At 37.7% G+C, this 57671-nt stretch carries 56 protein-coding genes and 2 other RNA genes (2 of these 58 cut by a window edge); 28 read left to right on the top strand and 30 right to left on the bottom strand.

From position 1 onward, the window contains the following. Both BLQ05_RS05495 and BLQ05_RS05490 read left to right on the top strand, forming a co-directional pair. On the top strand, nucleotides 1-799 hold the 3' portion of the coding sequence (locus tag BLQ05_RS05495) for a deoxyhypusine synthase family protein (RefSeq protein ID WP_023576704.1). It extends 176 nt beyond the left edge of the window; the window shows 799 of its 975 coding nt (coding positions 177-975); its start codon lies beyond the left edge, outside the window; the stop codon is at nucleotides 797-799. 86 nt (nucleotides 800-885) lie between these two features. Next, nucleotides 886-1245, top strand: coding sequence for a hypothetical protein (locus tag BLQ05_RS05490; RefSeq protein WP_023576703.1), 360 nt, complete (start codon nucleotides 886-888; stop codon nucleotides 1243-1245). A 45-nt stretch (nucleotides 1246-1290) separates the two neighbouring features. Here BLQ05_RS05490 and BLQ05_RS05485 read toward each other — a convergent pair whose 3' ends face one another. The 3 genes from BLQ05_RS05485 to BLQ05_RS05475 form a co-directional block, all read right to left on the bottom strand. Further along, the gene (locus BLQ05_RS05485) at nucleotides 1291-1815 is read right to left on the bottom strand and encodes a DinB family protein (protein ID WP_023576702.1); all 525 of its coding nucleotides are present in this window, start codon (nucleotides 1813-1815) and stop codon (nucleotides 1291-1293) included. A gap of 79 nt (nucleotides 1816-1894) precedes the next feature. Beyond that, nucleotides 1895-2374, bottom strand: a complete 480-nt coding sequence (locus BLQ05_RS05480; protein ID WP_023576701.1) for an Lrp/AsnC family transcriptional regulator — start codon at nucleotides 2372-2374, stop codon at nucleotides 1895-1897. Nucleotides 2375-2460: 86 nt separating this feature from the next. Continuing rightward, nucleotides 2461-3615 carry a M14 family metallopeptidase gene (locus tag BLQ05_RS05475; protein WP_023576700.1) on the bottom strand — a complete coding sequence of 385 codons (1155 nt, stop codon included), beginning with the start codon at nucleotides 3613-3615 and terminating at the stop codon, nucleotides 2461-2463. A gap of 314 nt (nucleotides 3616-3929) precedes the next feature. Here BLQ05_RS05475 and BLQ05_RS05470 point away from each other — a divergent pair, with 314 nt between their 5' ends. Continuing rightward, nucleotides 3930-4418 carry a helix-turn-helix domain-containing protein gene (locus BLQ05_RS05470; protein ID WP_035654588.1) on the top strand — a complete coding sequence of 163 codons (489 nt, stop codon included), beginning with the start codon at nucleotides 3930-3932 and terminating at the stop codon, nucleotides 4416-4418. Nucleotides 4419-4464: 46 nt separating this feature from the next. Here the strand turns inward: BLQ05_RS05470 and BLQ05_RS05465 are convergent, their stop codons facing one another. Next, entirely contained in the window at nucleotides 4465-5502 is a 1038-nt protein-coding gene (locus BLQ05_RS05465) for a lipoprotein precursor (RefSeq protein WP_023576698.1), read from the bottom strand. A 65-nt stretch (nucleotides 5503-5567) separates the two neighbouring features. Next, complete coding sequence (locus BLQ05_RS05460) at nucleotides 5568-6128, bottom strand: 1-acyl-sn-glycerol-3-phosphate acyltransferase (RefSeq protein ID WP_035654587.1); 561 nt, start codon at nucleotides 6126-6128, stop codon at nucleotides 5568-5570. 57 nt (nucleotides 6129-6185) lie between these two features. Between BLQ05_RS05460 and BLQ05_RS05455 the strand changes: the two genes are divergently transcribed. Further along, complete coding sequence (locus tag BLQ05_RS05455) at nucleotides 6186-6848, top strand: spermidine synthase (RefSeq protein WP_023576696.1); 663 nt, start codon at nucleotides 6186-6188, stop codon at nucleotides 6846-6848. Between the two features lies 1 nt (nucleotide 6849). Here BLQ05_RS05455 and kdsB read toward each other — a convergent pair whose 3' ends face one another. Both kdsB and BLQ05_RS05445 read right to left on the bottom strand, forming a co-directional pair. Beyond that, nucleotides 6850-7575, bottom strand: coding sequence for a 3-deoxy-manno-octulosonate cytidylyltransferase (gene kdsB / locus BLQ05_RS05450; protein WP_023576695.1), 726 nt, complete (start codon nucleotides 7573-7575; stop codon nucleotides 6850-6852). Between the two features lie 300 nt (nucleotides 7576-7875). Beyond that, nucleotides 7876-9297, bottom strand: coding sequence for an ATP-dependent DNA helicase (locus BLQ05_RS05445; protein WP_023576694.1), 1422 nt, complete (start codon nucleotides 9295-9297; stop codon nucleotides 7876-7878). Nucleotides 9298-9532: 235 nt separating this feature from the next. Between BLQ05_RS05445 and BLQ05_RS05440 the strand changes: the two genes are divergently transcribed. Both BLQ05_RS05440 and rsmD read left to right on the top strand, forming a co-directional pair. Beyond that, nucleotides 9533-10339, top strand: a complete 807-nt coding sequence (locus BLQ05_RS05440; RefSeq protein WP_035654586.1) for a DUF3822 family protein — start codon at nucleotides 9533-9535, stop codon at nucleotides 10337-10339. Continuing rightward, entirely contained in the window at nucleotides 10336-10920 is a 585-nt protein-coding gene (gene rsmD, locus BLQ05_RS05435) for a 16S rRNA (guanine(966)-N(2))-methyltransferase RsmD (RefSeq protein WP_023576693.1), read from the top strand. The genes BLQ05_RS05440 and rsmD overlap by 4 nt, the downstream gene beginning before the upstream one ends. Here rsmD and BLQ05_RS05430 read toward each other — a convergent pair. Then, on the bottom strand, nucleotides 10917-11375 hold the full coding sequence (locus BLQ05_RS05430; protein WP_023576692.1) for a hypothetical protein: 459 nt from the start codon (nucleotides 11373-11375) through the stop codon (nucleotides 10917-10919). The two genes, rsmD and BLQ05_RS05430, sit on opposite strands and share 4 nt — an antisense overlap. 20 nt (nucleotides 11376-11395) lie before the next feature. Next, nucleotides 11396-11722, bottom strand: an RNA gene (gene rnpB / locus BLQ05_RS05425) — RNase P RNA component class A. A 123-nt stretch (nucleotides 11723-11845) separates the two neighbouring features. Here rnpB and BLQ05_RS05420 point away from each other — a divergent pair. The 4 genes from BLQ05_RS05420 to BLQ05_RS05405 all read left to right on the top strand — a co-directional run bounded on the left by BLQ05_RS05420 (nucleotide 11846) and on the right by BLQ05_RS05405 (nucleotide 14385). Continuing rightward, nucleotides 11846-12154 (top strand): hypothetical protein, encoded by a 309-nt coding sequence (locus BLQ05_RS05420; protein WP_023576691.1) that lies wholly within the window; start codon nucleotides 11846-11848, stop codon nucleotides 12152-12154. Between the two features lie 68 nt (nucleotides 12155-12222). Further along, entirely contained in the window at nucleotides 12223-12525 is a 303-nt protein-coding gene (locus BLQ05_RS05415) for a hypothetical protein (protein ID WP_023576690.1), read from the top strand. Between the two features lie 85 nt (nucleotides 12526-12610). After that, nucleotides 12611-13696, top strand: coding sequence for a DNA polymerase III subunit gamma/tau (dnaX, locus tag BLQ05_RS05410; RefSeq protein WP_023576689.1), 1086 nt, complete (start codon nucleotides 12611-12613; stop codon nucleotides 13694-13696). A gap of 92 nt (nucleotides 13697-13788) precedes the next feature. Next, entirely contained in the window at nucleotides 13789-14385 is a 597-nt protein-coding gene (locus tag BLQ05_RS05405) for a hypothetical protein (RefSeq protein WP_023576688.1), read from the top strand. A gap of 125 nt (nucleotides 14386-14510) precedes the next feature. Here the strand turns inward: BLQ05_RS05405 and BLQ05_RS05400 are convergent, their stop codons facing one another. Genes BLQ05_RS05400 through BLQ05_RS05390 form a run of 3 tightly spaced genes read right to left on the bottom strand, consistent with a single transcriptional unit; the run spans nucleotide 14511 to nucleotide 18047 of the window. Continuing rightward, a complete protein-coding gene (locus BLQ05_RS05400) occupies nucleotides 14511-15401 on the bottom strand; it encodes a Ppx/GppA phosphatase family protein (protein ID WP_023576687.1) in 891 nt (296 codons plus the stop codon). 46 nt (nucleotides 15402-15447) lie between these two features. Further along, nucleotides 15448-17562: a polyphosphate kinase 1 gene (gene ppk1 / locus BLQ05_RS05395; RefSeq protein ID WP_035654585.1), complete on the bottom strand. Its 2115-nt coding sequence runs from the start codon at nucleotides 17560-17562 to the stop codon at nucleotides 15448-15450. Then, nucleotides 17559-18047 carry a SixA phosphatase family protein gene (locus tag BLQ05_RS05390; protein WP_023576685.1) on the bottom strand — a complete coding sequence of 163 codons (489 nt, stop codon included), beginning with the start codon at nucleotides 18045-18047 and terminating at the stop codon, nucleotides 17559-17561. The genes ppk1 and BLQ05_RS05390 overlap by 4 nt, the downstream gene beginning before the upstream one ends. A gap of 444 nt (nucleotides 18048-18491) precedes the next feature. Between BLQ05_RS05390 and BLQ05_RS05385 the strand changes: the two genes are divergently transcribed. The 3 genes from BLQ05_RS05385 to BLQ05_RS05375 are packed head-to-tail and all read left to right on the top strand — an operon-like array spanning nucleotide 18492 to nucleotide 27167. Next, entirely contained in the window at nucleotides 18492-24269 is a 5778-nt protein-coding gene (locus tag BLQ05_RS05385; protein WP_023576684.1) for an HYR-like domain-containing protein, read from the top strand. A 49-nt stretch (nucleotides 24270-24318) separates the two neighbouring features. Further along, nucleotides 24319-25227, top strand: a complete 909-nt coding sequence (locus BLQ05_RS05380; protein ID WP_023576683.1) for a PorP/SprF family type IX secretion system membrane protein — start codon at nucleotides 24319-24321, stop codon at nucleotides 25225-25227. 11 nt (nucleotides 25228-25238) lie between these two features. Further along, nucleotides 25239-27167: an OmpA family protein gene (locus BLQ05_RS05375; protein WP_023576682.1), complete on the top strand. Its 1929-nt coding sequence runs from the start codon at nucleotides 25239-25241 to the stop codon at nucleotides 27165-27167. A gap of 113 nt (nucleotides 27168-27280) precedes the next feature. On the opposite strand, the gene BLQ05_RS05370 is transcribed toward BLQ05_RS05375, so the two are convergent. The 7 genes from BLQ05_RS05370 to pyrR form a co-directional block, all read right to left on the bottom strand. Beyond that, nucleotides 27281-27790 (bottom strand): CAP domain-containing protein, encoded by a 510-nt coding sequence (locus BLQ05_RS05370; protein ID WP_035654583.1) that lies wholly within the window; start codon nucleotides 27788-27790, stop codon nucleotides 27281-27283. 257 nt (nucleotides 27791-28047) lie between these two features. Further along, the gene (locus tag BLQ05_RS05365; RefSeq protein ID WP_023576680.1) at nucleotides 28048-28557 is read right to left on the bottom strand and encodes a CAP domain-containing protein; all 510 of its coding nucleotides are present in this window, start codon (nucleotides 28555-28557) and stop codon (nucleotides 28048-28050) included. A 152-nt stretch (nucleotides 28558-28709) separates the two neighbouring features. Beyond that, nucleotides 28710-29354: a pyridoxamine 5'-phosphate oxidase gene (gene pdxH, locus BLQ05_RS05360; protein ID WP_023576679.1), complete on the bottom strand. Its 645-nt coding sequence runs from the start codon at nucleotides 29352-29354 to the stop codon at nucleotides 28710-28712. A 156-nt stretch (nucleotides 29355-29510) separates the two neighbouring features. Then, nucleotides 29511-30416: a ribonuclease Z gene (locus tag BLQ05_RS05355; protein WP_035654582.1), complete on the bottom strand. Its 906-nt coding sequence runs from the start codon at nucleotides 30414-30416 to the stop codon at nucleotides 29511-29513. Nucleotides 30417-30431: 15 nt separating this feature from the next. Further along, a complete protein-coding gene (locus tag BLQ05_RS05350; RefSeq protein WP_023576677.1) occupies nucleotides 30432-30764 on the bottom strand; it encodes a hypothetical protein in 333 nt (110 codons plus the stop codon). An 88-nt stretch (nucleotides 30765-30852) separates the two neighbouring features. Then, on the bottom strand, nucleotides 30853-31779 hold the full coding sequence (locus tag BLQ05_RS05345) for an aspartate carbamoyltransferase catalytic subunit (RefSeq protein WP_023576676.1): 927 nt from the start codon (nucleotides 31777-31779) through the stop codon (nucleotides 30853-30855). A 25-nt stretch (nucleotides 31780-31804) separates the two neighbouring features. Further along, nucleotides 31805-32356: a bifunctional pyr operon transcriptional regulator/uracil phosphoribosyltransferase PyrR gene (gene pyrR / locus BLQ05_RS05340; protein ID WP_023576675.1), complete on the bottom strand. Its 552-nt coding sequence runs from the start codon at nucleotides 32354-32356 to the stop codon at nucleotides 31805-31807. A 245-nt stretch (nucleotides 32357-32601) separates the two neighbouring features. Between pyrR and BLQ05_RS05335 the strand changes: the two genes are divergently transcribed. The 5 genes from BLQ05_RS05335 to BLQ05_RS05315 all read left to right on the top strand — a co-directional run bounded on the left by BLQ05_RS05335 (nucleotide 32602) and on the right by BLQ05_RS05315 (nucleotide 36198). Then, entirely contained in the window at nucleotides 32602-33477 is an 876-nt protein-coding gene (locus BLQ05_RS05335; protein WP_023576674.1) for a hypothetical protein, read from the top strand. A gap of 134 nt (nucleotides 33478-33611) precedes the next feature. Beyond that, on the top strand, nucleotides 33612-34490 hold the full coding sequence (locus tag BLQ05_RS05330; protein WP_023576673.1) for a pirin family protein: 879 nt from the start codon (nucleotides 33612-33614) through the stop codon (nucleotides 34488-34490). 81 nt (nucleotides 34491-34571) lie between these two features. Next, nucleotides 34572-34886, top strand: a complete 315-nt coding sequence (locus BLQ05_RS05325) for a GNAT family N-acetyltransferase (RefSeq protein ID WP_023576672.1) — start codon at nucleotides 34572-34574, stop codon at nucleotides 34884-34886. 29 nt (nucleotides 34887-34915) lie between these two features. Then, on the top strand, nucleotides 34916-35803 hold the full coding sequence (locus tag BLQ05_RS05320; protein ID WP_023576671.1) for a pirin family protein: 888 nt from the start codon (nucleotides 34916-34918) through the stop codon (nucleotides 35801-35803). Nucleotides 35804-35805: 2 nt separating this feature from the next. After that, nucleotides 35806-36198 (top strand): OsmC family protein, encoded by a 393-nt coding sequence (locus BLQ05_RS05315; RefSeq protein WP_023576670.1) that lies wholly within the window; start codon nucleotides 35806-35808, stop codon nucleotides 36196-36198. Between the two features lie 36 nt (nucleotides 36199-36234). On the opposite strand, the gene BLQ05_RS05310 is transcribed toward BLQ05_RS05315, so the two are convergent. Continuing rightward, nucleotides 36235-37854 carry an ABC-F family ATP-binding cassette domain-containing protein gene (locus BLQ05_RS05310; protein WP_023576669.1) on the bottom strand — a complete coding sequence of 540 codons (1620 nt, stop codon included), beginning with the start codon at nucleotides 37852-37854 and terminating at the stop codon, nucleotides 36235-36237. A 157-nt stretch (nucleotides 37855-38011) separates the two neighbouring features. Here BLQ05_RS05310 and BLQ05_RS05305 point away from each other — a divergent pair, with 157 nt between their 5' ends. Then, nucleotides 38012-39415 carry a TlpA family protein disulfide reductase gene (locus BLQ05_RS05305; protein ID WP_023576668.1) on the top strand — a complete coding sequence of 468 codons (1404 nt, stop codon included), beginning with the start codon at nucleotides 38012-38014 and terminating at the stop codon, nucleotides 39413-39415. A 114-nt stretch (nucleotides 39416-39529) separates the two neighbouring features. On the opposite strand, the gene fsa is transcribed toward BLQ05_RS05305, so the two are convergent. The 5 genes from fsa to ffs all read right to left on the bottom strand — a co-directional run bounded on the left by fsa (nucleotide 39530) and on the right by ffs (nucleotide 43024). Continuing rightward, complete coding sequence (fsa, locus tag BLQ05_RS05300) at nucleotides 39530-40186, bottom strand: fructose-6-phosphate aldolase (protein WP_023576667.1); 657 nt, start codon at nucleotides 40184-40186, stop codon at nucleotides 39530-39532. Between the two features lie 57 nt (nucleotides 40187-40243). Continuing rightward, entirely contained in the window at nucleotides 40244-40945 is a 702-nt protein-coding gene (locus tag BLQ05_RS05295; protein WP_023576666.1) for a hypothetical protein, read from the bottom strand. A 2-nt stretch (nucleotides 40946-40947) separates the two neighbouring features. Next, on the bottom strand, nucleotides 40948-41754 hold the full coding sequence (locus tag BLQ05_RS05290; protein ID WP_023576665.1) for an SDR family oxidoreductase: 807 nt from the start codon (nucleotides 41752-41754) through the stop codon (nucleotides 40948-40950). 78 nt (nucleotides 41755-41832) lie between these two features. Beyond that, entirely contained in the window at nucleotides 41833-42831 is a 999-nt protein-coding gene (locus tag BLQ05_RS05285; protein WP_023576664.1) for an enolase C-terminal domain-like protein, read from the bottom strand. A 95-nt stretch (nucleotides 42832-42926) separates the two neighbouring features. Continuing rightward, an RNA gene (gene ffs / locus BLQ05_RS05280) (signal recognition particle sRNA small type) lies at nucleotides 42927-43024 on the bottom strand. 88 nt (nucleotides 43025-43112) lie between these two features. On the opposite strand from ffs, the gene BLQ05_RS05275 reads away from it, so the two are divergent. Both BLQ05_RS05275 and BLQ05_RS05270 read left to right on the top strand, forming a co-directional pair. Continuing rightward, a complete protein-coding gene (locus BLQ05_RS05275) occupies nucleotides 43113-44192 on the top strand; it encodes a glutaminyl-peptide cyclotransferase (protein ID WP_035654614.1) in 1080 nt (359 codons plus the stop codon). Nucleotides 44193-44263: 71 nt separating this feature from the next. Beyond that, on the top strand, nucleotides 44264-44599 hold the full coding sequence (locus BLQ05_RS05270) for a HopJ type III effector protein (protein WP_023576662.1): 336 nt from the start codon (nucleotides 44264-44266) through the stop codon (nucleotides 44597-44599). A 77-nt stretch (nucleotides 44600-44676) separates the two neighbouring features. On the opposite strand, the gene BLQ05_RS05265 is transcribed toward BLQ05_RS05270, so the two are convergent. Both BLQ05_RS05265 and dnaK read right to left on the bottom strand, forming a co-directional pair. Continuing rightward, nucleotides 44677-45273 carry a hypothetical protein gene (locus tag BLQ05_RS05265; protein ID WP_023576661.1) on the bottom strand — a complete coding sequence of 199 codons (597 nt, stop codon included), beginning with the start codon at nucleotides 45271-45273 and terminating at the stop codon, nucleotides 44677-44679. Between the two features lie 145 nt (nucleotides 45274-45418). Next, the gene (gene dnaK, locus BLQ05_RS05260; protein ID WP_023576660.1) at nucleotides 45419-47305 is read right to left on the bottom strand and encodes a molecular chaperone DnaK; all 1887 of its coding nucleotides are present in this window, start codon (nucleotides 47303-47305) and stop codon (nucleotides 45419-45421) included. A 204-nt stretch (nucleotides 47306-47509) separates the two neighbouring features. On the opposite strand from dnaK, the gene BLQ05_RS05255 reads away from it, so the two are divergent. Continuing rightward, entirely contained in the window at nucleotides 47510-48892 is a 1383-nt protein-coding gene (locus tag BLQ05_RS05255; RefSeq protein ID WP_023576659.1) for a DUF6056 family protein, read from the top strand. Here the strand turns inward: BLQ05_RS05255 and BLQ05_RS05250 are convergent, their stop codons facing one another. Then, nucleotides 48893-50149, bottom strand: coding sequence for a TPR end-of-group domain-containing protein (locus tag BLQ05_RS05250; protein WP_023576658.1), 1257 nt, complete (start codon nucleotides 50147-50149; stop codon nucleotides 48893-48895). Between the two features lie 141 nt (nucleotides 50150-50290). On the opposite strand from BLQ05_RS05250, the gene BLQ05_RS05245 reads away from it, so the two are divergent. After that, on the top strand, nucleotides 50291-51712 hold the full coding sequence (locus BLQ05_RS05245) for an L-serine ammonia-lyase (protein WP_023576657.1): 1422 nt from the start codon (nucleotides 50291-50293) through the stop codon (nucleotides 51710-51712). A gap of 67 nt (nucleotides 51713-51779) precedes the next feature. On the opposite strand, the gene BLQ05_RS05240 is transcribed toward BLQ05_RS05245, so the two are convergent. Further along, nucleotides 51780-52862 carry a porin gene (locus BLQ05_RS05240; protein WP_023576656.1) on the bottom strand — a complete coding sequence of 361 codons (1083 nt, stop codon included), beginning with the start codon at nucleotides 52860-52862 and terminating at the stop codon, nucleotides 51780-51782. Nucleotides 52863-52960: 98 nt separating this feature from the next. Beyond that, the gene (locus BLQ05_RS05235) at nucleotides 52961-53398 is read right to left on the bottom strand and encodes a hypothetical protein (RefSeq protein ID WP_023576655.1); all 438 of its coding nucleotides are present in this window, start codon (nucleotides 53396-53398) and stop codon (nucleotides 52961-52963) included. A 162-nt stretch (nucleotides 53399-53560) separates the two neighbouring features. Between BLQ05_RS05235 and panB the strand changes: the two genes are divergently transcribed. From panB to BLQ05_RS05210, 5 genes are all read left to right on the top strand, one after another. Continuing rightward, nucleotides 53561-54379: a 3-methyl-2-oxobutanoate hydroxymethyltransferase gene (panB, locus tag BLQ05_RS05230; protein ID WP_023576654.1), complete on the top strand. Its 819-nt coding sequence runs from the start codon at nucleotides 53561-53563 to the stop codon at nucleotides 54377-54379. A gap of 69 nt (nucleotides 54380-54448) precedes the next feature. After that, complete coding sequence (locus BLQ05_RS05225) at nucleotides 54449-54802, top strand: four helix bundle protein (RefSeq protein ID WP_023576653.1); 354 nt, start codon at nucleotides 54449-54451, stop codon at nucleotides 54800-54802. A 36-nt stretch (nucleotides 54803-54838) separates the two neighbouring features. After that, nucleotides 54839-55528 carry an RluA family pseudouridine synthase gene (locus tag BLQ05_RS05220; protein WP_023576652.1) on the top strand — a complete coding sequence of 230 codons (690 nt, stop codon included), beginning with the start codon at nucleotides 54839-54841 and terminating at the stop codon, nucleotides 55526-55528. A gap of 41 nt (nucleotides 55529-55569) precedes the next feature. Beyond that, complete coding sequence (locus BLQ05_RS05215; RefSeq protein WP_035654581.1) at nucleotides 55570-56958, top strand: DUF5723 family protein; 1389 nt, start codon at nucleotides 55570-55572, stop codon at nucleotides 56956-56958. A gap of 24 nt (nucleotides 56959-56982) precedes the next feature. Continuing rightward, nucleotides 56983-57671, top strand: the 5' portion of a protein-coding gene (locus BLQ05_RS05210; protein ID WP_023576650.1) for a DUF2189 domain-containing protein. The gene runs 61 nt beyond the window's last position; only the first 689 of its 750 coding nucleotides appear in the window; its start codon is at nucleotides 56983-56985; the stop codon falls past the right edge of the window.

Raw genomic sequence — 57671 nt, 5'->3', positions numbered from 1 at the left:
GATTCGTCAGGATAAAGTTCAGATTATTTCTTGTACAGGAGCCAATCTTGAAGAAGATATCATGAACCTTGTTGCACACCATTCGTATAAAAGAGTACCGAATTACCGTGATTTGAGTCCGCAGGAAGAATGGGATTTGTTAGAAAATCACTACAATCGCGTTACGGATACTTGTATTCCGGAAGAAGAAGCTTTCCGTCGTTTGCAATCGCATTTATTTGATATTTGGAATAATGCCGATTCAAAAGGAGAACGTTATTTTCCACATGAATTCATGTACCAAATGATTAATTCAGGTGTATTGGAGCAATACTATGAAATCGATCCTAAAGATTCATGGATGGTTGCTGCAGCCGAGAAAAACTTACCAATTGTAGTTCCGGGATGGGAAGACAGTACCATGGGGAATATTTTCTCTTCGTATTGTATCAAAGGAGAATTCAAAGCCACTACAATGAAAAGCGGAATTGAATACATGATGTGGTTGGCCGACTGGTATCCAAAAAACTGCGCAGGAAAAGGAATCGGATTCTTCCAGATTGGTGGAGGAATTGCAGGTGACTTCCCTATTTGCGTTGTACCGATGTTATATCAGGATATGGAAATGCACGATATTCCGTTCTGGAGTTATTTCTGTCAGATTTCTGATTCGACAACAAGCTACGGTTCGTATTCCGGAGCTGTTCCGAATGAAAAAATCACTTGGGGAAAATTGGACATTACAACTCCGAAATTCATTGTAGAATCTGATGCTACGATTGTGGCACCATTGATTTTTGCTTATGTTTTAGGGTGGTAATTTTTTTCAAAAAAGATTATTTTTTATTTGAAAAATACAAATTAGGATATTACATTTGACCACATACAAAGATTAAACCACAACGAATGAAAAGAGTAATTGTAGATTACGCTAAGTTAACGAATGAAATCTTAACCCTTTTGGTTGAGAAGTTTCCTGACGGATATGACGATTCAGACATTGTCCGTTTTAAAAACGCTAAGAATGAGACTATTGAAGCAGTGGAAGTTCGCACAGAAGACACTATCTACTTAGTGAAAGTGAGTACAAAATTAGCAGACAGAATTGAGAATTTTGATGAAGACGATGACGACATCGAAGCAGAAGATTCATTGGATGCATTGAAAGAATTGGATATTGAAGATGATTCTGATGATGATGCGGATGAAGATACTGACGAAGCAACGGAAGAACCCGGTGACGAAGATGATGCTGACGAAGACTAATCAAAAAAACATAAGTAAAAAAGGAACTCAAATGAGTTCCTTTTTTTATAAATACCGTTCTCTGAAAACTTTCATGTGATGGTTCTGATGACCAATAGTGACAAATCCTAAAGCTCGAACCGACATTACATTTTCTGAAGCGATTCCTTTTTTCAGCAGATCCTCCTCCGTAAAACTTTTAAAAAGAGTAATAGTGGCATGGCGTACAGCAGTAAGCTCAGTTAAAATTTCCTTTAAATGACGTCTGTTTGCGGTTGGATTAACTACATCTGCATAACTGTTTTCATCAAAACCCGGTAAAGGAGTCTGATCGTTTCTTGAAAATCGTAATGCTCTATAGACAAACACACGTTCTGCATCAATAATATGCTGAAGAATTTCTTTTATGGTCCACTTCCCTTCCGCATAGCGGTAATCAAATTTATCCATTGGTATATCCTGAACAAACTGAATGGTTTTATGCAAACTGATTTCCAATTCGTCAATTAATTCAACATCGGGTCCAATCGCATCAAGATACGTTTTGTAGTACGGAGCATATTCATCCGGTAAAAGTTGTGTAACGTTCATATAATTGTAAAGTGAGTTATTAGGTAAATTTAAAATAAAAAACCCGAAGCGTTAACTTCGGGTTTCATTTTTTATCGGATTACATATCCTTGAAAATCGTGTGCATCAAACGTTTCTTATCGTTGATACTTTCTTCAAGAGAAATCATGGTCTCGGTTCTGTATACACCATCGATATCGTCAATCATGTAAATAACCTCTTTTGCGTGTTTTGTATCTCTGGCTCTGATTTTACAGAAAATATTAAATTTTCCTGTCGTAACATGAGCTACAGTAACAAACGGAATTTCATTGATTCGCTCTAAAACGAATTTTGTTTGTGAAGTATTATGCAGAAAAACACCCACATATGCAATAAAAGAATAGCCTAATTTTTCATAGTCTAAAGTTAAAGACGAACCCTGAATAATTCCTGCATCTTCCATTTTTTTCACACGAACGTGAACTGTTCCAGCTGAAATCAACAATTTCTTTGCAATATCAGTAAAAGGAACTCTTGTGTTGTCTATCAACATATCTAATATCTGATGATCAACTTCATCCAAACGAAACTTACTCATAATTAAATTTATCTATCTATTTATTTTAATAAAAGTCAAAATTAAGAATAATAAATTAATTATTTAGCAATAAAACAATTAATTTGTTATTTTTTTAGCAATCCGTTAACAATTTTATTATGCATACCTATAATAAAACTGGCTTCCGAATCCATCTCAGGCATTTTATCTTTTTGATTTTCAAATAATTGTCCCTGAAAATCATAGGTATAATGTCCAAAATATCCCTCCAACCCTTCTATCTGTCTGATAGTTGCTTTAAAAACAATCGCATCATCCAAAAGAATTTCGTTGTAATGGGCTGCAAAAGTAATACTTTTTTCAAAACCATCAAGTATTACTTTGACATTTTTATAAATAAAGTCATAAAAAACAGGATTATTTTGAGGAATATTAAAATAATCGATTGTTTTATTGACAAGAATATCGTTTTTAGACATAGAAAATAATGCCGACAGATACGAAATGAATATCATTTTTCGTGTGGTTTCACGCTCGTAATCGTTTTTAAAATGACCCGCTTCAAAAAGAATCGTTGGCACACCTAACGATTGAAACATATCCCCTATACAATTAATGTTAAACGAATCGTCAAAACGTCCAACCTGATTGGGAATGAAATCTTGTAGAACCAAATTCATCGCAGCAATAATGTTAATAGCCCTTTGTCTAACCTCATTAACCGATCTTGCTTCATTATAAGATGGCGCCAAAAATGAAACCGTTGCAGGATTATCAGTGTTTCCGGCTGCAAAAATTGATCGCTGATCGTGAAGATTAAAACAAAAATCCGGTTTAAATTCATCAAAAACACTTCGCAGCACTTTACTTTCCGGCTGTGACAGGTTTACCGAATCGCGATTCAAGTCAATATCATTGGCATTTACACGTGTATATGCTTCCGCTCCATCAGGGTTTAAGATGGGTATACATAATAAGGTAAAAGTTTTTTTTAATTCCGTTGCGGTTTTATCTTTTGAAGACAGGAAATGAAATAAATCAAAAAGTGCTTTGGTAGTTGTGGATTCGTTCCCGTGCATTTGCGACCACATGTAAATTTTTATTTTTCCTGTTCCGAATTTAACAGCATAAATTGGTTTTTCCTTAACCGACTTCCCAATTACCGAAACTGCAAAATCAGAATTCAGTTTTTCTAAAATGGGTTCGATATGCTTGTTCGTAATGTATCTTCCAAAAAGATTTTGCTCTTTATGTTTTTCGGTTATCGTATTAAAATTCATGTTTACAATTTTCTATTTACAAAAGTAAACATCTTATTTTTTACATTTGTAAACATAAATTAGCATCTGTTTGTTTATTCATGTAAACGGATTTCAACTCCTTCCTTACCCTTTACATATACTGGGTTTTACTTTAATTTACTTTTGTTAATAAAGTAATTTAAATATCTTATTTTCAGGGATTTAATGTGATTTAATTGAAGTCTTAGTGTTGGTTAAAATTGCCTTTTACGCTTATTTACATCTTTAAAATTGGATTTTCAATCTCTTTTGTTTACATTTGTAATATCAATCTTTATTCATAACTATTTACAATGGTAAACACAGAAGATTTTGTAAAAAGACTAGAAATTATACTCGATTATTATGGATTATCCGCCTCCGGATTTGCCGATAGAATTGGTGTGCAGCGTTCCAGTTTATCTCACCTACTCTCTGGGAGAAACAAACCTAGCTTGGATTTCATTTTGAAAATAATTGAAGTATTCCCTGAAGTGGATTTGTATTGGATTTTGAACGGAAAGGGAAATTTTCCGAAAAGTGAACCAAACGAAAAATCGGTTTCAATTCCGAATACAACTCCTTCTCTGTTTTCGGAAAACAAAACCGAAGATATAAAATCTGAAAACCAACCCGATTTATTTTCTACCGAACCTGCTGTAGAAAAAAATCGCGTATTTGAAAATCCCGGAGAAAATTTTTCAAATACGCGAATTTTGGAACATGTTAAAAATGACTCCGATATTGACCGCATTGTCATTTTTTATAAAAACGGAACTTTTGAGACATTCCATCAAAAGTAACCCCAACCTGAACAAATTCAAATTGGGGTTTCTAATTAACCAATGTTTATTTCCTAACTAAATAAACCGCTGTAACACCAGCTTCAATTCTGCTTGAAGTGGGAGCATAATCGCCATTTGATGTCGGCAAACTAAATGTAAGCACCTGTCCTCCTCCATTTAATCGTTCTGCAACATAAATATTTTTTGAAACGTTGTCATATGCCACATCCACGGGATTACCTAAAAGAGAAGTTGGACCATACACTCTGATTTGATTACCTGTTGTAATTGTCCCCATGTTAGCCGTTGCCATAAAAACACTTGAAAAATTATTTATGATTACTAATCCGCCATCAGTTGCGGAAGTGGCGCTACCTACATCGGTTAAAATCATTCGGTTATCCGCTGCGGAAAAAGTAATGCCATGGGTACGCACCAAACCTTCTATGACAACTCTTTTGGATGGTGTGATATTTCCACTGGGATTACTGAAGAAATTATTGAAAACGACAATGTCACTCGTTAAATCGGCAACTGCATACAAGTCTGAACCTTCAATATGAATTCCCCATACTTTAAAATCAACAGTATAAGTATTCATCAGATTAAAACTACTGGCTGTTTTTTGGTATACCAAAATCTTATTGATATTACCGTTTGCCGTATTTTGGTCCTGAGTTACAATTACTTTATCATCGATAACCGCAATTTCCCTGGCATTGTTAAAGTCGGAAGTACTTGAAAACGCCAACATAAGATTATCCGTTCCGGAAATGATGGAGTTTCGCAAACCCAAGTAGGATTCCAATCGGTTATTGGTTCTTGAGGCTAGTACTATCTGGTCTTTTCCGCTGTCGAAGAAAATTCCATCAGAATCGAGTCCGCTTACACTGACTGATTTCACAATAGGTGAAGCTGCCAATAAATCTGAAAAAGTAACTTTTCCACTCGTATTGCTTGAGGTAACCAATTTAAGTTCCCTTGCAGGTGTTGGTGTTGCATCAACAGGAGGCGGATTTTCCGAAACAAGTGCTGCATCATCGTTATTGCAGGCAGTTAATAAAAATGAGGCTAAAGCACAAGCGATTAAGAAATTTTTCATAAGTGTGGTTATTAGGATTAATAACTTCATTTACGAAAAATACCAGCTTATGGTTTTAAAAAAAACTAATCTTTTTCCGGGTTGTAACTAAAGTGCGGGATTTTACCTGTCACTCCGATGAAATTTTTTTCTAAAATTTTAAAATCGGCATCCTTATTTCCTGTTGGCCAGAAGGGTTCGGAAAGGCGGACTTCTTTTTTACCCCAATCAAATGCTACAGGAATAATGGGTACGTTCGCTTTAATTGCGATATAATAGAAACCGGTTTTCCACTCGGTTACTTTTTTTCGGGTTCCTTCCGGAGCAATGGCCAAACGAAAAACTTCCCGTGTTTCAAATACTTTAGCAATAGCATCAACCTTATTTTCGTTTTTCTTACGGTCTAAAGGCGCACCGCCCATCCATTTAAAATAGGTCCCGAAAGGAAAACGGAATAATTCTTTTTTGGCTACAAAATTCATATCCAAGCCCAATATTCCGCGAGTAAAAAGACCTAAATAAAAGTCATGCCAACTGGTGTGTGGGACAACAATCATTACACATTTTTTAATTTCCGGCGAAATCGTGCCGATGATTTTCCAACCCATTAATCGGAAGAATATAAACTTGTAGAGAATTTGCTTCATTATGAAAAATTTGCTTCAAAAATAGCATTATATTTACGAATAGAAATGCGAAGTGCGATGATTAAAAAGATTCTGAGTTATTTTATTCCCATAAATATACACCAAAAAAATTCCGAAATCAATAAAAGTCTCGAGGTTACCTGGGCTAACGGGCAATTGGTTTTGGATTCAAAAAACACCAATTATTCCTATGGGAGTTTGCAACGGATTCTTCGTAAAGGTTTGCATTATATTGGTTTTGAACGCATTCGTGGATTTAAAAACGTTTTGGTTTTAGGTGTTGCCGGCGGAAGTGTAATCAAAACGTTAGTAGACGAAATTAAATTCAAAGGGCAGATTACCGGCGTGGAACTGGACGCAAATGTCATAGAAATTGCCAATAATTACTTCGGTTTAAACGAAATTCCAAATCTGGAAATCGTGATTGATGATGCGTTTGAATTCGTTTTAAAAACCAAAACCAAATACGATCTGATTATCATTGACATCTTTCAGGATACCAAAATGCCTAACTTTTTGTTTGAAGATTTTTTCATCAACAGAATCAACTTTTTACTTAATGTAAACGGCTTTATACTTTTCAATACGATGACATTAAACAAAAAAGACAAAGACCGCAATTTAAGTTACCGTTCTCGTTTTGACGAAAATTATTCGGTGCGGATGTATCCGAAAGTGGAAGATCACAACGAATTGTTTACGATTAAAAAGTTGAAGTGATTTAAAGTAGTTTTCTCGCCTTTTGCAAATCTTCCAAAGTATCGATTCCAATACTTCCGTGGTCGGTTTCCACCATTCGGATGCGTTTTCCGTATTCTAAATAGCGGAGTTGTTCCAGTTTTTCGGAAGCTTCCAGCGATAACATCGGTAAACGGTAAAAATCCATTAATGCTTCTTTTCTAAAAGCGTAAATTCCGATGTGTTTCATATAACGAACACCTACATTTTCCTCTCTTGGGTACGGAATCACCGAACGTGAAAAATACAAGGCGAATCCCTGTTGGTCAACGATTACCTTTACGCTATTCGGATTTTCAATTTCGGATTTGTCTTTGATTTCAAACATTAAGGAAGCCAAATCGACTTTTTTATCGGCATCATTTCTGAAGATTTCAATAACCTGTTCCAACGGTTTTTTGTTGATAAACGGTTCATCACCCTGAACATTGATAACAATGTCAACATCCATGTTTTCAACGGCTTCCGCAATTCGGTCACTGCCTGATTCGTGTTCTTTGATACTCATAATGGCTTTTCCTCCGTTGCTTACAATTTCGTTGTAAATCAGATCGGAATCGGTCACCACGAAAACATCATCGAATAATTTGGTTTCCATTGCGGCTTCATACGTTCTAAGTATTACGGTTTTATCTCCTAAATCCTGCATCAGTTTGGCAGGAAATCGTGTGGAAGCATAGCGTGCGGGAATTACGGCGATTATTTTCATTTTTTTTTGAGTTGCTGAGTTACAAAGTGGCTAAGTTACTGAGTTTTCTTTAAAGTTGCAGAGTGACTAAGTTTCTGAGTTTTTTCTTTTGTCACAAAGACACTAAGAATCAAAGTTTTATTTATTGAGATACACAAGTTTCTTTGAAAGTTGCTGAGTTACTAAGCCTCTGAGTTTTTTTGAAAAAAGTACTGAGGTTATCAAAAACTTTGCGGAATTTTTCTTTATCCCTTCCTCAAATTTTCTTGTCTCTTGTCTCTTGTTTCTTGTCTCTTGTTTCTTGTTTCTTGTCTCTATTCTCTAACTCTCAAAACTCTCCTCTTTAAATCCAATCAGATACAATTTATCTTTCGCACGGGTAATCGCTGTATAGAGCCAACGAATGTAATCCCGGTCAATGCCTTCCGGCAAGTAAGGTTGCTCAATAAAAACGGTATTCCATTGCCCTCCCTGCGATTTGTGACAAGTGATGGCGTAGGAAAATTTCACCTGAAGTGCATTGAAATATTCGTTGTTTTTTACCTTTTGCAGCATTCGGTATTTGCTGGTTTCGTCTTCATAATCTTTCATCACTTCCTGATACAAAAGATTCGACTGTTCGTAAGTCAGTGATGGAGATTCACTCGTTAAGGTGTCTAAAATCAAAACGGTTTCAAGCGGAATCTGGTCCGGATAATCGACCATTCGGATTTTTACTTTGGCGAACCGGAAGCCGTACAATTCTACAAATCGGAAGATTTCCAACACTTCGATAATGTCGCCATTGGCAATAAAACCGGCTTCATCACTGTCCTTCATCCAAAAGTAATTGTTCTTCACCACCATCAGGAAATCACCTGTTGAAAGCTCACTTTCCTTGTCCAGAATTTTCATCCGGATTTGTTGGTTGTATTGGTTGGCGCGCTTGTTGGAACGCACAATAAAACACGTATCTTCAATACTGTAATTGGAATACGCGCTGTGAATCGCATCCTGAATATCATAACCGTCCGTTAAGCGAACGATGTCTTTAAATCCTTTCAACTGAAACTGAAACGTATCGATAAATTGGGATTTCAATACTTCCCGTAATTCGGTAGCATTGAACAAAATCCCTGATTTCTCCGCCTGACGCATTACTTCATCCAACTCAATATGAGGGACTTCCATGTTGTAATTCATAGAAAGCTTGTTCATATCCAAGGCCGGACTCACATCCATGCCCACCGGTGGTAACTGTGCTGTGTCTCCCACCAAAATCATCTTGCAATTGTGTCCGGAATAGATGTACATAATCAAATCGTCCAACAACGAACCGTTCTCGTACATGCTCGATTCTGTAGGCGAATCTGAAATCATCGACGCTTCATCGACAATGAAAATCGTATTTTTGAACTTATTCGGCTGCATCGTAAAAGTCACTCCGCCTCCACTCTTTTTAGGAAAATAAATGCGTTTGTGAATGGTATGGGCCGGTTTGTTGGAATAATTGGCAATCACTTTTGCCGCACGACCGGTTGGCGCCAGTAAAACATACTTTTTATTGATCTCTTTCAGCTGATTGACTATAGTGGAAATCACCGTGGTTTTTCCGGTACCCGCATACCCTTTCAATACAAATATCTCATCCTGATTTTCATTGGTGGTAAACTCGGCTATCTGTTGAAAAAAAATATCCTGTTTGGCCGTCGTCTGAAAAGGGAAATTCTGTTTGAGTAAGGAATAAAACTTGGCTGAAATCATTTATTATTTAATTTTTGGAGCAAAACTTTGGGCGTGAATTAATCCATTTTCCTGCTTTCCGTTGCAATAACTTTATCAAAGTTTGAACTTTGCTAAAGTCATTTCCACTACAATCAGGGCTAAAAGAAAACTTTTGGCTTCTTTTAAGCGGATTTCAAAGATAACAAGGAATTTAAACACAATCCCGGTTTCAGTAGGAAAAAAAATGTAAATTTGCCGTAATCGGATTTAACGTATGACTACAGCTACAATCGCTTCAAAAAATTATAAAAAACTATCACTTCAGGTGGCGCTTAACGGGCTTTCTTTTTGTGTTTTTGATACTTTGAACGAAAGAGTACTGGATTTACAGGAAGTGAAATTCAATTATACACAATCGTTAGAAGACCAATTGTGGCGCACATTTGTAGATTTCCCAGCGTTAACAAAACCCTACGACGAAATTGTGGTTTTGCACGATAACAATTTCAACGCCTTTGTTCCTAAAGCCCTTTTTGACGAAAATTACCTCGGAAGTTACCTGCAATACAATACCAAAGTTTTCGAAACCGACTTCTTTACCTACGATGAAATGGACACTTATCAGATGATCAATGTTCATGTTCCGTTTGTGAATGTCAATAATTTTCTGATTGATCAGTTCGGTTCTTTTGAGTATAAAAACGTGAATACGGTTTTGGTTTCCAAAGTGTTGAGTTTGTCAAGAAATAAATTCGATAAAGAAGTTTTTGTTCACTTTCAAGATACTCATTTTGAAATAATTATTGCGCATAACTTAAAGTTATTATTATATAATTCATTCGAATACAAAACGCCGGAAGATTTCGTTTACTATTTGCTTTTTACCTTTGAACAATTACAGTTAAACCCGGAAACCATTTCGGTTTTTCTGTTGGGTAAAATTTCTGAAAACCATCCGTGTTTTGAAATCGCCTACCGCTATGTTCGCAACATTTCATTATTATTCACTTCAAATTTAGAAATGCAATATTCGCTTTCAGAGGCTGAAGTTTTACAACATTATATCCTACTGAATTCATGAGAATAATTTCCGGAAAATATAAAGGAAGACGCATCAGTCCGCCAAAAAACCTGCCTGTTCGTCCTACTACGGATATGTCTAAAGAAGCCTTGTTTAATATTTTAAACAACCACTTCAATTTCAGTGAATTGAAAGTATTGGATTTGTTTGCCGGTACCGGAAACATTAGTTACGAGTTTGCTTCCCGCGGTTGTGAACCCATCACCAGTGTTGACGGCGACATGGGGTGTATCAATTTCATCAGAAAAACAGCTCAGGAATTCGACTTTGATATTACACCTATTAAAAGTGATGTTTTCAAATTTCTGGAAAAAAGCAAAGGAAGTTACGACATTATTTTTGCCGATCCTCCTTATGGAATGGAGCAAAAAGAGTTTGAAAAAGTTATCCAATTGGTTTTTGAAAACGAATTACTGGAAGAAGACGGCATGATGGTGGTTGAACATTCCAAACACACCAAACTCAGTCACATGGATAACTTTTCTTTCGACAGAAATTACGGTGGTTCGGTTTTTTCCTTCTTTGAATTTGAACAAAGTGAGGAAGAAATGGAAGAGGAAGAAGATGAAACGGACAGTTAATACAAGTCCAATTCTGTAATTAAATTATTTTTAAAAGATACGGAAACCATTTCCTGATCGTCTGAAGTAAATTCCATTTCATATTCTACTTCATCATCAGTATAAAAACTGATATCATCTAAAACGTAACCTTTTGATAAATCAATGCTTTTTTCAGGGTATTTACTGTTCAGTCCGTTTTGAACATCTGCAGTAATACTGTTTAAGTTATCAATGATTTTGTATGCGGAATCCAGTAAACCTGAATTGGGACAGTTTACATCTCCTTCGATTGTTATCGTAGTTTCGGATTTATCGTTATTGATGTTGGTTAAAATCGCATTCCAAAAGAAAAATTCGTCTTTTTTTCTGTCGAATTCACAAGTCAGTTTACCTAATTTGGAATCATAAAAAACTTTAGTTTCGTTATCATTTGTTTTATTTCCGAAAAGACTTTTAAGAAAATCCAGTACCATGATTTTAAATTGAGAGTTAAAAAAAATGCAGACCTGTAAGCCGGATTCTGTATCAATCGAAATTGACCCTTATCATTTATCTAGATTATCCATTACTGAATAACTCAAGCTGCCTACCCTTCAACAACGGACGAGTCGCCCTTAAATGCTGATATACTTGGCATTTCACCGCATAGAGTTTACCTGGTTTCACTACAGCATTACCTGTACATACTTTCTGTTGCACTTGTCCTCGCCTCTCGACGGACGGGCGTTACCCGCTATGCTACTCTGTGGTGTCCGGACTTTCCTCCCTCCCGATTTCCCGATAGCTATCGGGACGGAACGACGATAAGGCGGTCTGCGGTGCAAACTTACGATAAATAATTGGCCAAAATTATTTTTTAAAGAAACACTTTAACATTAGTTTCTGCAAAAAGCGTTTATAAAAATCGTAAATTTAATATCCCTAAATCAATATTTTTCAAATCATGGTACATACATATAACTACGCGAGTGTTTCTAAGGCTTTACAGGAACTCAAAGAATTGGGTTTTGTCTTTGATTTCAATATAAATGACAGCGAATTTAAAAGCAATCCGCATGATTTTGAAATTGTGCATATTTATCGCTACGAAGGCGATTCCAATCCGGACGATGAAGCCACAGTTTACGGCATAAGATCCAAATCCAAATCCGATAAAAAAGGCGTCTTTGTGTCCGGTTACGCAGCGAATTCCGAAAGTGCTTCTGCTCGTTTTCTGATTGGTCTTTCCATTAAAGCAAGAAGAAGTCTGTAAGTTGAAATCATCCAAATCATCATTATATAGTCTCTTAAAATATCCGTTTAATCAAAAACTTGCACATTATGGCTCACACGTATCATTACGCAACGGTTTCCGAAGCTTTAGACGAATTGAATGAAAACGGATTTAATCATGATTTCAACATTCATGAAAATGAAATTGTATCCCATCCCGAAAACTTTGAAATTGTTCATATATACCGCTATGAGGGAGACACCAATCCGGATGACGAAGCAACCGTTTATGGCATTAAATCATTAAAGAACGGCAAAAAAGGTGTATTTGTAACTGGGTTTTCAGCAAATTCCGAAAGCGAAGCTGCCAGAATCCTGATTGATCTTTCCATAAAAAGAAACCAAAAATGATTTGTGAATAACTTTTCTTCAAATTAACGAATTGCCTAATCCCTAAATCAACAAATACTCTATATTTGTATTCCAATAAATTTCTATGGAACAATTCGTTGTATCAGCCCGTAAATACAGACCCCAAACGTTTAAGGACGTAGTTGGGCAACAGGCTATTACCAATACGTTACTGAATGCCATAGAAAGCAATCACCTTGCGCAGGCTTTGTTATTCACGGGTCCGCGTGGTGTTGGAAAAACGACTTGCGCACGTATCCTTGCCCGAAAAATTAATCAGGAAGGCTATGACGATCCGTATGAAGATTTTGCGTTCAACGTATTTGAATTGGATGCGGCTTCCAACAACTCGGTAGACGATATCCGTAACCTGATTGATCAGGTTCGCATCCCGCCACAAACCGGAAAATATAAGGTTTATATTATTGACGAGGTACACATGTTATCTCAGGCTGCTTTCAACGCTTTTCTGAAAACTTTGGAAGAGCCGCCACGTCATGCGATATTCATTTTGGCCACTACGGAAAAACACAAAATTATTCCAACGATTTTATCGCGTTGTCAGATATTTGACTTCAAACGAATTACCGTTAAAGACGCTAAGAATCATTTGGCAGAAGTAGCTGCGAGTCAGAATATTACTTTTGAAGACGATGCTTTGCATATTATAGCGCAAAAAGCCGATGGTGCGATGCGTGATGCGTTATCGATTTTTGACCGTGTGGTTTCCTTTTGCGGAAATAACTTAACACGTCAGGCGGTAACGGAAAATCTGAACGTACTTGATTTTGAATACTATGTTAAAGTGACCGATTTGATTCTGGAAAACAAAATTCCGGAATTGCTGTTGGCTTACAATGATATTTTAGCGAAAGGTTTTGACGGACATCATTTTGTTTCCGGATTGGCTTCGCATTTCAGAGATTTGTTGGTTTCTAAAAACCCAGCTACCTTGATTTTATTGGAAGCCGGAGAACACGCACAAAAATTGTATTACGATCAGGCGCAGAAAGCCTCACAGGAGTTTCTTTTACAAGGAATTACTGTTGCTAACGAATGTGATTTGAAATATAAAGTGTCGCAAAACCAACGTCTTTTGGTTGAACTTTGTTTAATGCAGCTTGCCTCTATCACTTTTGATGGAGAAAAAAAAAAGCTGAGTCCTTTATAATTCCGCCCACATATTATCGAAATTCCGGATATTCCATTACTGAAGTAAAACCTAAAGTTGCGCTTCCGGTTGAAAATACCCAATCAATTGCTGTGGAAAAGGAAATTCCGAATGCGGTTGAAATTTCAAACGACACTGTTGCTACTCCAAATGTTGTTGAAACTCAGCAAATAGTACTACCCGTTGCTCCGGAAATAAAACCGTTAGCAATATCGGAACCTACAAACGGAACCAAAGTTTCTGCTTTATCCTTAGCCAGTATAAAGGCTAAACGGGAATTAGAAGCATCTCAAAAAGCTACTGTCAGACATCACGACGAATTACCGAAAGAACCTTTCACAGAAACGGATATGTTACTGCAATGGACCAATTTTGCTCAGAAACTGAGTGATAAAGGCCAAAAAATTATGGCAACCTACATGCTTATCAACGATCCTACTTTGGAAGGAACTACCATAAAATTGGAGTTGCCCAACGAAGGTTCAAAAGTAGATTTTGATGCCAATAAAACGGAATTGCTAGGGTATTTACGCGGAAAATTGCACAACCACGACATAGTAATTGACGTGCATGTAAATGAAGTAACAGAAACAAAGTATGCTTTTACTCCGATTGAGAAATATGAGAAGTTAAAGTCGATTAATCCGGCAATGGAATTGTTGCGTAAGACTTTTGATTTGGATGTTTAAAAGAGTTATAAAGTGCCGAAGTAGCTAACTTACTGAGTCAAAATTAACCTTTATATCCTTCAAAGAAATTGAAAAATTTTATTTGAAATTTAAACTCAGCTACTTTGTCACTTTAAAACTTACAACTAAATCTTCCCATTATACATGGCTTTCACGATACCATCGGAAAGTCCGATTTTGGGAACATAGATGTTTCTGGCACCACTCCACTTCATCGCGTTTAGATATATGCGGAGTGCGTGGATGATTACGTCGGCGCGGTCGGTGTTTAAACCTAATTCGGCGATGCGTTGTTCGTAGCTTAATGCGTTCAATTTTTGGTATTCGGAATTCAGATAAATATAGGAAAGCGGTTTTTCCTGAGCTTTTCCGGATAATTTGAAAATCTTATTGATGTTTCCGCCTGAACCAATAAGCGTTATGTTTTCGTAGTCTTCAGTATTCGCTTTAATCCATTTTTCAATTTCCTGCCAAACTACGTCGTTTACCATATTGTTCAGCAAACGAACGGTTCCGTTTTTGAAGGATTTTGAAGCAATCATTTTCCCTTCCGAGAATAACGAAAATTCGGTACTACCACCTCCCACATCTACATACAAATAGGTTTGATCGGTTTTTATGAAGTGATGTAAATCGGATGAAGCAATAATAGCCGCTTCTTTTTTACCATCGATAATTTCAATTTTCACGTCGGCTTTTTTCTTGATGATTTCAGTAACCTCTTTTCCGTTATAAGCCTCACGCATAGCAGAAGTAGCGCACGCCATATAACGTTCCACTTTATATACTTTCATCAGTAATTTAAACGCTTTCATGGCATCAATCATACGGTCGACATTCTCTTCCGTAATTTCGCCAACCGTAAAAGCATCCTGTCCCAAACGAATTGGTACGCGGATTAAGGCACTTTTATTAAACTGCGTTTCTTTTCCGGGTTGCTCGATAATATTGGTAATAAGCAATCGCATGGCATTGGAACCAATATCAATTGCGGCATATTTTTTAATTGAAATCATTTAGGATTGATTCGTTTATTTTATTTTATTGGGCATTTGAACACCACTATATCTTTTCCGTAATTACTTCCAGTTTATCACAGTAATATTTATACATTTCATGTTGGGCACGGAACATTTTCTGGTCCGGTTGTTTTCGGTATTGATTATCCAGCTTTTCCGAATGCAGTCGGGCTTTTACATTTGCTTTCCAACCGATTTCAAAGGTTTCCAGCATTTCCTGTTTGATTTCCGGATCATAAATCGGACAACTCACCTCTACCCTTGCGTCTAAGTTTCGCGTCATAAAATCAGCCGATGAAATGTAAACATCCGGATTGCCGTCATTGGCAAAAATATAAACACGCGAATGCTCCAGGTAATTGTCTACAATACTGATGGCTTCGATGTTTTCACTCATCCCCGGAACACCCGGAATCAGGGAGCAAATACCTCTTATAATCAATTGTACTTTTACTCCGGCTCTACTGGCATCGTATAGTTTATCAATCATCTTAAAGTCAGACAAGCTATTCATTTTCAACTTGATATAAGCTTCTCTTCCCGCCTGGGCATGTAAAATTTCCCTTTCAATCAGCTTATAAAATTTGGAACGCGTATAATGTGGTGAAACCAATAAATGTTTGTAACGATAGACGCGGTAGTTCACATCAAAAAACTCGAAAATCTTCGAAACATCACGCATAATCTGAACGTGACTTGTAAATAAAGTAACATCAGTGTAGACTTTTGCGGTACCTTCATTGAAATTTCCGGTGGAAATGATGCCGTAACGTTTCACCTTGCCTTCTTCCATCCGCTCAATTACACAAATCTTGCTGTGTACTTTCAATCCTTTTACCCCAAAAATCAGCTCGATTCCTTCCGTTTGCATCATTTCGGCATAGGAAATATTACTGGCTTCATCAAAACGGGCCTGCAATTCAATCTGTACCACCACTTTTTTACCGTTTTTGGCGGCATTGATAAGCGAACTGATGATTTGTGAGTTCTTTGCCAGACGATACAAGGTAATCTTAATGGAAACCACTTTAGGGTCCAAAGCCGCTTCACGAAGAAACTTAATGATGTATGAGAACGACTGATAAGGGGCGTTTACCAGATAATCTTTGTCTTTTATTTTTTCAAGGATACTGCCTTCCAGATTGAGTCCGACTACCGGAAGCGGTGTGTTTTGTTTGGTTAGCAAGTCATAACGACCTAAGTTTGGAAAATCCATGTAATCACGACGGTTATGATAACGTCCGCCGGGTATTAAACTGTCGGTTGCATCGATTCCCATTCGGGTCAGGAAGAATGCCAGGGTATCTTTCTCAATGGACTGATCGTAAACAAAACGTACGGGTTCCCCTATTCGTCGGTCTTTCACACTCGAAGAAATCTTTTCCATGAAACTTTTGTTCAAATCGGCATCGATATCCAATTCGGCATCACGGGTAATTTTTATCATGTGGGCCGAAATGCTTTCATAATCGAAAATATTGAAAATACTGTCGAGATTATCACGGATTACATCGTCTAAAAGAATGATGTATTGTTTGTCGGTACTCGATGGAAGCACCACAAATCGGTTGATGGTTTTTGGGATTTCGATAACGGCATAACGCACTTCTTTCTTCTGAATGATTTTGGAAAGAATGGTGTTTTGCGGTTTGGATTTCATTACCAATTTCACTGCCAGATAGCCCGAAGTGTCTTTCAACAACGGGAATTCATCCAAATCGTTAAGGATAATGGTTACCAATTCCGGACCCACTTTCTGAATAAAGAAATCATGAATGAACTTTTTTTGTTCCTTATTGATTTCCCGCTCGTTAATGATGAAAATGTTTTCCTTTTCCAGCATTTTTTCGATAACGCTCAGAATACGTAAACTTTCCGATTGTTGTTCGATAACGATTTCGGTAATGTCTTTCAGTAATTGTTCTGCAGTGATGCCTCCGAGGATTTTTTCTCCGGAAATTCCTTCCGAATTCAAACGACGGATTGCCGCATAACGTACACGGAAAAATTCATCCAGGTTATTGGAAAAAATTCCTAAAAAACGTAATCGGTCTAATAATGGAACTGTCTCATCTGCAGCTTCCTGAAGTACTCTGGCATTAAAGGCAAGCCAACTTTTTTCTCTGTCAATGTATTTGTTTTCCTGCGTAATACTCATGATTTTAATTGTCTGGGAAAAATCGTCTTGAGAATTTTTCCCTTTTGTATGTTTTTCCAATCTTCTTCTTCAAACTTTAACGAGACAAATCCCGAAGTGGGAACATTGTCTATGTAACAATCTCCAAATTTATTAACAAAATTTGTTATTGCCTCATTATGTCCGAAAAGAATTAGGTTATCATACCTGTTTTCGCAGTCTTTTATGGATTTTTCTAAACTTCTTTCGTCAAAAGTGTATAAATCCTCTTTATATATTATTGTTTCCAGCGGAATAGAAAGGTTTTGTGCATAAATCATTGCGGTTTCTTTGGCTCTTTTGGCCGGACTACTCCAAACGATAAATGTTTTGGGTAAATAACCATCGACGGCATTGGAAGTGATGTGTGCATCACCAATACCTCTTTTAGATAACGGTCTGTCAATATCTTTTAAAGGAGCATCCCAGCTTGATTTGGCATGACGAATGAGAATCAGATTTTTCATAATCCTTAATTTATACTCATAAAGTAAGTCAAAAAAAACCACAAAAACCAGAGAACATTTGTCAAATAAATGTTAATTCACGGATAAAACGCCCACTTTCATCGAAAATGCAACTAATTGTTACTTACCAAACAGTTTATTTAAATAATTTAGACTCAACAAATTATCGAAATACATTTTGAATTGAATTTATCAGGTCGTTTTAAATCTTAATACCACATCAAGATTTATAACAGACTTTCAGTCAGCATGTATATTGTTCTGTTATTATAATTAACCGGAACAATTTCGCTTTTATTTTCCAACAGATTTTTATTGCCGTGTCAATTTTAGGGCTAAAGCCATTCGCATGCTTTTTTGCATCGCTAAGCGGACTTCTGACCTCTAGAATTAGTGTTTTTTTATTACAGATTTATTAAAGTTTCAATTAATAAAGTAATGTCCATGAAACCAAAAATTACCTTACTATTGTTATTTATCCTGTTAGGACTTAACAATGCTTTTTCTCAGTTTACGCCTCAAAAACCAGACTTACGTTTGTGTGGTACCGCACCAAATTATTATGAAGATTATTTCAATTGTTCTTCAAATAACTATACGTTAGATCAGGTTTTTCTGAGCCTTACAAATATCAACGGTGTTCCGCTGTCTAACACAACCTGTACACCCGGTACATCACAACAGATGTATGTTATGCTAAATTATACCTCAAATGCAAACAGTGCAATTTCGCAAACCAGAATTTTTGCGGATTTATCTATTGACGGGGTTGTAATTCCTGTAAACGCATATCTTGGAAATGTGACACCCGGATCCGGTCAGCGACAAATCTACGGTCCTTTTACCTGGACTTGCGGTCAGGAACTAGCCTTATGCCGTATTTTAGCGGTATGGCAAACTAACGGAAACGCAAACGATCCGGAATTAAGTACATACAATTGTAACACCTACAGCAAATCACAATGTGAATTTGGAAGTTGTATGATTGTTGCCGCACCATTAGCTGTAGAATACACCTATACCGTTTGTGCATCTGCAAACCAAGCTACAGTAACATTTACCAATGAAACATCCGGTGGTATTACTCCTTATTCCTATTTGTGGAATTTTGGGGACGGAACAACTTCTACTCTGGAAAATCCAGTTCATAACTTCGTTTATCCCGGCGGACCTTATACCGTTACATTAACTGTAACCGATTCGAATGTTCCGACTCAATTGGTTAGCTCACAGTCACAGATAATTACATTATCGGGACCAATCACGATTACAGGTACCGTTACTGCTGCAAATTGCAGTAATCAAAATAATGGTTCAATAGATGTTTCTGTAACCGGCGGAACGGCTCCTTACACCTATTCCTGGAATAATGGAGCTACTACTCAGGATATTTCCGGACTTGCTCCGGGTTCTTATACAATTACCGTAACTGATGCCGTTGGATGTATTGCCTCTCAGACTTTTATAATTGGCCCGGGTGACGTAAGTAATCCTGTTGTCACCGCACCAAACGATTTAGCTATTGAAGGTTGCGGAACAAATGCAATGGCAAGTAGTTCAGCCCTAGGAAATTTAGGGTTTTCTACTACTCCTGTCGTAATTTCAGCTGCACAACTTGATGCGGCCGGTGTAACTTTTGTCGATGCTTCTGCAATAGCTACCATTACTTATCAGGACGTAGCTTCAGGAAGTTGTCCTACTATTGTTACGCGAACTTACAGATTAACCGATGTTTGTGGCAATGTAGGTTCCGACCAACAAATAATCACTATAGACGATACAACTTTACCGGTAATAGCGGCTTTACCTGCTCCAACAACCATTAATTGCCCGGCAGTACCTCAATTTGCACAGGCTACAGCTACTGATAATTGCGCTGTTGCTTCATTGACTTTTAACGATGTAACCACTCCGGGACAATGTGCAGGAGCTTACTCAGTGACCAGAACATGGACCGCTTTGGATGCGTGTGGAAATTCAGCTACAGCATCTCAAACTATCAATGTTCAAGATGTTTCAGGTCCGGTTATTGCAGCATTACCTGCTCCATCAACCATAAACTGTCCGGCTGTACCTCAATTTGCACAGGCAACGGCTATAGACAACTGTGGCTCCACTTTTACATTGACTTTTAACGATGTGACTACTCCTGGGCAATGTGCCGGATCGTATTCGGTAACCAGAACATGGACTGCTTTGGACGCCTGTGGAAATTCATCTACAGCTTCTCAAACCATTAATGTTCAGGATGTTTCAGGACCGGTAATTGCTGCTTTGCCCGCTCCTTCAACCATTAACTGTCCGGCTGTGCCTCAATTTGCTCAGGCAACCGCTACAGATAACTGTGGTTCCGTTTTTACATTGACTTTTAACGATGTGATTACTCCGGGACAATGTGCAGGGGCTTATTCGGTAACCAGAACATGGACCGCTTTGGATGCATGTGGAAATTCATCTACAGCATCTCAAACCATTAATGTTCAGGATGTTTCAGCTCCTGTAATTGCAGCATTACCCGCTCCTTCAACGATTAACTGTCCGGCTGTACCTCAATTTACTCAGGCAACGGCTACAGATAATTGTGGTTCCGCTTTTACATTGACTTTTAACGATGTGACTACTCCGGGTCAATGTGCCGGATCGTATTCGGTAACCAGAACATGGACTGCTTTAGACGCTTGTGGAAATTCATCTACAGCATCACAAACTATTAATGTTCAAGATGTTACCGCACCGGTTATTGCAGCTTTACCAGAACCATATACAATTAACTGTCCTGCCACACCTCAGTTTGTACAGGCAACAGCTACAGACGCCTGTGGTTCAAGCATTAACCTGTCTTATATAGATAAAGTCATACCGGGACAATGTGCAGGTTCTTATTCCATGATAAGAGTATGGATTGCTCTTGATGGTTGTGGAAATTCATCTACAGCTTCACAAATCATAAATGTTCAGGATATTACAGCTCCGGTTATTGCAGCATTGCCTGCTCCGTCAACGATTAACTGTCCGGCTGTGCCTCAATTTGCTCAGGCAACCGCTGTAGATAACTGTGGTTCCGCTTTCACATTGACTTTTAATGACGTAACTACTCCTGGGCAATGTGCCGGATCGTATTCGGTAACCAGAACATGGACCGCATTGGACGCCTGTGGAAATTCATCTACAGCTTCTCAAACCATTAATGTTCAGGATATCACTGCGCCTGTTCCGCCACAAGCACCTGCAAATATTACGGTGTCTTGTAGTGGTGATATTCCTCAAATGATTTCATTAACTGCTAACGATGCGTGTAATGGTCCAATAACCGCTCAGGGTGTTGATGTCATTACAGGCGGAAGTTGTTCCGGAAGTTTCACCGTAACAAGAACATGGACTTTCGTAGATTCTTGTCAGAATACTTCTTCAATAAGTCAGACAATCAACGTAAATGATTCATCAAGTCCTGTTTTACCAAGTCCTCCGGCAGACATAACCGTAGCTTGTATTAGTGAGGTACCAGCAATGATTTCATTGACTGCCACGGATACTTGCGCAGGGCAAATAAGTGTTCCCGGTGTTGATACTGTTGTTCCGGGAAATTGTCCAAACTCATTCATAATTACACGCACCTGGACTTTTGCAGATCCTTGCGGTAATAGTGCTTCGGTTTCTCAAACAATTAACGTGATTGACAATGTGGCACCGATAGTACCTCAGGCACCGGCAAATATAACCGTGTCTTGCGGAACATTAATTCCTGAAATGATTTCACTAACTGCTAATGATGCCTGTTCAGGATTAATTACAGTTCAAGGTGTTGATTCAACCGTACAAGGTAGTTGTGCTAATTCATATGTTGTAACACGTACCTGGACTTTTGTTGATGCCTGTGGTAATCGCTCTTCGGTATCACAAACAATAACTGTTAACGACAATCTTGCTCCTGTTATACCTGTTGCACCGGCTGATGTAACTGTATCCTGTGGAACTTTGATTCCGGAAATGGTTTCTCTTACCGCTACTGATGCTTGTTCAGGTGAAATTACAGTACAGGGAGTCGATTCGGTTGTACCGGGTAACTGTGCCAATTCATATGTTGTAACCCGTACCTGGACATTTGTTGATGCTTGTGGAAATCGTTCATCCGTATCACAAATAATCAATGTTAACGACAACATCCCTCCAGTTGTGCCTTCTGCTCCGGCTGATGTAACCGTATCCTGCGGAACTTTGATTCCGGAGATGATTTCACTTACTGCAACCGATGCTTGTTCAGGTGAAATTACAGTACAGGGAGTCGATTCGGTTGTACCGGGTAATTGTGCCAATTCATATGTTGTAACCCGTACATGGACATTCGTTGACGCTTGTGGAAATACATCATCGGTTTCTCAAACAATAACTGTCAGTGATACTATACCTCCGGTAGCTCCAGAAGCTCCTGCTGATATTACAGTATCATGTGGAACCTTAATACCTCCAATGATTGCTCTTACCGCAACCGACAATTGTCAAGATGCAATTACTGTAGAAGGAATCGAATTTACAACACTGGGCACATGTGATAACTCATATGTGGTTACAAGAACATGGACGTTTACAGATTCCTGCGGAAACAGTTCCTCAGTATCTCAAATAATAACTGTTAGTGATACTATACCTCCGGTAGCTCCGGAAACTCCGGCTGATATTGCAGTATCTTGTGGAATCGAAATTCCAAGACCGGTTACTCTTACTGCGAGCGATAATTGTAGCGGGGAAATCTCAGCATTATCCGTTGACACAGTTCAACCGGGAGATTGTCTTAACTCTTATGTAGTTACAAGAACATGGACATTTACTGACACTTGTGGGAACAGTTCTTCCATTTCACAAATGATAACTGTTTCTGACCAAATTGCTCCTGTAGCTCCAGCTGCTCCGGACAACATAACGGTAGAATGTGCCGGTGATGTTCCTGCCATGATTTCTTTAACCGCATACGATAACTGTCAGGAAGCCATTACCGTAGAAGGTGTAGACAGCATAGTTCAGGGAGATTGTGCGAATTCATTTGTAGTTACCAGAACATGGACCTTTACCGATGCTTGTGGAAACAGTAGCGCTGTAGCACAGATAATCACTGTTTCAGACGAAGTGGCACCATCATTACCGGAAGCGCCTAGCAACCTAACCGTTTCATGTTCAAGCGAAGTTCCGAGACCGGGAGTGTTAATTGCCAACGATAAATGTTCCGGTGAAATTTCAGCTTTAGGAGTTGATGTTATTACCGAAGGCGACTGTCCGAACGCATTCACGGTAACAAGAACATGGACATTTACGGATGGTTGTGGTAACACTTCTTCAATATCTCAGGTAATCACAGTAAACGATGAGATTGCGCCTTCCTGGGAAAGCGAAGATTATACTGAGGAAACAACAGTTTCATGTTCAGCGATTCCTCCGGTGCCTGAAATTATCTTTACAGACAATTGTGGTGGTGAAGTAACCGTTACATTTACAGAAACTATCGAAAATCAAGCTACCGATGAGAACAATTTAATTGTATCCTATGATATTGTAAGAACATGGACGGCGACTGACAGTTGTGGAAATTCAACAGTTCTTACTCAAGTAATCCATGTAACCATAAACGACACTTTCGATGCGGGAACAAAATCCATTTGTAATGATGTGCCTGCAAACGCAAATTACGACTTAAATCAATTACTGATTGGTTTGGTTAGTCAGGACGAATATGATGGTGAATGGACAATCGAGAATGTAGGTTTTGAATCCGCACTGAATGGTAACATTCTTAACGTAACGCTGCTTCCGGACGGGTATTATACTTTAGTGTATACTTTAGATGTAAATGACAGTGAGTGTCCAAGAAAATATGAGTTCTACATTCGTTCACACAATTGTGAAGGTGAAGTTTTGGCGGCCTGTTCCATTGAAGTTTTCAATGCCGTTTCTCCGAATAATGATGCAATGAATGATGTCTTCTTTATTCAAGGATTAGATTGTTATCCTGATAACAATGTTCAGATTTATAACCGATGGGGCGTTTTGGTATTTGAAAAAAACGGTTATAATAACACTACGGTCGTTTTTGAAGGAAAATCAAATGGTCGTTCTACTTTCAATAAAGACGAAGAATTACCAGACGGAACATATTTCTACATCCTGAAATATAAAGATAATGAAACCGGGGCTTGGAGTGATAAATCAGGTTACTTGTATTTAAACAGATAATTCTCATATTTCTATTAATTATTTACCAATTTAATTTAAATTAGTGAACATGAAAACAAAATTAATAACACTCGTTTTAGGATTAATAGGTATGATGGGTTATTCGCAACAAGACTCACAGTATACACAATATATGTATAATACCATTAATATAAATCCGGCTTATGCAGGCTCGAGAGAGGTGCTGAGTATTTTCGGATTACACAGAAGCCAATGGATTGGTTTGGACGGAGCACCTACTACAAATGCTTTTTCCTTAAATACGCCGATTGGTGACACAAGTTTTGGAGTTGGACTTTCCTTCGTTACTGACCGCATTGGTCCAGCCAATGAAAGTGCTATTTCAGCAGATTTGTCCTATTTCATTCAAATGTCTGAAAATTATAAACTGGCATTCGGTTTAAAAGGAACCGGTAATCTCTTTAACATTGATGTAAATAAACTTAATATTCAACATCAGAATGATCCGCAATTTCAAAATTTATCAAATGATTTTAGTCCTAACTTAGGTGCCGGTATCTATCTGTATTCCGATAAATTCTATGCGGGATTATCAGTGCCGAACTTTTTTGAAACCAAACGTTACAAAGACAATTCCGTATCCATTACACAGGAGAAATTACATTATTATTTCATTACCGGATACGTTTTTGATCTTAATGCAGATTTAAAAATGAAACCTTCCGTGCTGTTAAAAGCCGTCGAAGGAGCACCATTACAGGCTGACGGTTCGCTGAACTTTCTGATTTATGACAAACTAACTCTTGGAGCGGCCTACAGATGGGACGCTGCATGGAGTGCGATGGCAGGATTTCAAATATCAAATTCAATCTTTGCAGGATATGCATATGATAGAGAAACTACCCGATTACAGAATTATAATTCCGGATCACATGAGATTTTCCTCCGATTCGAATTGTTCAATAATTCTAAAATGTTAACTCCTCGTTTCTTCTAAATTGATTAGTTATGAAAATTAAAGCACTACTTTTAATAACCCTTTTCAGCATTGGCAGCGTATATTCTCAAATTGGGAGACAAGCCAGAGCCGATAAAAAATATGATAATTATGCCTACATAGATGCCATTGAAGTCTATGAAAAGGTAGCTGAAAAAGGTCATAAGTCTGTCGATCTATTCGAAAGACTTGGAAATTCCTACTACTTTAACGGGGAGTATGAAAAAGCCGAAAAATGGTATTCAGAACTCTTTGCGCTCTCAAGCGATGTTCCGGCCGAATATTATTTCCGATACGCACAATCGCTGAAAGCAACTGGAAATTACAAAAAAGCCGATGAGTATCAGTTGAAATTCTATCAGAAAACCAATAATCCGGCAGGAGAAGAATTAATGAAAAACAAAAATTATCTGGACGAATTACGAAAAAACTCCGACAGATATATAGTTGAAAATGCAGGCGTAAATACGGAATTTTCAGATTACGGATCCACTTTCAAAGGCTCGGATGTTATTTTTACATCAGCCCGAAAAACCAAAGATGTTTTTCAAAAAAAGCACAGTTGGAACGACCAGTTTTTCACTAAACTTTACACTGCAAAAGTGGCAGAAGACGGAAAATTAAGTGATGCCCAGGAATTTTCAAAAGAACTTGATTCCAAGTTTCATGAAGCCACACCGGTTTTTACAAAAGACGGAAACACGGTCTATTTTACCCGAAACAATTACAATGATGGTAAAAAAGGAAAAAGCGACGACAAGGTGAATAAACTGAAAATCTATAAGGCAACCTTAAAAGACGGAAAATGGGATGATATTACCGAACTGCCTTTCAATAATGATGATTACAGTGTCGCCCACCCCGCTTTAAGTGCCGATGAAAAAACATTGTATTTTTCTTCTGACATGCCTGGAACATTGGGAGCATCGGATATTTTCAAAGTGGCCATCAATGAAGACGGAACTTTTGGATCACCGGAAAATTTAGGCAGTGGCGTCAACTCGCCTTTGCGTGAAACCTTCCCGTATATCACCGATAAAAATGTACTTTACTTTTCATCGGATGACCATTTGGGAATCGGAGGATTGGATGTTTTCGAATCAAAAATGAACAAAGATGGCAGCTTTACTTCGGTAAAAAACGTCGGAGCTCCTGTTAACAGTGCAAAAGACGATTTCGGATACATTGTAAATACGAAAAGTCATATTGGTTATTTTACTTCCAATCGTGAAGGCGGTGTAGGTTCGGATGATATTTATAAATTCAAGGAAAATGTTTGTGAACAAGTACTAAAAGGTAGTGTTACCGATATGCAGACCACACAAGCCTTACCCGGAGCTAAAGTTTCCTTATTTGATGCGAACATGGAACTGATAAAAGCCGTGGAAGCCAATGACAAAGGTGAATTCGCTTTCGAAGAAAACATCGAATGTGATAAAAAATATTATGTAAGAGCGGAAAACACCGATTATGAAACCAAAGAAATCAATGTGTCCATTCCGTTGAAATCAGGAGAAACGAGAGCTGACATTGCTTTGGAAAAACGTGTAATGCCAGTAGAAAACGGAACTGATCTTGCAAAAATATTTGACATCAGTATTATTTATTTTGATTTGGACAAATGGAATATTCGTCCTGATGCTGCAGTTGATTTAGAAAAAATCATTGCAGTAATGGAAAAATATCCAAAAATGAAAGTAGACATCCGCTCGCACACCGACAGTCGCCAAACACACAAATACAATGAAAGACTTTCGGATCGAAGAGCAAAATCAACTTTAGAATATATGGTTAAAAACGGTATCGAACGAAGCAGATTAACTGCTAAAGGTTACGGAGAAACACAGCTTATTAACGGTTGTTCTGATAATGTAAAATGCTCAGAAGCAGATCATCAGAAAAACAGACGAAGCGAATTCATCGTCTTAAGCATGGAATAATTGCATTTAATTTTTCACAATTAATTTAATAAAAAAAGCATTCGCCTGGGCGAATGCTTTTTCATTTTTGGATTATTCAAACCCAGAAACTAAACACATATTTTTAGCTAAGTCTATTTTCTGACAAACATATTGGTGAAATACATTTTTCCTTCAGGATTGGTTCTAACTGCAATTCCAAAATGGGTGTAATTCCCTTCCATGTTTGCTTTATGAGCCGGACTGTTAATCCATGCGGTTACTACAGATTGTGCGGTAGAAAAATTGCAGGCAATGTTCTCTCCAACAGCAACAGCTCCTAAAGTAGTTCTTAAATTCTCCTCTCTTTGGGCAAAAAGGGCGTGTGTTAACGTGTTGATTGAAATCATATAATCATCGTGACCTTCGGAAACGTTTGAAATATGATTTATTTTTTCAAGTGAATTCAAACCTTTACTAACGCGGTATTGGTTTACCAAATCAGCAATATCCAATTCAATCTGACTGTAAGTGTAATTATTGTTCACCGTATAACTTGCAGATGCATCATCTTGTGTTGTCTCGTCTGTACTTTCTGTTGAACAGGAAGCAAGAGTAATAAGTAGGACAATAATCGATATGGGGCGAAAAATTGTTACTCTCATAAACACTCAAATTAATAGTGGCACTTTACTTTGCAATCTTTAAGTTTTCATAACTCATTGACAACAAGACAAATATACATCTAAATCGATTATCTGCAAATATAATCGATGAAATGCGTAAAATTTTAACACTACGCCTTTTGAAAGAATACTATTAGGTATTTCCTAAAGCAAAAAAGCACTCGCCTTAGCGAATGCTTTTCCATTTTTTGGATTATTTAAACCCAGAAACTAAACAGATTTTTTTTAAGTCAAGTCTATTTTCGGATGAACATGTTGGTAAAATACATTTTTCCTTCGGCATTGGTTTTAACTGCAATTCCAAAATGGGTGTAATTCCCTTCCATGTTGGCTTTATGAGCCGGACTGTTAATCCATGCGGTTACTACAGATTGTGCGGTAGAAAAATTGCAGGCAATGTTCTCCCCAACAGCAACAGCTCCTAAAGTAGTTCTTAAATTCTCCTCTCTTTGGGCAAAAAGGGCGTGTGTTAACGTGTTGATCGAAATCATATAATCATCGTGACCTTCGGAAACGTTTGAAATATGATTTATTTTTTCAAGCGGATTCAAACCTTTACTAACTCGATATTGGTTAATCAAATTGGCAATTTCAGTTTCAATCGGACTGTAAGTATAATTATTGTTTACTGTATAATTCGAAGACGTTTCAACTTGAGGTGTTTCGTCTGTACTATCTGATGAACAAGATGCAAAAGTTATAAGTAGGGCAATGATCGAAATGGGACGGAAAATTGTTACTCTCATAAACTCAAAATTTAAATGTTATGCTTTGCTTCGTTATCATTTTTTTATGTAACTAATTGATAACGAGGCAAATGTACATCAAAATCGATTATAAGCAAATAAAATCGACAAAATGCACTAAATTTTAACATTTAAACGTAATTTACTGATATTTAAGGAGATAGCCTTTCAATTTTCCAGCTATAATCTTCCTGTAATTGATAGCGAATTCTATCGTGAAGTCGGTTAGGACGACCTTGCCAAAATTCTACAGAGATTGGTTTTACCAAATAGCCTCCCCAGTTTTCAGGACGCTTAATTTCTTTATTCTGATAATCCTGTTCCAATTGTTTCAAATTGTTTTCCAGAAAATCTCTTGAGGGAATTACATCGCTTTGAGGAGAAACGATAGCGCCTAATTTACTACCGTCAGGGCGACTGTCGAAATAATTGTCTGACGTTAGTTCCGGGGTTTTTTCTGCAATACCTTTGATAATCACCTGTCTTTCCATGGAATGCCAAAAGAATGACAAACAAACATTCGGATTTCGAGCTAATGCTTTTCCTTTTTCAGAATTATAATTGGTATAAAAAATAAAGCCTTCTTCGTTAAATTTTTTAAGCAAAACAACTCTGGCCTTTGGAAAGCCGTCCAAGCCAATAGTAGAAACCGTCATGGCATTCACCTCCTCTATCCCGCCTAAATCTTCGGCTTCGTAAAACCAGCGGTGAAATAAATTCATCGGATCTTCCGGAATATTGGTTTCCAGAAGTTCGCTTTTCTCATATGATTTTCGGTAATTACTTAAATCGCTCATTATTAGACTACTTAGATTGTTAGACTACTTAGATTATTTGACTACTTAGATTGTTAGATCGGGGTAATATTTTCATGGACATAAACATAGTAGTTTTTTCGAAATTTATCAATTATAAAACTCTAAGAAGTCTAATTCTCTAACTTTCTAAGTTGTCTAGAATTCAAATTCTCTTCCGTCATCTGACAGAAGAATATTCGGAAAAACAGTTTCGGCTTCGGTTCGAAATCGTTCAATACTTTCATAACGAGTGGAGTAATGGCCTAAAACCAATTGTTCAACATTGGCTTTTTTTGCAATAGCTGCGGCCTGTTTTGCTGTACAATGCATCGTTTTTTCGGCCAAATGTTCTTCAGAATCTAAAAACGTACTTTCGTGATATAAAACCGTTGTGTTTTCAATGATTGAAATGATGCTTTCATCATAGACCGTATCCGAACAAAAAGCGTAACTCTTTGCGGGTTCCGGATCGAAAGTCAGTTTTTCATTGGGAATGACTCTTCCGTCTTCCAGAGTAATATCGCCACCATATTTTATTTTCTGGTAATACACCATATCAATCTCATAATTTAAAATGGCATCGATATTAAGTTTCCGCTCACGGTTTTTTTCAATGAAGAGATAACCGTTTGTATACACTCGGTGCTTTAGCGGAATGGTTTTTACAACCACTTTTTCGTCTTCAAAAACTACTTCACTTTCGGTACTTTCCAATTCATGAAAATAAAGATTATAACCTGTATAAGAATTTGATAATCTGAGTTGTAAAAGGATTACTTCTTTAATTCCTTTAGGTCCGTAAACATGTAAATCGGTTTGACGGTTGAGTAACATAAAGGTAGAAATCAATCCCACCAAACCATAAAAATGATCTCCGTGAAGATGCGAAATAAAGATGTGTTCTATACGTGAAAATTTGATTTTATTTTTCCGAAGCTGTACCTGGGTTCCTTCTCCGCAATCAATTAAAAACATACGGTTTTTAATTTCCAGGACTTGTGAAGTTGGATTGGTAATCGTTCGAGGAGTCGCGGCATAACAGCCAAGAATTGTTAGTTTCAAGTTTAAGGTTTAAAGTTAAAAACCTAAATCGCGTTCGATTTCTTCCATTTCAATCATGTCGTGCGCTTCCAAAAGTGTCGGAACCACCAACAACGAAGCCGGAACATCATTAAAATCGATATTATCGGCAACAATCACAAATGATTTTTTCGCTTTCTTGTGTTTTTTGGACAAATCCGAAAATGTCTTTATGGCTTTTACATCTGCAGATTTATCGTGCGATACATCCAAAATAAGGTTGCGTTCTTTAAAAGATTCGTACTGATCGGTTACTTTTCTAAGAAATTCAGAAACATTGCCTTCGGTATCTTTAATTATAGTGGTGTGTATTTTATGATCTACTTTCATTTTTAAGTTGCTTAGCGGCTGAGTTGCTAAGTTACTGAGTTTTTTTAATCTCAACAACTTTCTGACAATCGACTTTCAACTTTCAGACTTATTTAATTTTCTGCGCCAATAAATAAATCACTGCCATACGGACAGCTACCCCATTTTCTACCTGATTTAAGATTACCGATTGCGAAGAATCTGCCACATCGGAAGTGATTTCAACCCCACGGTTAATTGGTCCCGGGTGCATGATTACGATTTCTTTGCTTAATGAATCGAGTAACGCTTTGTCTACTCCGTATTGTTGTGCATATTCACGCGTTGAAGGGAAATAATTCACATCCAAACGTTCATTCTGTACACGAAGCATATTGGCTACATCACACCATTCCAGTGCTTTACGCAAATTCGGCTCGTATTTTACGCCTAACGATTCAATATAGCGTGGAATTAGCGTTTTCGGTCCGCATACCATAACTTCTGCGCCTTGCATTTGGAGTGCGAAAATGTTTGAAAGTGCTACGCGTGAATGCAAAACATCACCCACAATAACAACCTTCTTCCCACCTACTTCACCCAATTTTTCACGAATGGAATAGCTGTCTAATAAGGCTTGTGTTGGATGCTCGTGCGCTCCGTCTCCAGCGTTAACAATACTGGCTTTTACATTTTGTGATAAAAAGTGAGCTGCTCCCGGATTTTTATGACGCATAACCACCATATCCACTTTCATTGAAAGGATGTTGTTTACGGTATCGATTAATGTCTCTCCTTTTTTTACTGAAGATTGTGCAACCGAAAAACTCATCACATCGGCCGAAAGACGTTTTTGTGCCAATTCAAACGAAAGTTTGGTACGCGTACTGTCTTCAAAGAAGATGTTGGCAATGGTAATGTGCTGTAATGAAGGGACTTTTTTAATCGGACGGTTGATTACTTCCTTAAACTGATCGGCAGTTTCGAAAATTAAATCAATGTCGTTTTTGTTGATGTATTTTATTCCTAATAAATGATTGACGCTTAGCTCTTTCATTGGTATTGTTGTGTTGTTGTAATTCTTAGTTGTTTGTTGTTTTGGCTACTAAAAGCACCTGATCTTCCCCGTCGTTTTCTTTCCAGTTTACGATAACTTTCTCGTTGTTAATCGCGTCTACCTGTCTGCCACGATAATCCGGCTGAATGGGTAAATCACGGCTGAAACGTCTGTCGATTAGTGTCAAAAGTTCAATTCCGGAGGGTCTTCCAAACGATTGAATCGCTGTTAAAGCCGCACGAATACTACGTCCGGTATACAAAACATCGTCTATGAAAACCACTTTTTTATCTTCCACCAAAAAGTCGATTTGGGTTTTATTGGCTTCCATCGGTTTTTCGTTTCTACGGAAGTCGTCTCTAAAGAAAGTGATATCCAAAAAGCCTAACGGTATGTTCTTAACATTATACTCCTGCTCCAGAATTTGTTTGATTCTCTCAGCTAAATATTTACCTCTCGGCTGAATTCCAATAAGAATAGTGTTTGAAAAATCGAAATGTTTTTCGATCAACTGACAGGCCAAACGATGCAGAATGATATTGACTTCTTTTGAAGTGAGCAATACTTTTTGACTCATAAATAAAGTGTTGTGTTTGGTGTGTAAAAGTACGATTTTTTTGTTAATCTGCTAATTCCGGTATAATATATTGGATGATAATTATCAAAAAACAGGATAATCCTTTTTATAACCAAATTTGAAACACTTTTATATACCATTAATCGTAAAAACAATCAACATCAACGAAAAATAAGACAAAAAGACACTTTTACAGAAAAATAAAAATATTTTTAACATAATTATTAACAATAAAAAAACTGATTATGAAAAAATTTACTTATTCCAACAGTGGTGTGGCTATTTATTGTTTGTGTATGTTAGTGTTTCTTTTGGCTTCGTGTCAGAAAGAAGATGAAACCAACAGGAATGATGTTTCCGGACCAACTTTTTCTCTATCACGGGCCGGTGACTGCGAATCGGATTGTATTGTGCCTAACGGACCCTATTTTGACAAACAGGATACTAAAACTGTTACTTGGGGTGGTCGTTATAATAACAATAACAGCAAAACGATAGATATTAAATACTACAATACCGAAACACATTTTGTAATCGAGGTGAAAAGCTCCAATGGCTGGAACGATTTGGTTATGGACGGTGTTTCTATTTGGACAGGGGGTCCGGTTGCAGCCAATACCTGGGGCGTATATTCTTATCCGTTGGCAAATGGTTGGCAAGCTTGTGATGTTATTGATTTTGGACTCGCAGTGGCCGGAAATGGTCCTCCAGCCAATTTTGATGTGAATTATGATCTAATCGGACTTTGTCCGGAGGGTTGTGAAACTTCGTTTACCGGTGAAGCGCTATCTTGTGGTACGGCAAGAGAAGCAATCTATACGTTTACTGCCGATACCGATCAGGAGTATATTAAAATTCAGGGTGGATTAACCAACTTCACTGGTGAAGACGCAATAATTTCAGTTTCCGGCGGAAATTTATCGCATTCGCAATCAACTCCCGGTGGAAGTTCCAACAGAATAATAAAGGTAGAAGGAAGTGTTTCGGAATGTGAAACCATAATCATTCATGTTACCTGGAATTCGACTAACAGTGGCGGAATAATTACCGGAGACTGGTCTGTCAAAGACAATAACGGAGCTTTGTTAGCGCCTTCAATATCCGGTTTACAGTGTGATTAATTTGAGTTTAGTTTAAGTATAGTTTGAGAAGCTGTGGGAAACTACAGCTTTTTTAATAGTATTTCTTAATCTAAATTAAGTGCTTCCGACCATTGCATGAACTAACTTTGTGTTACAATTTAAAAGCAAACACAATGGCAACAAAAAATATCGAATTAGTAGCAGCACCAAAAGCACCTCATTTTGTAGGTGACGGTTTCAGGGTACATAACTTTATTCCGAGTGGTTATCATTTGGATATGGAACGTATGAGTCCGTTTATCATGTTGGATTACAACTCCAAATATCATTTTCCACCTTCTGAAATCCCGAAAGGCGTTGGTGTACATCCGCACAGAGGTTTCGAAACCGTAACCATCGCCTACAAAGGAAAAGTAGCGCATCATGACAGTGCCGGTGGTGGAGGAATCATCGGTGAAGGCGACGTACAATGGATGACGGCCGCATCGGGTGTTTTACACAAAGAATATCACGAAGAAGAATTCAGTAAAACCGGCGGCGAATTTCAAATGGTGCAATTATGGGTGAATTTACCGGCCAAGGATAAAATGTCAACTCCGAAATATCAAGCCATAACAAATGCTCAAATGGGCAGATACGAATTAGAAGATAATGCCGGATTTATTGAAGTCATTGCCGGTAATTACAAAAACGTAAAAGGACCGGCTTCAACATTCACTCCTGTTAATATGCAGAATGCCAAATTGAACAAAGGCGGAAAAGCAACCTTTTCATTTCCTGCGAATTACAATACCGCATTATTGGTCATTGAAGGCAGTATCAAAGTAAACGATGCAGAAACCGTACCTACCGACCATTTTGGTTTGTTTGAAAATGCAGGGGAAGATTTTACCATCGAAGCGCTGGAAAACGCAATAGTTCTGGTCTTGAGCGGTGAACCGATTAACGAACCTATTTTTCCACACGGACCTTTCGTAATGAATACACGCGAAGAAATCATTCAGGCCTTTGATGATTTCAATAACGGAAAATTCGGTTATCTGGCAGATTAATCAATTTAAAAGCAACAATCTCTTAAAGGTAGTTGCTTTTTTCTAACCATCTAAAAATCTAACATTCTAAACAATCTGAAAATGAAGCCTGAATATACAGAAATCCCATTGATAAAAAACGAAGAACTGCACCAGTTTGAAATTACCGTAGACGGCCACAAAGCGTTTATCGTTTATAAAGAGCGACCTCACAGCATTACGTTAATCCACACCGAAGTCGAACCCGAATTGGAGGGCAAAGGTGCGGCAACAGCCGTAATCGAAAAGACATTGGTTTATATCGAAGAGAACTATTACAAGCTTATTCCGCTTTGTCCGCTGGTTTTTGCTTATGTAAAAAGACATCCGGAATGGAAACGAATTGTAGATGAAAATTTTAAAGGATTTGAAGAATAAGTTCTTAACTTTATAAGAAAAAACAGCACATGTCAAATGTAGAATTAATCATAGAAGAGCGCGCCGCCGATATCGGAAACTTTATGGTGGGACGCCTGTTACCCTTTCGGGAAAAACGAACCGTTGGTCCTTTTGCATTCATAGACCATATGGGTCCGACTTATTTAGCTGAATTTGAAAACTTTGATGTCGCTCCGCACCCACACATCGGATTGTCCACCCTCACCTATCTGTTTGAAGGCAGCATCATGCACAAAGACAGTTTGGGAACCGAAATGGAAATCAAACCCGGAGCCGTAAACTGGATGACCGCCGGAAAAGGAATCGTACATTCGGAAAGAACACCCCAATATCTCAGAGATCTGGAAAAAATGCTGCACGGATTACAAATTTGGGTGGCCCTTCCGAAAGAACTCGAGGAAATGGAACCGAATTTCACTCATGTGGAAAAAGACGATATTCCGCATTGGGAACAAAACGGACTCTCGTTTAAACTTATCGCCGGTGAAGCGTTCGGCAGAAAATCGGCAGTACCGGTTTACAGTCCGCTTTACCTGATTGAGATAAAAAGCACTTCGGCACAAACAGTAAAAATCGGAGAGGATTTATTTGGTGAAAGCGCTTTGTATATTCTGGAAGGAAACATTAAAAGTGACGGTATCGTTTTTGAATCCAAACAAATCCTTATTGCCAAAGACAGTAAACTCTGCGAATTCGAAATGGGCGAAAACACCACCGTTTATATTTTTGGAGGAGAGCCCTTTCCGGAAGAACGTTATATTTTCTGGAATTTTGTTTCGTCCAGCAAAGAACGAATTGAAAAAGCCAAAACCGATTGGGAAAATCAGACCTTCCCGAAAGTTCCGGGTGAAACCGAATTTGTTCCGTTACCGCCACCTTTGAAAAATTTCAGATAATCATGGAAAAAATAAACGCGCATCTCGGACAGGAAAAATATAAAACCGAAATCAAAACGGCCACCAATACGCTGATTGCAGATGAACCCCTTGAATTGGAAGGACAGGATTTAGGTTTTTCTCCCAAAGAACTTTTGGCTTCCGCATTAGGTTCCTGCACCATAATCACTTTAAAAATGTATGCGAATCATAAAGGGTGGAATTTAACCGATGTGAATATTGAAGTCACTTTCGATTGGAATAATGAAGAAACAAAATCCGTATTTACCCGAAAAATTGAACTGATAGGTGATTTAACCGAAGAACAAAGAGAACGCCTTTTGAAGATTGCCGACAAATGTCCGGTTCACAAAGTACTGATGCATCCGACGGAAGTGGAAACTACATTGATATAAAACAAAAAACCCGCTGTTGAAAGCGGGTTTTTATATTTAAGAATACATCTGTTTTCTCATTTCCTTGATTTTATCATCTTCCAGATACTCATCAAAAGTCATGTATCGGTCGATAACTCCTTTTGGTGTGATTTCCACTACTCTGTTGGCAACGGTTTGTGCAAACTCGTGGTCATGTGTGGTAAACAACACGGAACCTTTAAAGTTTTTCAGCGAGTTGTTGAAAGCCGTAATCGATTCCAAATCCAAGTGATTGGTTGGTTCGTCCAGCATTAACACGTTGGCTCTCATCATCATCATTCGGGATAACATACAACGTACTTTTTCACCTCCGGATAACACTCGGCATGTTTTTAACGCTTCTTCTCCGGAGAAAATCATTTTTCCTAAGAAACCACGAACATATACTTCATCTCTTTCCGGTTCGGTTTTCGCCCATTGACGTAACCAGTCCACCAACGATAAATCGCTTTCAAAGAAACTGTGGTTGTCTGCCGGCAAATAGGATTGTGTTGTCGTGATTCCCCAGTCATACGTACCGGAATCGGCCGTAAGATTTCCGTTTAAGATTTCGTAAAAGGCTGATGTAGCACGGGAATCTTTTGAGAAAACCACGATTTTATCGCCTTTCGCCATATTCAAATCTACGTTCTTGAATAAAAGATCACCATCTTCAGTAGTGGCACTTAAACCTTGCACATTTAAAATCTGATCACCCGCTTCACGCTCGGTATCAAAAATAATGGCAGGATATCTTCGGCTTGACGGCTTGATTTCGTCAAGATTTAATTTTTCAATCATTTTTTTACGGGAAGTAGCTTGTTTTGACTTCGCTACGTTCGCGCTGAAACGACGGATGAATTCTTCCAATTCGGCTTTCTTCTCTTCCGCCTTTTTGTTTTGTTGCGCACGTTGTTTTGCGGCTAACTGGGAAGACTCATACCAGAAGGTATAGTTACCTGAATAATGCGTAATTTTTCCGAAGTCGATATCCGAAACATGCGTACAAACCGCATCCAGGAAGTGACGGTCGTGAGAAACCACCAATACCGTATTTTCATAATTGGCTAAGAAATTTTCCAACCAGGCAATGGTTTCAAAATCCAGGTCGTTCGTAGGCTCATCCATAATCAATACGTCCGGATTTCCGAACAATGCCTGCGCTAAAAGGACACGTACTTTCAGTTTTCCTTCCATCTCACCCATTAACGTATAATGGTAATCGGCAGAAATCCCTAAATTGGAAAGCATGGTTGCAGCATCCGAATCGGCATTCCAACCGTTCATCTCTTCAAATTGTACCTGTAGTTCCCCAATTCTGTCGGCGTTTTTATCATCGTAATCGGCATACAATTCGTCCATTTCCTTTTTAACGGCGAATAGTGTTTTGTTACCCATCATTACGGTTTCCAAAACAGTATGTTCGTCAAACATATTGTGGTTCTGGTTTAAAACCGACATACGTTTGCCCGGCTCAAGAATTACACGTCCTGAAGTAGGATCGATATCTCCGGCTAATATTTTTAAAAAGGTAGATTTTCCAGCACCGTTTGCTCCGATAATTCCGTAGCAGTTCCCTTGCGTAAAGGTTACATTTACTTCGTCGAACAAAATTCGCTTACCAAATTGTACTGATAAATTTGAAACTGTTAACATTGATTTCTTATTTTTTATAAAAGTGTTGCAAAAGTAGAAAAAATAGCGGAGTTTTGAACCCTATTAGGAAGAATGTTCATTTTGGCATTTTAACTGTACATTAACAGCAAGTTACCTCTTACACAACTATATTTGTTTTGAAATAAATTTCGATTAGATGTTTCCCAATTTAAAGAATCTACTATTACCTATTTCATCGATTGTAATTTTAAGTCTGACTTCTTGCAACAAAGAGTTTAAAGACGACAATTACACCGCTTATTTTGGAGGTGAAATACTTAATCCGAACAATCGTTATGTCCTTTTATTAAAGGATAACGAAGTTATTGACTCTGTTTTACTGGACAATAAAAATCGGTTTTTCAAGAAATTCGATTCACTTACACCGGGAATGTATACTTTCAGACACGAACCCGAATACCAATACGTTTATTTTGACAAAAATGACAGTCTGATGCTTCGTTTGAACACCAAAGAATTTGACAACTCGCTGGTGTTTTGCGGACGTGGTGATCAAAAAAACAATTTCCTTATCGAAATGTTCCTCAAAAATGAAGCCGACAGAGGGTATGATGTTTTTGATAAAGATTATAAAAAATTCAGCAGAACCATTGATTCTTCCTATGCTGTAAAAAAATCTTTTTACCTGCGTAGAAAAACCGAAATCGGATGGGATGAACAATTTGATACTTATGCTAAAGCATCATTGGATTTGAATCATTTGGCAAAAAAAGAAATCTATCCGATTGCGCATAAAAGAAGAAGCGGCGAAGACATCTGTAATTCATTGCCCAAAAATTATTATGATTTCAGAAAAAAAATCGATTATAACAATGAGGATTTGACTACGTATGTAGCTTTTGTGCGTTACATGACAGCAATGCTGAACAATATTGCGTACAAAAACTGTAATACTGAAAAAGACTACGAGCAAACGGCCTTGGCTTCGAATATTAAAAAACTGAACATAACCGATACCTTATTTAAAAATCAGAAAATTAAAAATGGGGTACTGAACAACATTGCCTTTATGTATCTTCTTGAAGATCAAAACATGGCAAACAACAAGAAGTTCTTAGACCGTTATTTTCAACTATCAACAGACAAAAGCAAACACAACGAAATCCGAAAAATTTCAAGTGCGGCGCAGCATTTAAAACCCGGGAATAAATTACCATCACAGGAATTCATTAATACATTTGGCGAAAAAGTCGACTTTACGCACATGATTAACGGACAGACCGTTGTTTTCTTCTGGACGATGAGTTCAAAATCACATTTGGAAGCGGTACACAAGAAGGCACACGATTTAAAAGTGAAACATCCCGAATTGAATTTCATTGCAGTCAATATGGATGAATCCAAAGAAGATTGGCTCAAAACATTAGCCAAATACGATTTTAGGGATACTGTAGAACTTCATGCTTCGGATTTACAGAAATTAAAAGACGAATGGGTTATTACCAAATTGCATCGTGTGATTCTTCTGAATGCGGATGGTACAATCAAAAACGCCTTTGTCAGTCTTTTTGACGCTCAGTTTGAAGAACAATTGAAGTAGTAGATACCAGAATGCAGAAACGTACTGCTATAAAAACAAAAAAGGATTCAATAATTGAATCCTTTTTTTATACTGTAAAATATAATCCGCTTCCTGCCTTTTGCTGTCTGCTAACTATTTATTTCCTTTTTCGTAATCGGCAATAAACTGTGCGATACCGATATCCGTTAACGGGTGTTTCAACAATCCTAAGATGGATGATAATGGTCCGGTCATAACATCAGCGCCAATTTTAGCACAATTAACAACGTGCATCGTGTGACGAACAGAAGCCGCTAAAATCTGAGTTTCGAAAGCATAGTTGTCATATATCTGACGGATTTCGTCGATTAGGTTTAAACCGTCTGTGGAAACATCGTCCAAACGACCTAAAAACGGAGAAACATAAGTTGCACCCGCTTTTGCAGCCAAAATAGCCTGACCCGCAGAAAACACCAAAGTTACGTTAGTTCTGATTCCTCTGTCGGAAAAATACTTACATGCTTTGATTCCTTCTTTGGTCATCGGTAATTTCACAACAATTTGCTCGTGCAATTCAGCCAACTCCTCGCCTTCTTTGATCATGCCTTCCAAATCCATGGCATTCACTTCGGCACTTACATCGCCATCCACAATGTTACAGATGTCTACGTAATGTTTTAAAATATTGTTTTTTCCGGTAATTCCTTCTTTTGCCATTAACGACGGGTTGGTTGTAACACCGTCCAATACGCCTAATTCCTGTGCTTCTTTAATTTGCTCTAAATTGGCTGTGTCAATAAAAAATTTCATCTTGATATATTTAAAATAGTTGTGTACTCCTTTTTTGAATCGGTTGCAAAATTACAACTAAAATTTAATTCTGGCTCCAATTGACAAATCAATTCTTGAAAGACTCTCTTTCATATTGTCATCCAATTTAACATCATCACGATAATTATTGGGTCCTTCAATTTTCACGGAACTCAAAGTCCCCAACAGAAGTCCCACTCTTGGTCCTAGAGAAAAACCATCCGAAATTCTTAAATAATAGCTTCCGGAAGTGTAAACGCCAAACGACGCCCCTTTAATCTTGTAATCCTGGAGATAAACCGCTTTATCTTTGTAACCGATATACCCTAAGCCAACATCAAAACTGAACTCGTCTCTGGAAGCTGTTGGTTTACTATACATATAAGAAATTCCGTAAAAAGATATTGTAACGTTATCTGAAAACTCCCCATAGCCTTGTTGCCCGTTGGGTGCCGTTACATACGCATCATCAATAACCGATTTTTTGTTGAAGGCATTGTACTTGAATCCAATAAAGGAATTTTTATTATCAAACAGTCTGAAATACAAGCTAACATCATAACTGAATCCCGATTTCTGACTCTGGGAATGTTTTCGCTCCAAATCATTTTCACCGGCAGTTTCGCCTATCCGTCCACCATAGCCGCCTGAAATGTCAAAAAACACATTTCGTTTCTTATTGGTTTTCTCATCCGCACTTTCCTGTGCATAATTTAATGTTGAAAATAAAAGGAAAAACAGAAAAATATATTTTTTCATGATTAGTTTAATTTATAATGATTCATTAACAATTTCTCGTACATTTTGTCCGGAAGCATGCGTTTTAAAACAATCGAGAACTTCTGCATAAAAGCGCCCACCTTATAATGCACGTTAGGGTTTGGAGTTTGAATAATCGCATAAATCGCTAAAGCCATATCGTTTGGATTGCTTCCGCTGTCTACATGTTCGTCCATGGTTTTTAACGTGTTTCCGTATGGGATTTCATAGGCCGAACCTTTTACCAACGGCGCATGATAACGTCCGGCGGCAATATTTGTAGCAAAATCACCCGGAGCTACATTGGTAATGTGAATTCCGAACGATTTCGTTTCCATTCGCAAGGCTTCCGTAATCAGTTCCAACGCCCCTTTTGAAGCCGAATACACGCTGCGGTAAGGCAATCCCATATAACCAGCAATTGATGTAACATTGATGATTAAGCCTGATTTTTGAGTACGCATTTGCGGTAAAACGGCTTTCATCACTTCAATGGGTCCGAAAAGATTTGTCTCGAAATTGTTTTTGATTTCTTCGGCCGGAATTTCTTCCAACGGACCGGTAATTCCAACACCGGCATTGTTAATCACAATATCCAACCGTCCTGATTTTGCAATCACTTCGGCTACAGCATTTTTGATACTCTCGGTATTTCTGACATCCAAAGCGACCAATGGAAAAACTGAATTTTCAACACGTTCCGGGTTTCGACTCGTTCCGTAAACAGTAAAACCTTTCTGATGCAGGAATTCACCAACCGATTTCCCGATTCCTGACGAACCACCCGTAATTAAAACAACATTTGACATTATTAGACTTCTTAGATTTTTAGACTTCTTAGATTATTGGGAATAATGTGCGAAAGTACGCATTTTTAGAAGTTCCGTCTATAAAATTTTGATTCCTAATCCCGGTTTTTCAGAAAGGAGAATTTTCCCCAATTCAATCTTTGAACCAGATGCCATATCGTTGGCAATTAAATTAGCACCGTCCAAATCGGCAAAATCTGCTAAAGAAGCTATTGCTGCTCCCGCGGAAATCCCAACGGTGGATTCGGTCATACAGCCAATCATGATTTTAAAACTTAAGTCTTTAGCATTCTTTATCAATTCCAAAGCGGGTGTCAATCCGCCACATTTTACCAATTTGATATTGATGCTTCGGTAATGCGGTTGTAATGTTTTCAAATCGCTATTTTCCTGACAATCTTCATCCGCCATCCAATTAGGATATTTGTCGGATTGTAATGATTTAAAATTGTCTTCACCAGGTTTCATCGGTTGCTCAACATAAGTAAACCCTTTTGCCATTTCAAAGTTTTCCAGCCAATGACAATCTTCAGCAGTATAACTGCCGTTAGCATCCAAAGCCACTGATTTTCCTGTTTGCAATAGCTGCTGAATTTCGTTTTCATCAAAATGATTGCACTTCACTTTGAATTTATTCCAGGACGATTTTGCTATTTTATCCAATTGAACTTCGATTGGAGCAACACTTATCGTTATGGAAGATTCGGGAATGGTATTTATTTCGACAGTGTTCAATTCGGAAAAGCTTCTGTTTTCCAGTTTCCCGAACAAATCCCAATAGGCACAATCCAATGCCGATCGAAGAAAACTTGGTAATCCCAATGCAATCAGGAAATTATAAAAATCGGTTGGATGATTGATTGGTTGGTTTTCAATTTTATCTTTTAGCTGATGTAGTGTTTTATCAAAATCAGACAAACTGATGTGGTAATAATCGATGCCCGTACACTCGCCATAACCGGAACAATCGTGATTGCTTAACTTTACTATTAATGCTTCTCTGAAAGAGTAATCACCATAGGATATCGAGAACGTTTCTTTAAGTTGGAGTCGGACAATTTGCCAGGATAGCTTCATGGAATGAATTTGTATGCCCTAAAAATAAAAAAATCTCCGCAAGGGAGATAGTATAAATTGAAAAAGATTGCTTCGTTTCCTCGCAATGAGAAAAAAATGGCAAGCGACCTACATCGCACCGCTACAACCACATACCTTTGCTGCGTTCCCACCCTGGAGGAGTCTGCAGGAGCTGGTCGTGTAGGACTTGCCGTTGCAAATATACAACCTTTTTATTTTTTTGCAAGGCAATTGAAGATATAAAAATAACATTGTATATTGCTTCTATCAATTTTAAAACAATGAAAACACATAATCTATTAACATTCATTTTGTTAGGAACTGCGCTTGTTTCGTGTAATGACGATAAAAAAGGTGCGGAAAATTTATTTTCTATTGATTCCACCGGTTTAAAAGAACAATATCAGCCACAGGAGACGCTTTCTTTAGCCTTGAAAAATCCGGAAAACAAAACTATTGACTCCATTATTTATTATATCAACGATAAAAAAGTTGGTGCTGTAAAAGGCAACACTAAGCTGGATTTTGCTTTTGCAGAACAAAAATTAGGCTACCAAAACATCAAAGCCTTGGTTTACTTTGAAGGAGAGAACAGCGAAACGACTACACGAGTGGAATTGGTATCTGATATTCAGCCGAAATTGTTAAAATATACCATTGTAAACACCTATCCTCACGATTTGAAAGCCTATACGCAAGGATTGGAATTCTATCGCGACACCTTAATTGAAAGTACCGGAAACGGCGCTGGAAACGGAACCGGTTTGCGCGGCATCTCTTCCCTTCGAAAAACCGATTACAAAACAGGTAAAGTGCATAAAATAGTTGAACTGCCTCAAAATGTTTTTGGTGAAGGATGTACAATTCTGAATAATAAAGTATACCAGATTACGTATCAGAACGGGGAAGCCTACGTATACAATGCCGATACCTTTAAAAAAGAAAAAACATTCCCTTATTTCAAGACCAATATGGAAGGCTGGGGTATGACGAATGACGGCAAAAATTTACTGATGTCCGACGGAACTGAAAAAATATGGTTTGTAAACCCGGCCGATTTTAAAGAGGTTGATTATATTAATGTGTATACGGCAAGTTCTAAAATTAAGGCCGTAAACGAAATGGAATGGATAGACGGAAAAATTTACGCCAACATTTACACGATGGATGCCATTGCTGTTATCAACCCTAAAAATGGTGCTGTCGAAGCGGTTATTAACCTATCCGATTTAAAAGCGAAAGTAACGCAGCACCCCGATATCGACGTATTAAACGGAATCGCTTACAATCCTAAAACCAAAACCATTTTTGTGACCGGAAAAAACTGGGACAAGATGTTTGAGATTAAGATAACGGAGTAGAAAACAGTGAGCAGTATTCTGAGTTCCGTATATTTAGTAATCATTATTTGTAAAAATAGTTAAATACTATGATGAATCTAATAGACAAAATTCAAAATCAACCCGAAAAGATTTTGTTTCCGGAAGTCATTGAGTATATTGACTCAAATTATAACTTTACGCCTACGCGCTTCACAAACGGAAATACGGTAAACGAAGCCAACCAAAATAACGGTTCCTGCAAGATATTTTACTTTGCCAAAATAAAGGAATTATCACCCGAGCAAACTTTACATTTATTTGGTGATTTTTACAGGATTGATGTTTTGGAAAATCCCAATGGAACCGATCATCAGAACATCCGCAACTTTATGAAATCCGGGTGGAACGGCATCGTTTTTAACGGAGTCGTTTTAGATTTGAAATAAAGCTATTACCTATAAAAAACGCCTCAATACCATTGGTTTTGAGGCGTTTTTATTTAAATTATGTTCAACTAAGAAAATTATTTCTTTTTCTTTTTTGCCGGTGCTCCGGCTGCAATGTATTTTTTGGTAACCGGGTCGTAGGTTTGCTTGCTTTCCTGTGATTTGTTTTTCAAAAGAATGTCTCCGTTTGGCAATAATTTAAACTCCGATCCTTCTCTTCTGTTTCTTTCCTGAGTTTCGGAAGCATTTTTAAGTTTGTCCAAAAACACTTTTTCAACTATGTGTGTGGTGGTTTGCGTATTTGCAATCACCTGAGTTTTTGTCGGTACTTCCCAAATTTCAGAAACGACACTGGTAGCGTCTTCTGCTTTTAAATCTGTTTTTGTGGTTCCTTTTTCAGTCCACGAAATATAGTATAAAGGTGTTTCTTTGGCTTTGAAACCCGTGATTTTACATTCGGACAACTTTCTTTTAGAATCAATCGGGCGCGTAAAAAGGACTTCTTTCTTCCCTCCTTCATCTACATACAAATGAAATTCGTTTTTTACGATTTCCGCCGAAAGATTATCGGTTTTGGTTAAAACAGTACCGGCTTTTGAAGTGCTTTTCTTTTTTTGGCTGTAGCCAATGCTCGTGCATAATGCGAGTGTTATTAGCAAAATTATTTTTTTCATAAATTTTTATACGTTTCTTGGATTGAAAAATACAAAAATATTCCTGATAAAAACAATTCTTCAATTATTTAACAATTATATGAATTAATGTAAAATAAAAAACCATCCGACAATGCGGATGGTTTTATCTATTATTCGAAAAGGATTATTTTACTTCTTCAAAATCTACATCCTGAGTAGTATCTCCTGAAGCGTCTGCTTGTGGCTGTGCTTCGTGAGTTTGTCCTTCTGCCTGTGCTTTGTACATTTCTTCGGAAGCATTTTTCCACGCTTCGTTGATTGCATCTAAAGCCGGTTGAATTGTTGCGATATCTTTAGTTTCGTATGCCGCTTTCAATCCGTCTAAAGCACCTTGAATGTTTGCTTTGTTTCCTTCAGATAATTTATCTCCGAACTCTGTCAGTTGTTTTTCCGTTTGGAAAATCATTCCGTCAGCTTCGTTTAATTTATCCACTTTTTCTTTCGCTAATTTGTCTGCTTCCGCATTCATTTCAGCTTCTTTTTTCATTTTCTCGATTTCTTCCGGAGTCAATCCTGAAGACGCTTCGATACGGATATCATGAGATTTTCCAGTTCCTTTATCTACCGCTGTTACATGGATAATACCATTCGCATCGATATCAAAAATAACTTCAATCTGAGGTACTCCTCTTGGTGCAGGTGGAATTCCGTCTAAATGGAAACGACCGATGGTTTTATTGTCAGCCGCCATGGTACGCTCACCTTGAATTACGTGAATTTCCACTGATGGCTGATTATCTCCTGCTGTAGAGAAAACCTGAGATTTTTTAGTTGGAATAGTAGTATTCGACTCGATTAATTTAGTCATTACACCTCCCATAGTTTCGATACCTAATGAAAGTGGCGTAACGTCTAATAACAATACATCTTTCACATCTCCAGTTAATACACCACCTTGGATAGCAGCTCCAATCGCAACTACTTCATCCGGATTAACTCCTTTTGATGGTTTTTTTCCGAAGAATTTCTCAACTTGCTCCTGAATAACCGGAATACGAGTTGAACCTCCTACTAAGATTACTTCGTCGATATCCGATGTAGATAAACCTGCATCTTTTAACGCTTTAACAACCGGTTCCATAGAACGTTTGATCAAAGAATCAGCCAATTGTTCGAATTTTGCACGAGTTAATGTCTGTACTAAGTGTTTTGGTCCTGTAGCCGTAGCTGTAACGTATGGTAAGTTGATTTCTGTTTGAGCAGAAGATGATAATTCAATTTTAGCTTTTTCAGCAGCTTCTTTCAAACGCTGTAATGCCATTGGGTCTTTACGTAAATCAAGCCCTTCAGCAGCATTGAAATCGTTAGCTAACCAATCGATAATTACCTGGTCAAAGTCGTCACCACCTAAGTGAGTATCTCCGTTTGTTGACAATACTTCGAAAACACCATCTCCTAATTCAAGGATAGAAATATCGAAGGTACCTCCACCTAAATCGTATACTGCAATTTTGTGATCGTGACCTAATTTATCCAAACCGTAGGCTAATGCAGCAGCGGTTGGTTCATTGATGATACGACGTACTTTTAAACCTGCAATTTCTCCAGCCTCTTTTGTAGCCTGACGTTGTGCATCGTTAAAGTAAGCCGGAACGGTAATAACCGCTTCTGTTACTGTTGTACCTAAATAATCTTCAGCCGTTTTCTTCATTTTCTGTAATACCATAGCTGACAATTCCTGTGGCGTGTAAAGTCTTCCGTCGATATCAACACGTGGTGTGTCGTTATCACCTTTAACAACTTTGTAAGCTACAGTTGATGCTTCTTTAGCGCTTTCTGAATATTTGTTACCCATGAAACGTTTGATAGAAGCAATAGTTTTTGTTGGATTCGTTACTGCTTGTCTTTTCGCAGGATCACCCACTTTAATTTCGCCACCATCCACAAATGCAATTACAGACGGTGTTGTTCTTTTTCCTTCGGCATTAGCAATTACAACCGGTTCCCCACCTTCCATTACGGATACGCAAGAGTTTGTTGTTCCTAAGTCGATTCCAATAATCTTACTCATTTTTATAATAGTTTAATTTTAATTCAAAAGTTTAAAACTCGAGTTGCAAAATGACAATGATTGTGCCAACAGTCATATAAATTATAAAATGTCAGATTCTGTTAAAAAACAAATAAAAAAACTGACAGGATGACATTAATCTGCTTTTGTCTGGGTATAAATACTCTTTAAAACTTATATTTGACATTTAATTCTAACACAGTAATGACATTTTTTAAAAACAGCGGAATAACATTTCTGAGTATCACCGGTTTACTGGTTATAACACTGATTTTGTCTCTGAATCTCAATACCTTTTATTGGGCAGATGATTATGCTGTATTGAATGAGGTACATGATTTAGGTATCTATCAAAGGTGCATTCACGGTTATTTCACTTGGGATGGACGCTACCTGACACCTGCCGCTTTTTTGCAAGGCGCCTTTTTAAAGCTGTTGCCGGTGGAAATGATAACCTTATTCTGGAACTGTTGCTTTCTCTTGAGCGGAGTGCTTTTATTTTACATCATTAAAGAAGAGACAAATGACAAGTCCGGTACTTTAAATAAAACTTATTTACCTTTACTGATTACCGTTATTTTCTGGCTGGGTTCTTACGCACATATCGGACAAACGATTTATTGGGCAACCGGTGGCGTTTATTCATTTAATCTGTTGTTAGGTGCGATTTGGTTGCTTCTGTTCTACAAAGTTCCGAAAACTAATCGGCCGGTTTTCAAAATCGTCTTTTTAATTTTCACAGTATTTATCGGCTTAACAACTCAAAATCTGACCATTGGTTTTATTGCGCTTTTATTGCTGACAGTCGTAACCGATTTCCTCAAAAACGAGAAGAGAAACATCAATTATAATGTACTCTTACTTCTTATTATTATCGGCGGAACCCTATTTTTAAGTCTGGCTCCCGGAAATTTTTTACGGGTGGAAGAAATCAATAATTCGGCATTCAGAAATAGTACTTTATGGATGCTTATCAGGAATTCTGCCTTTACATTGGCAACCTATTTCTTATATTCATTCATCCTGATAATTTTATCGGTTTTAGCTGCATTTGTTTATGTCTTCCAGAGCGGCAACAAGATTTCGGCAACGATTAAAAGTCATATTTTCATCCCCAAAACAAAAGAACGGTTCCTTGCTTTTATCGCTACTTACAAATACCTGATTGTCGCTTTTAGTACGATTTTACCTTTTATAACCATGCCGGAAGTAGTTTCTTCAAGAACGGCCATTTATTTCATGTTCTTTATCGTTATTTTCATCTTTCGATTCATTCATCAATTGACAGTGGTTCAGCTGAATACGAAAGAAAACAGAATTTCTTCCGTACTGAGTTACACGCTGTTTTTTGCCGCTTTCGGCTTTATCGTTTACAATTTTCAGAAAGGAAGTGCACTTAAAATCGAAATAGCGAAACGTGAATTGCTTTTAAAGAATTCCAAAAATAAAGTGGTCAGCATCAAAAAAATAGAAGAGAACCTAAAATCGTATTGCTATGATTTCAGGGATTTCAGAAGCAATGACGATTGGGCCGTTGAAGCTCAGGAAATTTATTTCGGTTGTACCCAAATTGTTGTTGAAGAGTAGTTATCGTATTTTATATTGAAACAACATCGGGTTTTCAAACTTGGTTTCGTCAAGATGGAATTGCTTGTCATAGCCTTTCCAAGGTGAATTCGAAAAGAAATACAAAGTAGCATTGATAATGGTAGCCAGCGCCGGTTCGTCAAATTCCGATCGGTTATGATCAATGATTTTAAACGAGGAAATCTCTTTCTGGTTTTGATTCAGAGTATACTGAATTACCCGAATCGGTTTCACTCCGTTATGAATGGCAAAAAGCGAATTTTCATGAAAAACTAAACCATCAATTCCTTTTACCGTCGTTTCTTTTGGAAAGTCAAGCCAGTTTCTGTTATGCGTATTGTTCACATCAACAACCACAATTCCTTTTAAATAATCGGCGATATAAAGTTTGGATTGTTTTTCGTTAAACGTAATTCCTTGCAGATTAAACGCTTCCGATTTCAAATCCAGCCAAACCGACATGACATCATTTGAAATTCTGTATATTTTAGCTTCACCACTATCCGAAACATAAACATTCCCGCTTTTGTCCAGAATCAAATCGCCAAAAACGTGATTGCCTTCCATAGGAAAGCGTTTGACTATTTTTCGGGTACGAATATCGATTTTCAGCACCTCGGCTTTCCCTTCCATTTCCTTTGAAAAACCTAACATTTCCGGCATGGCAGCCGTGGCAACCCACAGGTAATTCTCTTTGGCATCCGATTTCATGGCAAATACCGAAAAATTACTTTCCGTAAACCAATCCGAACACTGTCCGGTTGTAAAATCAAAGGCAACAATTTTCTTTTTCCGGATGCTCGATGCCAGCCAGGTTTTTGTTTTTGGCAGATAAATCAATCCTTCCGGATGCAGATTTTTTTCGGTTAACGAAATTACTTTTTCAGAATTTCCTATTGGTTTTTCCAGTTCCGATTTCAACCGAATCACTTTCTCAAATTCGGAAGTGCTTTTCAGACTATCAAAGTCGGCCTCCTTTTCAATATCGATTGTATTGTTCATCAGCAGCAATTTTTCCAATATTGAAATTGCTTTTTCCTTTTCATTATTTAATGCATAAGCTGCCGCAAGATTGTAGGTATAGGTTGGATGTGAGGGACGAAGATGATCTAATTGCTTAGTGATTATCAAAAACCGAGCGTACTCTTTGGCCTTATAAGCTTCCGTGCTCTGAATGTAAAGTTCCCGTTGCGATTGCGAGAAACAAACAATTGAAAATAAAAGTGTTAATACAATTAATACTCTTTGCTTCTTCATGATTTTTTTGATTGATTGCCCAAAAATACAGTTTTAAAACAAATGGGCAACTTAAGGTTATTATAAAAAAATAAAAGCGCTATGAACTGTCAAATTATCGAATTATCTTTGTGTTAAACAAACCAAATCTCAGAATAACGTATGGAATGTATTTCCGTTTTTGATATGCTTAAAATTGGTGTCGGACCATCGAGTTCGCACACTTTAGGCCCTTGGCGTGCCGCCGAACAATTCCTTGCCGAAATCCGTGAACGCAATATGATTGACAACATCAACCGGATTAAAGTCGACTTATACGGTTCGCTTTCGCTGACAGGGAAAGGACATGCAACTGATTTGGCCGTAATGTTGGGATTAAGCGGTGCCGATCCGGAATATATTCCCGTGGAAAGTATCGACGTGATTATTACTGCCATCAAAAACAAAAAGGAAATCTTTCTCGGAAATGAAATTATCATTCCGTTTGATTTTGAGAAAGACATTGTTTTCAACAAGAACTTCCTTCCGTTTCACGCGAACGGACTGACTTTTACGGTTTACACCGATAATGAAGAATACAGCTCTACCTTCTACTCTATCGGAGGAGGATTTGTGGTAAAAGAAGACCGCGAGCATTCGAAAGAAAACAAGGAAATCAAAAGAACCTTTCCTTATCCGATTGACAAGGCAGCCGAATTATTGGCGTTTTGTCAAAAAGAAAACAAGAAGGTTTCCGAAATCGTTTACGAAAACGAAAAATCGATGCGTTCCGAAGAAGAAATCAATCACGAATTGATGCGCATTTGGAATACGATGCTCGAATGTATTTATATTGGTTGTCATTCCGAAGGCACCTTACCGGGCGGATTGAATGTGCGACGTCGTGCGTATGACATGCATAAGAATTTAATTGGCGTGTTGCCTTATGACAATCCGCAATCGTGGTTGGAAACCATCCGAATGACCGAAGTGAAATTCCGTCAGATATTGAAATGGGTAAGCTGTTTCGCCTTGGCAGTTAATGAGGTAAATGCTTCTTTAGGCCGTGTAGTTACCGCACCAACCAACGGAAGTGCGGGAGTAATTCCAGCGGTTCTGATGTATTATCTGGTAATTGAAAACCACGAAGCCGACGAAGCACAAATCAAGCAGTTTTTGATGGTGGCCGGAGAAATCGGAAGTATCTTCAAAAAAGGCGCAACGATTTCAGCAGCTATGGGTGGATGTCAGGCCGAAATTGGCGTATCCTCTGCCATGGCAGCGGCAGCCTTATGTGAAGTGATGGGCGGAACCCCGGAACAGGTTTTAGTAGCCGCCGAAATCGCTATGGAACATCATTTAGGCTTAACCTGCGACCCTATTGGCGGATTGGTACAGATTCCGTGTATCGAGAGAAATACGATGGGAGCCATTAAAGCCATCAATGCAGCCGAATTGGCCATGGAAACCGATCCTAAAAACGCAAAAGTGCCGTTGGATAAAGTAGTCGACACGATGTGGCAAACGGCTAAAGACATGAATAACAAATACAAAGAAACTTCAGAGGGTGGTTTGGCAGTAGCTGTGAACTTATCGGATTGTTAATCTTAAAAATATAAACCACAAATTCGCAGATTGCACCTGTCATAATCTGCGAATCTGCGGCTAAAACTTAAAATTCAAACGACATTGCGGTTGTCACAAAAAAGTTGTCTTTCGAATACCCGCTTTGCGTTGCAAAATTTTCCGTATCGGAATGTAACCAACGTGCTTCGGTTCGTATTTTCACTTTAGCATTGGGTAAGAAATCTAAATTTAAAGAGTTTCCGATAGTTTTAAAACTGCCGTTATCAGCAGAAATTACAATATTTTCCTTATCCTGATAATATTCGGAACGATAGGCAATCTGCCACTTATTTGAAATACAATACTGTGTAATCAGTACAGGACTGTACCAATTGGCAAAACCGTCACTTTCAATTCGTTTCTGCAAACCGTAATCAAATCCCATAATCGTACGCCATTGGTCGTTCCATTGATTATCCCAATAGACATTACTAAAATAGCGCGTTCGCAAATTTTCTCCAACGGGTTCATCACCAATAAAAGTACTCCAGTTTAAGGTGCTTTTTGATGAAGATTTGTATACAATCTGACTTCCGAAAGCCGGCAATGCATTTTTGTTTGGTTTGTTGATTCGCTGCCAGCCGTTATTCAAAATCCCGCTGAATAACCATTTTTCATTCGGTTTGTAATTCAGTTTTACACCGGATAAAAAATAGGGCGAATTTTCAGCTAAAATCGAGCGGGTCAGATTCAGATTGCTTGAAGAAGTTGCCGTTTCAAATCCGATATGCGAAGCGAAAATTCCAGCTTCTATACTCGTTTTCTGACTCTTATCCAAATAAGCGCCAATGTAAGCTTCGCTTAATAATTTCAAATCTTCATTGGAATAATTATCCTGTACATACGTTCCCGTGTGCATTGCAATTTTTGCATAAAAATTATCATAGGAAATGGAACTTCGAAACATAGCCATGTTCACGTTAAACTCGTTATGCCTGTTGTGATTATATAAGAAATCCTGTCTTTTTGTGCCTTGCGGTTCATTGAAATCATAAGAATAATACGTTTCAAGATACCCTGAAAAATCAAATTTGACTTTCGGGGAAACAAGCGAATCCTGCGCCCAAACGGCAAATCCGCTTATCAAAAACAATGAGGCATAAACCAACTTATTGTTACGGTACTTCATTTGGCTAAATTAATTTGATTTTCGTTCCAAAACAACAACCTATCGGAATTGGAAATCATGGGCCTTTTTACAATGCAACATCGCTTCAGAATAAAAATTTACTGTTTTTTACGTCTCGTATCAATCAGATAAATAATTTTCCAAACCTCATTTTCTTTATAAAGCGTAAAAGCGTTTACTCCGGAATGACTAAATTTTCCGTTTATATAAAACTCGTAAGGCGTCCAGGCTTGCGCCATTTTACCATCAATCTGAATGTTATAACTCAGGATTTTTTCCTCAAATTTTAAATCGGCTGGAAATGTGGAAATCGATTTGTAAAATTCGGCTGGTTTTTCGTCTTCAAAACGGGTTCCCTTCTGCCCTTCCATAATCGATTGCAGAATGATTTTTTCAGAACAAACCGATTTAATTTTCATCGTGTCTTTTGCATGAAAACCTGCAAAGAATGTTTTTACGGTATTTTCAATTTCTGCTTTCTGAGCGTTCACGGTTATTGTAAAACAAACAGCTATAAGTAAAAGAAGGTTTTTCATGTTTTTTTGTGTTTATCTGATAATAAGTAGTATTTATCGGGATATTGTTACGTCGTTTTAGAAATTGTAGTAATTTTACAAACTAATTTCAGCAGAAAAAGGCAGTTAAAAGTCAATTCAGCACTACTAACTTTCAATTTCTAACATCTAACTTTAAAAAATATGTCAGTAGCCAAAAAAGATTACAAAAGAATTACCACAAAGTCTTTAATCGAAATGAAAGCAAACGGAGAGAAAATCTCAATGCTTACCGCTTATGATTATACTATGGCAAAAATTGTTGACGCTTCAGGTGTTGACGTGATTTTAGTGGGTGATTCTGCCAGTAATGTAATGGCCGGACACGAAACTACGCTTCCCATCACTTTGGATCAGATGATTTACCATGCTTCAAGTGTGGTCAGAGCGGCAGAAAGAGCTTTGGTTGTGGTGGATTTACCTTTCGGAAGTTATCAATCCGATTCGAAAGAAGCCTTGCGTTCTTCCATCCGAATCATGAAAGAAAGCGGTGGACATGCCGTGAAATTGGAAGGCGGAAGCGAAATCAAAGATTCCATCAAGAAAATATTAAACGCCGGAATTCCCGTTATGGGACATTTGGGTTTAACGCCGCAATCCATTTATAAATTCGGAACTTATACCGTTCGAGCCAAAGAAGAGGCTGAAGCTGAAAAATTATTGGATGATGCCAAAATGTTGGAAAAAATCGGGTGTTTTGCCTTGGTTTTGGAAAAAATCCCATCCGCACTGGCTAAAAAAGTGGCCGAAAGCATCTCGATTCCGGTTATTGGTATTGGTGCCGGAAGTGGTGTTGACGGACAGGTTTTGGTATTGCATGACATGATTGGAATGACGCACGAATTCAGTCCGCGTTTCTTAAGACGTTATATGAATCTTTACGAAGACATGACCAAAGCCATCGGTCAATATGTTGATGATGTGAAAGCGGTTGATTTTCCTAATGCGAATGAGCAATACTAGTCTGACTAACTTAGACTTCTTAGACTGTTAGAATATTAGATTTTTAGATTTTTTACACGCTGAATTTATATGCATCAATTTAAAGAATTGGGAATTTGGAAAAAAAGCAGGCTGTTTTGTTCCGACATTTATTCCATTACATCCTCTTTCCCAAATGAAGAAAAATTTGGTCTTATAAACCAATTAAGAAGAGCATCTGTTTCTATTCCTTCAAATATCGCTGAAGGTTCTTCCCGAAATTCAAATAAAGATTTTTCAAGATTTTTAGAAATTGCCATAGGTTCTGCTTATGAAGTTGAAACACAACTTATAATTGCTTCCGATTTAGGTTTTATTGATTCAGAAAAATTAGTTTTCTTATCCAATCAACTTAATGAAATAATAAAAATGATTTCAAAATTTCGTTCTACATTAAAAATCTAAGTGGTCTAAGTCAGTCAAAAAATCTAAGCAGTCTAAATGAAAATAATTTCTACAAAAGACAACCTTCAAATACTTCATGAAGACAATCATATCATTGTCATCAATAAGCGTGTAGGCGATATTGTCCAGGGAGATAAAACCGGCGACAAACCGCTTAGCGACGTTGTTAAGGAATATATCAAAGAAAAATACAACAAACCAGGTGATGTTTTTTTAGGTGTGGTACATCGTTTGGACCGCCCTACAACCGGAATTGTGGTTTTCGCCAAGACCTCAAAAGCTTTGACCCGCCTGAATGAAATGTTCAGTAATCGGGAAACTCAGAAAACCTATTGGGCAGTGGTGAAAAACCAACCGCCTAAAACAGAAGATGTACTAATCCATTTTCTGAAACGCAATCCGAAAAACAATACCTCAAAAGCCCATGTAAAAGAAGTTCCGGAAAGCAAAAAAGCCAGTCTGGATTATAAAATCATTAAGAAACTGGACAATTATTTTGTATTGGAAATTAACCTGCATACGGGAAGACATCATCAGATTCGTAGCCAGCTTTCGGCCATCGGTAGCCCTATTAAAGGGGATTTGAAATATGGTTTCGACCGAAGCAATCAAGATGGCGGAATTCATCTGCATTCCCGAAAATTGGTATTTACACATCCGGTAACCAAAGAACAAATGGAAATTATTGCTCCTGTTCCAAATGACGTGATTTGGAAAAGTGTATAATTTTTCTTTAATTTAAAGTTCTAATCCTTAATTTCAGTTGTATGAAGAAAGTATTACTCCTATGTTGCTCATTAATGACATTAAACGGCTTTTCTCAGGAACACTTCTCCGGAATTAATATTTCCAAGAGAGCCGGTTTACTGAATGCGTCCATTAACCCTGCGGAATTAACAAATATGTCAAGAAAGTTTGACGTTAATGTTTTTAATACCAGTGTCAATGTGTCCAACAATAAAATAAAATTTAACGATATCATGAAAGGGGAAAACCTGGAAGAGAAAATCTTTACAGGTTCTGACCCAACAAGCATGCGATTGGATGTACTGATTCAGGGGCCATCGGTTGCCATGAAATACAAGAAATGGGCTTTTGCACTGGCCTCAGCCGGAAACATTAAAGCGAATGCCACAGATGTTGATGTGAATTTCGGGAATGCCGTAACCAATTCTTTTTTGGGAACCGCACAAATTAATTCACAATACAATCAACGAATGAATGCTGCTTCCTGGGGTGAAATCAATCTTTCCGCAGCCAGAAATATCTTTGAAAACGACACTCACAAATTCAGCGGCGGAGCAACATTAAAATTGCTTTTCCCGGGTTCGTATATGAATATGGGTATCGACAAGTTACAGGGAGAAGTGACAAATGATCCCGTTACAGGAGATGTTTACTTATACAACGCTTATGCAAATGTGAATTTCTCTTATTCAGGTTCTTTAGCCGAAAGCTATGAAGACAATTCCAATTACACTAAGTTATTTGCCGGAGGTTTGAGTGGAATTGGTGCCGATTTTGGCTTCAACTATCAATTAAAAGACAACATGGCTCCCACAAGGGAGGATGTGAATCCGGTGGAAACTGCGAATGAAACCAGAAGAGTTGACGAATACAAACTGAATGTTGGGTTTTCATTCCGAAACATGGGCACGATGACTTTTAAAGATGATAATAACAGCTCATCCAATTATCAATTAAACATCCCTACAACGAATCCTTTAAATTTGGGTGATTTTGAAGGGACTGATAGTGTAAAAGATATCGAACAGTTACTTATTGATGAAGGTTACCTGACCAAAGAGTCCTCAAACGGAGATTTTAAAGTGAAACTTCCTGCCGTTATCAATTTGTATGCAGATTATAGAATCCATAATAAATGGTATGTTTCTGCCTACACACAGCAAAAATTATCCGATGACAGTCAGAACGACTTTACAACAATTCAGAACATCATAACGGTAACTCCCCGTTTTGCTGGTAAAAATTATGAATTGTATATGCCATTATCCGACAATGAAGTCTCCGGTTTTACCACCGGTTTCGGTTTCCGATTGGGTGGCTTCTTTTTAGGTTCCGGTTCCATCGTAACCGCTGCGCTTAACAATTCCAAACAAGCTGATATTTACATGGGATTCCGATTCGGAATTTAATACTCAATAACCTATAATTATACAATGAATCACATCAACAAACGTCTTTCTGAAATAAGACAAAACGGTTTTGAACTTGACTTAGGAAATTTAATCAACGAAAGTTTCGAAAACTATAAAAAAATAGCATTACTGGCTGGATTAGCATTAACAATCGTCATCTTGACACTAATGATTGCAGCAATCTACGGCATGAGCTATTTTGTAGATTTTGAAAATTTTAAACAAGAGCAATTTGTACTGGATTTTAATACCTTCACTCCGATGCAAATTGCAATGTATATAGGAGCTTCCGCTTTTTTTGCGATGTTTTTTGCTCCTTTTACGGCAGGTTTAATCAAAATTGCGCACGATGTCGAAACCAAAGACGAAGTTTCTTTTTCAAATATTTTTGATTGTTACAAAGCAGCATACCTCAAGGATTTGATGTTGTCATCGTTTATAATTGCTTTGTTTACAAGTGGTATCGCTGTTGGTTTTCAAATGCTTCATCTGGAATTTGTCGGTACAATACTAAACTATGTTATTGGATTTCTGTCGTGTCTAACGATTCCACTGATTGTTTTTGGCCGATTAAATGCAGTTGACGCCATTGTAAACAGTATAATGGTAGTAACCAAGCAGCCTCTGATAATTTTTCTGGCTTTACTGCTTGCAATCATTGGGGTCTTTCTGGGATTAATCGCCTTTTGTTTAGGTATTTTCTTCACATT

Origin of the sequence: Flavobacterium saliperosum (genome assembly GCF_900100625.1) — a bacterium.
GTDB lineage: Bacteria > Bacteroidota > Bacteroidia > Flavobacteriales > Flavobacteriaceae > Flavobacterium > Flavobacterium saliperosum.
This window is presented reverse-complemented; position numbering and strand designations above follow the sequence as displayed.

Bases quoted from the DNA above. Each gene is read 5' to 3' on its own strand.
- kdsB (WP_023576695.1), bottom strand. From the start codon at position 7,575: ATGAAAATAATCGCCGTAATTCCCGCACGCTATGCTTCCACACGATTT.
- BLQ05_RS05465 (WP_023576698.1), bottom strand. From the start codon at position 5,502: ATGAAAAATTTCTTAATCGCTTGTGCTTTAGCCTCATTTTTATTAACT.
- BLQ05_RS05490 (WP_023576703.1), top strand. From the start codon at position 886: ATGAAAAGAGTAATTGTAGATTACGCTAAGTTAACGAATGAAATCTTA.
- dnaX (WP_023576689.1), top strand. From the start codon at position 12,611: ATGGAACAATTCGTTGTATCAGCCCGTAAATACAGACCCCAAACGTTT.
- BLQ05_RS05480 (WP_023576701.1), bottom strand. From the start codon at position 2,374: ATGAGTAAGTTTCGTTTGGATGAAGTTGATCATCAGATATTAGATATG.
- BLQ05_RS05440 (WP_035654586.1), top strand. From the start codon at position 9,533: ATGACTACAGCTACAATCGCTTCAAAAAATTATAAAAAACTATCACTT.
- BLQ05_RS05370 (WP_035654583.1), bottom strand. From the start codon at position 27,790: ATGAGAGTAACAATTTTTCGCCCCATATCGATTATTGTCCTACTTATT.
- BLQ05_RS05215 (WP_035654581.1), top strand. From the start codon at position 55,570: ATGAAGAAAGTATTACTCCTATGTTGCTCATTAATGACATTAAACGGC.
- BLQ05_RS05455 (WP_023576696.1), top strand. From the start codon at position 6,186: ATGATTAAAAAGATTCTGAGTTATTTTATTCCCATAAATATACACCAA.
- ppk1 (WP_035654585.1), bottom strand. From the start codon at position 17,562: ATGAGTATTACGCAGGAAAACAAATACATTGACAGAGAAAAAAGTTGG.
- BLQ05_RS05430 (WP_023576692.1), bottom strand. From the start codon at position 11,375: ATGGTACTGGATTTTCTTAAAAGTCTTTTCGGAAATAAAACAAATGAT.
- BLQ05_RS05250 (WP_023576658.1), bottom strand. From the start codon at position 50,149: ATGAAGAAGCAAAGAGTATTAATTGTATTAACACTTTTATTTTCAATT.
- BLQ05_RS05335 (WP_023576674.1), top strand. From the start codon at position 32,602: ATGAAAAAATTTACTTATTCCAACAGTGGTGTGGCTATTTATTGTTTG.
- BLQ05_RS05460 (WP_035654587.1), bottom strand. From the start codon at position 6,128: ATGAAGCAAATTCTCTACAAGTTTATATTCTTCCGATTAATGGGTTGG.
- BLQ05_RS05225 (WP_023576653.1), top strand. From the start codon at position 54,449: ATGCATCAATTTAAAGAATTGGGAATTTGGAAAAAAAGCAGGCTGTTT.
- BLQ05_RS05220 (WP_023576652.1), top strand. From the start codon at position 54,839: ATGAAAATAATTTCTACAAAAGACAACCTTCAAATACTTCATGAAGAC.
- BLQ05_RS05320 (WP_023576671.1), top strand. From the start codon at position 34,916: ATGTCAAATGTAGAATTAATCATAGAAGAGCGCGCCGCCGATATCGGA.
- BLQ05_RS05345 (WP_023576676.1), bottom strand. From the start codon at position 31,779: ATGAAAGAGCTAAGCGTCAATCATTTATTAGGAATAAAATACATCAAC.
- BLQ05_RS05475 (WP_023576700.1), bottom strand. From the start codon at position 3,615: ATGAATTTTAATACGATAACCGAAAAACATAAAGAGCAAAATCTTTTT.
- pyrR (WP_023576675.1), bottom strand. From the start codon at position 32,356: ATGAGTCAAAAAGTATTGCTCACTTCAAAAGAAGTCAATATCATTCTG.
- BLQ05_RS05295 (WP_023576666.1), bottom strand. From the start codon at position 40,945: ATGAAAAAATATATTTTTCTGTTTTTCCTTTTATTTTCAACATTAAAT.
- BLQ05_RS05285 (WP_023576664.1), bottom strand. From the start codon at position 42,831: ATGAAGCTATCCTGGCAAATTGTCCGACTCCAACTTAAAGAAACGTTC.
- BLQ05_RS05305 (WP_023576668.1), top strand. From the start codon at position 38,012: ATGTTTCCCAATTTAAAGAATCTACTATTACCTATTTCATCGATTGTA.
- BLQ05_RS05420 (WP_023576691.1), top strand. From the start codon at position 11,846: ATGGTACATACATATAACTACGCGAGTGTTTCTAAGGCTTTACAGGAA.
- panB (WP_023576654.1), top strand. From the start codon at position 53,561: ATGTCAGTAGCCAAAAAAGATTACAAAAGAATTACCACAAAGTCTTTA.
- BLQ05_RS05235 (WP_023576655.1), bottom strand. From the start codon at position 53,398: ATGAAAAACCTTCTTTTACTTATAGCTGTTTGTTTTACAATAACCGTG.
- BLQ05_RS05375 (WP_023576682.1), top strand. From the start codon at position 25,239: ATGAAAATTAAAGCACTACTTTTAATAACCCTTTTCAGCATTGGCAGC.
- BLQ05_RS05365 (WP_023576680.1), bottom strand. From the start codon at position 28,557: ATGAGAGTAACAATTTTCCGTCCCATTTCGATCATTGCCCTACTTATA.
- BLQ05_RS05290 (WP_023576665.1), bottom strand. From the start codon at position 41,754: ATGTCAAATGTTGTTTTAATTACGGGTGGTTCGTCAGGAATCGGGAAA.
- BLQ05_RS05255 (WP_023576659.1), top strand. From the start codon at position 47,510: ATGACATTTTTTAAAAACAGCGGAATAACATTTCTGAGTATCACCGGT.
- BLQ05_RS05325 (WP_023576672.1), top strand. From the start codon at position 34,572: ATGAAGCCTGAATATACAGAAATCCCATTGATAAAAAACGAAGAACTG.
- BLQ05_RS05470 (WP_035654588.1), top strand. From the start codon at position 3,930: ATGGTAAACACAGAAGATTTTGTAAAAAGACTAGAAATTATACTCGAT.
- BLQ05_RS05265 (WP_023576661.1), bottom strand. From the start codon at position 45,273: ATGAAAAAAATAATTTTGCTAATAACACTCGCATTATGCACGAGCATT.
- rsmD (WP_023576693.1), top strand. From the start codon at position 10,336: ATGAGAATAATTTCCGGAAAATATAAAGGAAGACGCATCAGTCCGCCA.
- BLQ05_RS05380 (WP_023576683.1), top strand. From the start codon at position 24,319: ATGAAAACAAAATTAATAACACTCGTTTTAGGATTAATAGGTATGATG.
- BLQ05_RS05415 (WP_023576690.1), top strand. From the start codon at position 12,223: ATGGCTCACACGTATCATTACGCAACGGTTTCCGAAGCTTTAGACGAA.
- BLQ05_RS05385 (WP_023576684.1), top strand. From the start codon at position 18,492: ATGAAACCAAAAATTACCTTACTATTGTTATTTATCCTGTTAGGACTT.
- BLQ05_RS05240 (WP_023576656.1), bottom strand. From the start codon at position 52,862: ATGAAGTACCGTAACAATAAGTTGGTTTATGCCTCATTGTTTTTGATA.
- BLQ05_RS05445 (WP_023576694.1), bottom strand. From the start codon at position 9,297: ATGATTTCAGCCAAGTTTTATTCCTTACTCAAACAGAATTTCCCTTTT.
- BLQ05_RS05245 (WP_023576657.1), top strand. From the start codon at position 50,291: ATGGAATGTATTTCCGTTTTTGATATGCTTAAAATTGGTGTCGGACCA.
- pdxH (WP_023576679.1), bottom strand. From the start codon at position 29,354: ATGAGCGATTTAAGTAATTACCGAAAATCATATGAGAAAAGCGAACTT.
- BLQ05_RS05310 (WP_023576669.1), bottom strand. From the start codon at position 37,854: ATGTTAACAGTTTCAAATTTATCAGTACAATTTGGTAAGCGAATTTTG.
- BLQ05_RS05330 (WP_023576673.1), top strand. From the start codon at position 33,612: ATGGCAACAAAAAATATCGAATTAGTAGCAGCACCAAAAGCACCTCAT.
- dnaK (WP_023576660.1), bottom strand. From the start codon at position 47,305: ATGAGTAAGATTATTGGAATCGACTTAGGAACAACAAACTCTTGCGTA.
- BLQ05_RS05485 (WP_023576702.1), bottom strand. From the start codon at position 1,815: ATGAACGTTACACAACTTTTACCGGATGAATATGCTCCGTACTACAAA.
- BLQ05_RS05400 (WP_023576687.1), bottom strand. From the start codon at position 15,401: ATGATTTCAATTAAAAAATATGCCGCAATTGATATTGGTTCCAATGCC.
- BLQ05_RS05275 (WP_035654614.1), top strand. From the start codon at position 43,113: ATGAAAACACATAATCTATTAACATTCATTTTGTTAGGAACTGCGCTT.
- BLQ05_RS05315 (WP_023576670.1), top strand. From the start codon at position 35,806: ATGGAAAAAATAAACGCGCATCTCGGACAGGAAAAATATAAAACCGAA.
- fsa (WP_023576667.1), bottom strand. From the start codon at position 40,186: ATGAAATTTTTTATTGACACAGCCAATTTAGAGCAAATTAAAGAAGCA.
- BLQ05_RS05270 (WP_023576662.1), top strand. From the start codon at position 44,264: ATGAATCTAATAGACAAAATTCAAAATCAACCCGAAAAGATTTTGTTT.
- BLQ05_RS05350 (WP_023576677.1), bottom strand. From the start codon at position 30,764: ATGAAAGTAGATCATAAAATACACACCACTATAATTAAAGATACCGAA.
- BLQ05_RS05390 (WP_023576685.1), bottom strand. From the start codon at position 18,047: ATGAAAAATCTGATTCTCATTCGTCATGCCAAATCAAGCTGGGATGCT.